This window comes from Rahnella sp. RcJ3 (assembly GCF_009498575.1).
In the GTDB taxonomy this organism is placed as follows: domain Bacteria; phylum Pseudomonadota; class Gammaproteobacteria; order Enterobacterales; family Enterobacteriaceae; genus Rahnella; species Rahnella aceris.
This window is the reverse complement of the sequence record NZ_QSNX01000022.1, coordinates 1-57,671: the sequence shown is the minus strand read 5'-3', so window position 1 is coordinate 57,671 and position 57,671 is coordinate 1. Positions and strand designations below refer to the sequence as shown.

The following is a 57,671-nucleotide window of genomic DNA, read 5'->3' as shown; positions in this document are numbered from 1 at the left end:
CTGTCCACTCGTTTTCGTCAGGAATTTATTCATGTCTGCTTCATCTCTCAGCCACGAGGCTGCCCTGCAACTGATCGGCAATATTTTCGTTTACGATATGCCGTTTAACCGCGAACTGGGCCTCGAGCTGAAACGTCTCGACTGCGACTACGCAGAGTTAAAATTTACCAACCAGACAAAACTGGTGGGCAATGCCGCACAAAAAATCCTGCACGGCGGGGTAATTGCTGCGGTGCTGGATGTCGCCGCCGGTCTGGTCTGTGTGACCAGTTCACTGATCCGCCGCGACAAACCTGATCACCCGTTACTGGAAGCCGAAATGCGTCAGCGTTTATCCAAGATGGGCACCATCGATTTACGCGTTGATTACCTGCGTCCGGGCCGTGGCGAGTATTTTATTGCCTCCGCCAGCCTGATCCGTGCCGGGAACAAAGTCTCCGTGGCGCGCGTGGATTTACACAGCGACACGGGCATTCACATCGCGACCACTACGGCGACCTATATGGTGGGCTGAGATCAGGTAAACTCCGCTTCTTTCCTTACTCTTTTTTCAGGTACCCACATGGACGCACACCGTACCCGGCAAGGTGTTATTTTTGCCTTTATCGCCTATCTGATCTGGGGGATCGCGCCAGCGTATTTCAAGCTCATCAAACAGGTTCCGGCGGATGAAATTCTGACTCACCGGGTGATCTGGTCTTTCTTCTTTATGTTAGTGCTGCTCTCCGTCAGCCGCAGCTGGGGCGATGTCCGCCGGGTATTGGCACAACCGAAGAAAATCGGCATGTTACTGATTACCGCCCTGCTTGTCGGTGGGAACTGGCTGATTTTTATTTGGGCAATTAATCATAATCACATTCTGGAAGCCAGCCTCGGCTACTTTATCAATCCGCTGGTGAATGTGGTGCTTGGCATGCTGTTTTTGCGTGAACGATTCCGAAGTTTGCAATGGTTCGCCGTGGCGCTGGCTTTCGCCGGGGTGCTGGTGCAGGTGTGGGTATTTGGTTCCGTGCCGGTCATCGCCATCGGGCTGTCCCTGACATTCGCCTTCTATGGCCTGCTGCGTAAAAAAATAGGCGTAGATTCGCAAACCGGGATGCTGATTGAAACCCTCTGGTTGCTGCCGGTGGCCGGGATTTATCTGTTCTTTATTGCCCACAGCCAGACCAGCAATCTGGCAGCGAATCCGTGGTCTCTGGATTTATTGCTGATGGCGGCCGGGATTATCACCACCATTCCGCTACTGTTCTTTACCGCCGCCGCTGCCCGGCTGAAGCTCTCCACGCTGGGCTTTTTCCAGTATCTCGGGCCAACGCTGATGTTCCTGCTGGCCGTGGTGTTTTACGGTGAAACCGTCAACACCTCACAACTTATCACCTTCGGCTTTATCTGGGTGGGACTGCTGTGCTTTATCGGCGATGCGCTCTACACGCAGGGGCGTTTACGACGAGGAAGAAGCGGACACAGCACTGCGTGAGATAAAGCGCGCCATCGCGGGGCCGGTTGCCAGGATGGTGATCAGACGCAGCGTCTGCATCGCCATCACAAAACCTAAATCGGCGTGGCTGCCCGCCGCAATAATCGCCACGGTGTCCAGCCCGCCCGGGCTGGTCGCCAGATAAGCCGTCAGCATATCGACGTGCAAAAGTTTGGTCAGCACCCATGCCATGCCCCCGCAAATCAGCATCAGTCCGATAATCGAGGCAATCATCTGAGGCAGCGTGCGTAAGGCCAGTTTGAAAATCGGACGCGTAAAGCGCAGCCCGACACTCCAGCCAATCAGCGTGTACGCCATCGCCAGCAGCCATTCCGGCACTTCTAAGGTCACCGTTCCGGTGGAATGCAAAACCGCGCCGACAATGGCCGGAAGCAGCAGCGCGCCGGAAGGGATACGCAGGCGCGGCCCCAGCCAGACACCGGCTACTGCCAGAAATAGCGTGGCAAAGAAACGCCAGGTGAGCGGCGGGAACCAGACCACTGCCGCCGCCAGCGATGCGCTGTCGCCCATAGCCATACGCGCAACAAATGCGGCAGCCGTGGCAACAAACAACACGCGCAGATACTGCATAAACGCCACCAGACGGACATCCGCACCGAAATCACCGGCCATCGCGACCATGGCGCTGGCACCGCCGGGTGATGAACCCCACGCGCCGGTCGGGCCGGGTAACTGGCTAAAACGTACCAGCAACCAGCCGGAAAGTCCGCTGGCAAGCAGCGTCGCCACCAGCACCATCAGCACCAGCGGCCAGTCATTGAGTAACGGTGGCAGAATCGAGGGCGACAGACTTTGCGCGATCATACAGCCCAAAATGCCCTGCGATATTTTGAAGAACAGCGGATGAATACGCACGCTGGCACCCAATAAACCCATGACGACGCCGACAATCATCGGCCCGAGCAGGAGCGCAGCGGGAACGTGGAAGGTCTGAAAAATAATGCCCAGAATCAGTGAGGAAACGACGAGGATAAACCACTGCCCCGCCGGAACCATCCTTTCCATCAGCATGGTCGGTTATAACCAGTTTTTACGTTTGAAGTACAGGTAAGGCGCCAGCCCGGCGAGGATCATCAGCGCAATCGCGCCCGGATAACCGAATGACCATTTCAGTTCCGGCATGAATTCAAAGTTCATCCCGTAACTGGAAGCCACCAGCGTTGGCGGCAGGAACACCACCGAAACCACCGAGAAAATCTTAATAATGCGGTTCTGTTCGATGTTGATAAAACCCATCGCCGCCTGCATCAGGAAGTTAACTTTCTGGAACAGGGATTCGTTGTGCGGCAACAGGGATTCGATATCGCGTAATACTTCACGTGCCTGCTCAAGCTGACCTGCGGGTAAACGAGCCTTACGCACCAGGAAATTCAGCGCGCGCTGGGTATCCATCAGACATAAACGCACTTTCCAGCCGATATCTTCCAGTTCTGCCAGCGTGGAAAGTGCAGCATCGTATTCGTCGCCCTGATGCCCTTCCATGATCACGCGGCTGAGTTTTTCCAGATCACTGTAGATATTTTCAATTTCATCCGCCAGTTGCTCTATTTTAGTTTCGAACAAATCCAGCAGCAGTTCATAGGCGTTGCCGTCAACCAGCGTCTGGTTGCGGGCACGCATACGGTAGAGACGAAATGCCGGTAATTCGCGCTCACGCAGGGTATACAGACGACCTTCGCGCACGGTAAATGCCACGGTGCTGTTGCCGGCATGATCTTCGGCATCTTCATAGTAAAAGAAGGAGTGAATGTGCAGGCCGTCTTCATCTTCAAAGAAACGTGCAGAAGCTTCGATGTCGTCCAGTTCAGGACGTGTCGCCAGGCTTTGCCCTAATTCACTTTGAACGCGCTCACGCTCCAGCTCGTCAGGTTCGACCAAATCCACCCACAATGAGGTTTTGAGATCGTCTGACTCGTCCAGCTCTAAACGGGATAAGCGGCTGTTTTCTAATTTAAAAGCACTCAGCATGTGCCCGTTCTCCCAAAAATGACAGAAAGTGGACAACGCGTTGAAGCACAAAAAATCACGGGGTGAGAATTGTCACCGGCGTAATTCAGACCAAATTCAGATCTGACTCACAGCGACAGAACGGGGGTCGCTGACAACCACTAAGGCCATCAGCAAAGAGGAGGGCCTTAGAAGTGGTACCTAATGAACAGGTTATTGAGCCAGTATCTACTGGGTGTGTCCAAGGCGAAGTTCCTCATTGATAATAGTGCGCGCATGTTACGCCGGGAATAAAAAGACTGTCAACCGCGAACAAATCTATTCTGGCAACATTTATGCATAAATTTCAGGCTGGCCTGATAACCTTACCGGCTTATCGGAGGGTGCTTTTTTGGCTACACTCAATGCCCTGATCTCCCCTCACTTTTCAGATACCCAAAATGATTAAGCAGATAAACCAAGATACGTTATGCGACCTGATCACCAAGGCGGCGCATTCACCGCGACTGCGTCAAAATCTGAATATGCATCCGGCGCCTGAAGATGACGTTCAGCGTCTGGCCATCGCCATGGAACCCGGCACTTATGTGCGCATTCACCGCCATCCACACACCTGGGAAATGCTGACCGCCCTGCGTGGTCGCTTTCTGGTACTGATTTACGATAACAGCGGCGAAGTCACCGACCGCCTGTGGCTCGGCGCAGAAACCCGTCTGCTGGAAATCCCGGCCAATACCTGGCACAGCGTGCTATCTCTCGACGAAGGCGGCGTGATTTTTGAAGTGAAACACGGTGCGTATCAGCCAGTTCAGGAACAGGATTATCTGCCAGGCACCGCGCCGGAAGGCGAAGAAGGTGTCAAAGAAATGCTGGAATGGTATGCGAAAGCCGAAGTGGGTGAAACATTTAGCCTCTGACCTTTCGGCTCCTCCCCCTGCGAAGGGGGAGGATGGGAGGGGGTTTTACAGACAAAACAGGAGATTAAGCGCGCTTAAACGTTGGTTTTTGACCTTAATACCCCACCCCAACCCTCCCCTTCGCAGGGGAGGGAGTTAAAAATCAGACGGCTTCGAGGCGGGCGTAGGCGGCAACCAGCCACTTAATCCCTTCGCCCGGGAACGCCACCTGCAGACGGCTGTGTTCGCCGCTGCCTTCCATATTGACGATAGTACCTTCGCCGAATTTAGGATGCACAACGCGCTGGCCGAGTTTGAAGCCGGTGTCGCTGACGCTGGTTGGCGTGCCGACGCTGCGGTTGCTCATCGGGCGTGACACACTGGCGCGCATCCTGACTTCTTCGACACAATCTTCCGGCAGTTCGCCGACAAAACGTGACGGGCGATGAGACACTTCTTTGCCGTATAAACGGCGGGTTTCCGCGTAGGTCAGGGTCAGTTTCTGCATAGCGCGGGTGACGCCGACATACGCCAGACGGCGTTCTTCTTCCAGACGTCCGCCTTCTTCCAGCGACATCTGGCTCGGGAACATGCCCTCTTCCATGCCGACGATAAACACCTGCGGGAACTCCAGCCCTTTGGCCGAGTGCAGTGTCATCAGCTGCGTAGCGTCCTGATTGGCATCCGCCTGCCCTTCGCCTGCTTCGAGCGCGGCATGCGACAGAAACGCCTGCAGCGGCATCAGATCTTCGTCTTCATCCTGATAGCTGAACTGGCGTGTTGCTGTCACCAGTTCCTCTAAGTTTTCGATTCGCGCCTGCCCTTTTTCGCCTTTTTCCTGCTCATACATGATGAACAGGCCGGAATCTTTAATCACCCGGTCAGTCTGCACGTGCAGCGGCATATCTGAGGTTTCATGCGCCAGTGCGTCAACCAGTTCGGTGAAGCGTTGCAGTGAAGATGCCGCACGACCTGCCAGCACTTTTTCCTGCAACAGCGCGCGGGTGGCCTGCCACATGGTCATCTGACGATCACGTGCTGTCTGGCGCACCACATCCAGCGTGCGGTCGCCGATGCCGCGCGTCGGTGTGTTCACCACGCGCTCAAAAGCGGCATCGTCATTGCGGTTCGACATCAATCGCAGATACGCCAGCGCATCTTTGATTTCCTGACGGTCGAAGAACCGCTGACCGCCATAAATACGGTATGGCATCGCCATCTGCAATAAGGCTTCTTCCAGCACACGCGACTGGGCGTTGCTGCGGTAAAGAATGGCGCAATCTTTCAGCGCACCGCCGTTGTCCTGCCAGGTTTTGATGCGGTTAACCACAAAGCGCGATTCATCCAGTTCGTTGAATGCGCAATAGAGTGAAATCGGTTCGCCTTCGCCGTCCTCGGTCCACAGGTTTTTACCCATACGGCCATTGTTGTTTTCAATCAGTGAGTTGGCGGCTTTCAGGATGGTGCTGGTTGAACGGTAGTTCTGCTCCAGACGGATGGTTTGTGCATTCGGGAAATCTTTCAGGAAGCGCTGGATGTTTTCAACCTGCGCACCGCGCCAGCCGTAAATCGACTGGTCATCATCACCCACGATCATCACATTATTGTTGTCACCTGCCAGCAGGCGGATCCACGCGTACTGAATGCTGTTGGTGTCCTGGAATTCGTCCACCATCAGGTTGGTAAAACGTTCGCGGTAATGCTGCAAAATATGCGGCTTGTTCAGCCAGAGTTCGTGGGCGCGCAGCAACAGCTCGGCAAAATCCACCAGCCCGGCACGGTCACAAGCTTCCTGATAGGCCTGATAAATGCGTAACCAGGTCGCTTCAACGGGATTGTTGTAGGTTTCGACATGCTGCGGGCGCAGACCTTCGTCTTTTTTGCCGTTGATGTACCACATCGCCTGACGCGGGGGCCATTGTTTATCGTCGATGTTCAGGGCTTTGATCAGGCGTTTGATCAGACGTATCTGGTCATCACTGTCGAGGATCTGGAAATCCTGTGGCAAATTGGCGTCTAAATGGTGTGCACGCAGCAAACGGTGCGCGAGGCCATGGAAGGTACCAATCCACATGCCGCCCTGACTGGTGCCGATCAGCTGGTCGATACGGTGGCGCATTTCTGCCGCCGCTTTATTGGTAAATGTGACGGCCATAATAGAATACGGCGAGCACTTTTCTACCGCCAGCAACCACGCTATGCGGTGAACCAGCACGCGGGTTTTGCCACTGCCTGCTCCGGCCAGCACCAACAGATTGCTGCGCGGCGCGGCCACGGCTTCACGTTGTTTTTCATTCAGGCTGTCGAGCAGGTCAGAAACGTCCATAGGCACCGTTTGTCAGATGAGAAAAGCACTCACGCGAAAATTATCGCCGCGAATGCATTTCCACTGTGAATTTATACAGAGTAATTTAAGAAGGGATTATAGCAATGCTGTCAGCGATGCCAACTGCGAAATCTCAATATGCGGTAACAGACGGGCATCGTTAATGTGCATCAGGTCGCCTTCGCGCAAATTAATCCAGCATGATTGCATCCCGCAACGCACCGCGCCCGCGACGTCTGTCGTCAGGTCATCGCCCACATGCAGAATGTTTTCCAGCGGGATATCCAGCTTCATCGACGTTTTTTTATACATGTCGGCGTAAGGTTTGGCACGGCCATGATCGCCCGCCCGCAACGTAAACTGGAAATATTGCGCCAGACCACAGGCGTGCGGATCGGCATTGCCGTTAGTGATAGCAACCAGCGGCCAGCGTTCGGCCAGCGCCGCCAGCGCGTCGTGATTTTCCTGCGGAACATAAATCCTGCTGCGCCACTTCGCGAAGGTTTCCATTGTGGCTTTGGTGCCCTGTTCAGCCTCACTGCGACTCAGACCCGCGCGGGTCATCGCCAGCAAAACCGCCTGACGGCGCCATTCGGTGACGTCGTGATAAATCTCCGCGTCCTGCGCCAGTAATTCTGCACGCATCAGGCGGACAGTATCCGGTGCCATATCCGTCAGCGCCGGATGGAAACCCTGCATGAATTTCAGCGTTTCGGTATCGGTACGGCGGATAACGTCGTAATTGTCATACAGCGTGTCGTCTAAATCGAAGGTGATCGCTTCAATGCGTTTCAGCGGACGATAGAACTTCATCAGGATTTTCCTCGTTTTGCGCGGGGATGCGCGGCGTCGTAAACCGTCGCCAAATGTTGAAAGTCGAGGTGGGTATAGATTTGGGTGGTGGACAGATTCGCGTGCCCCAGCAGTTCCTGTACCGCGCGTAGATCCCCGCTGGATTCCAGCACGTGCGTGGCAAAAGAATGTCGTAGTTTATGCGGATGAATATGGCTGTTAACGCCCTGTTTCACGCCCCATTCAGCAAACCGCTTTTGCACGTTACGCGCAGAAATACGGCTGCCTTTGCTCGACAAAAACATCGCGTCATCCTGCGGATTAAAATCAGCGCGGCGTTCCAGCCAGTGTTCGAGCCAGGTGACAGCCGTTCGCCCGATCGGCACTTTGCGCTCTTTGCTGCCTTTACCCAACACGCGCACTTCGCCGGAGGCCATATCGATATGTTTGCAGTCGATACCCACCAGTTCCGAAAGACGCAGCCCGCCGCCATACATCACTTCCAGCATCGCGCGGTCACGCACGGAAAGCGGATCATTGAGATCGATGTCCAGCAGTTTATTCACTTCATCGACATCAAGATTTTTTGGCAAATGCTTGGGTGAACGCGGCGTGGAAATGCCTTTGGCAGGATTGGCGCTTAATACGCCCTGACGCACCAGCCAGTCAAGAAAGCTGCGCAGCGAAGACATGCGCAGCGCCAGACTGGATGGCCCCAAACCGGCGCGTTTACTGCGCGCCAGTAACATGCGGACTTTTGGCGCATCCAGTTGCTGCCAGTGGGAAATACCGATCTCGCCGGAGATGACGATCAGGGCTTCTAACTGGCGGCTGTAATTGGTGGTGGTAAGCGGACTGAGCTGGCGTTCAACATGCAGGTAACGCAGAAACGCCTCGACTGCAGGATAGAGAGGCGATTCGGTGTGATTCATACGCGTTCGATCCAGCGTTCCAGCAGGCCAGGTAACATTTTTGCCAGTTGGTTGAGTAGCACCGTGCCCATTCCTGGCTGATAATGCTGGGGATCACGGCTGCTGAAAATCAGCACGCCCAGCTCACCCTGTTCGCCCATCAGCGACAGTGCGACGGAACCCACGGCTTTCGCCTGCGGCAATAACAGCAGTAATTCCGGACCGTTCAGGCCGCCGAGATAATGCGGCGTTTCGCCCAGACGCTGGATGCGCATGGATTCAAACGCGCTGCGGCTCACCGCAAGATGAGTGAAATCTGATGGCGCGCCGATGCGCCAGCCTTCACTGAACAAGCGCACATTGGCGCCCGCCAGCCCCAGACTGCGTGCCCAGCGTTGCAGGCGGTTAAGCATATCCTGCAAACTGCTGGCCGCCGCAAGCGTGGCCTGAAGCTCGATCATCCGCCCGAACAACGCTTCGTTGACCGAAGCCTGCTCCATCAGCAAGGTAATTTCTTCTTCAAGCTGGGCAATCTGATGACGCTGACGTCCGAGTTGCCATTCAACCAGCGAAATACTGCCTTTCACCGGATGCGGTACGTGCATCTGCTCGACGCTGCGCGCATTGCGAATAAAGAAATCCGGGTTTTGCAGCAGATATTGCATCACGCTGTCATCGTCGAGAGCTATTACCGGTTCAATCTGGTCATCAAGATTGTTCATAGATGAATAAATCCGTCGTAAACATGAGTGGCAGGTCCGGTCATATAAAGCGGATGACCCGGCCCTTTCCAGCGAATGTCGAGGCTGCCTCCCGGCAGTTCCACCTGAACTTCTTCTGCGAGTAAACCTTGCTGAATGCCAACCGCCACAGCCGCGCAGGCACCACTTCCGCATGCCTGTGTTTCACCGGCACCGCGCTCGTACACGCGCAATTTTACGCTTTCCGGGCTGAGGATCTGCATGAAACCGACGTTCACACGCTCAGGAAAACGGTCATGACTTTCCAGCATCGGTCCGAGAACCTCGACTTCTGCTGTCAGCACATCATCCACCTGTAATACGCAATGCGGGTTTCCCATCGACACCACACCGCAAAATACTGTGCGCTCTTCTGCACGCAGAATATAGGTCTTTTCCGGTTTCGCTGCACGGAAAGGCACCTGTTGCGGCTCGAAAACCGGCTCGCCCATGTTGACCTGCACTTCTTCATCTTCGGTGACAGTCAGCACCATGCGGCCGGTCTGCGTGCTGACGCGGATATCACGTTTGTTTGTCAGACCTTTAATGCGGACAAAGCGGGCAAAACAGCGCGCACCATTACCACACTGCGCGACTTCACTGCCGTCCGAGTTAAAAATACGGTAATGAAAGTCTAATTCGGGATCGTAAGGAGGTTCCACCACCAGTAACTGGTCAAAACCTACGCCACGGTGACGGTCAGACAAACGACGGATCAACTCGGGAGAAAAATAGACATTTTGAGTGACGGCATCAACGACCATAAAATCGTTACCCAGGCCGTGCATTTTGGAGAACTGCATAACTGACTCCGTTTACCGCTGGTCAAATCCAGTCGCGATGATCCTTTAAGAAGAGGGTTCTGCCAGCATGGCACGAAACCCCCGACAATTTGCTGGTCAATCTCTGGAGTTCGTCGTGAGGCTTTCTGGTGATACCCCTTTTTCCTGCGACGAACCATCGTTCGCCGTACCCGGAACATTGCTGGTTTTTTGCGTGGCTGATTTTTCCGGCGGTGGGAAATACAACGGCCCTTTAAGTCCGCAACCGGAGAGAGAAAAGAGTATTGTCGCGGCCAGAGACCAGCGTAAAGCGTTTTTCATTTTATGAATGCCCGTAATTCATGCGACCAAGCTCTCTATAATCGCAGGTGGATCATGAAAAGCAACAGGAATCGACAAAACCCCCGGGCACATTTTCAGGGTTTAAAGCGCAGGAAAGCCGGATAATCTGCCACATGTCCGTGATACGGACACCTTTTCTAATGCAACTGGAATTGCTGCTTCAGCCGCGAAGGTTCGACGTCGCTTTCAGGCAAGGTGGCGCAGGCGGCAGAGAGGGCATTGCTGCGAAAAGGGATCACCTGAATCCGGTCATCGAGCGACACAATTTGATAGAACTGCGGCAGGTTGAAGTTAATAAAGCTTGAGCCGTAGGTAAACCGGTCATGGGAAGATGAGTAGAACCGGCTGACATCGCGCACCAGATCCTCTTTGCTGCCTTCGCAGTGGTGATAGACCTCAACACGGTTGGATTCATCAAGAATGTAGATATTAAAGCCGATGTCATCCGAACTGTCTTCGAAGAAGAACTGAATGATCCCTTCGCTGGCGTAGCCGTCAATCACAGCGGGGAGATGCGCCTGATCGGTCTGCAATTTCACCGACAAACCGTGCAGTTTGTTGTTGGAAATCGCGCCATAGAATTCGATCGCATTCTCCAGCTTTTGCACAGAAACGCTGAGACGTTCAAAGAACAGTCCCCAGGTTTGCCCGGCAACACGCACGGCTTTGAAGCGCCCGGGTTCGAGTCGTTTGCTCGACAGGCGAAGCTCAATACATTCCGACACCAGTTGCTGAATCCGCGTACGGATAAGGCCACGTAAATGCTGACTGTAGCAGAACACTTCTACCGATTCCGGCGGTGCAGCATCCTGATGCATTTTGCCCAGAATAGTTTTCAGCGCTTCAAGCACCGCCTGTTCACCGCTGAAATGCAGCGTACGCACTTCATTCCATGAGTTGCGATAGAGCAGGTCAATACTGCCGACCATGCATTGCTGATTCTGCCCGAAACTGAAAACATCCAGCTTACGGAAATCAAAATGCACCACCTGATTGCGGAAAGCTGCGGTCGGATCGTGTTCCAGATTAACGATAATCGCTAAGTGACGAATTTCGCACGGGCTGTACAACGCTTTTGGCGTCGGTGCCGCCAGGCGCAGCGGGAAGTTGTGCGAAACATCCGCCACCAGTTCGCGCAGTTTGGCGATATCACACAAGCTGCCGCTTTTAATGTGCAGACGTGTCGTGGATGTCAGTAGTCCGTTGAAATAGGCCCACGCCACCAGTTTATTCAGATAGCGGTTATATTCCAGCGGCTGGTGGCTGACGATAGATTCCATCGACGGCGACTGATTATACAGATACCAGCCGGTGCGGTTCGCCCGGCCAATCGGCACATGAATAAAGGTTAAATCGCTTTCTGACAGATCAGGTGAAATCTGCGGATTCACCAGCGTGACTTTGCCCGGCAGCGCTTCAAACGCGGCGTACAACTTACGGGTCAGCACGCCGATATCCTGCGGGCTGGCACTGACGCTTAAATTGTTGCGACGGGCAAAGCGGATCAGGTTGCGATAGCTTTGCATCATGGCATCGAGCAGTTCGTTATGCGCTTCGCGCACACGCTCGATTTTCCAGTTCGCCCGGTTATCCAGCATAGCCAGACGTTCTTCATCCCATCCCCATTCAGCCACAAGCTGACTGAGAATTTCACGACGCCAGCCGACCGATGCCCGTGCACGGGAGAGTTTTTCGCAGACTTTTAAATAGAAACAACGGCGGACTAAATCAAGGCGGGTGAAATCTTCAATCTGGGTGAGATAACGGGTCACGCGGTCGAGCATCATACAATAGGAATCAAGCCCGAAGCAGACGATCTCACCCTGATGCAGGCGTTGTTTAATATCCATCGCCAGCAATTGCGTTTTAGGGTATTCCCAGGAGTATGTTTCCAGCAGCAACGTTTTGAGCACCGCTTTATAAGGAGAATCGATACTTTTATACAACTGCCACAAACTCGCGCCGAAATACTCCTCCGCTGACAGCGTACTGAGGCCACCGAGATCGAGCCATTCGTTTGGCGTCAGTGCGCCCTGCGCATACAGCGAAAGCACATATTCGTCGTAATGCGCTTCTTCTTCACCCGGCACCATATTCCATAGAATACGCTTACCGGCCAGACGGACGGCGGTACGGTAGAACTCGTCGAGCAATAAGATGTGCTGCGTTGAACCACAGTCTTCACCACCCAGGCTGCCACTTTCATTGTGGCGGAAGCGGTTTTCGTCGATCAGGAAGAAGCTGACTTCTACGCCCAGCGAGGCCGCCCATTTTTCTAACAGGCTGCATTTTTGCTGTAAGCGGTTACGCTCTTCGTTATCGAGCCAGGACTGATGGCAGACCCAGATATCCAGATCAGAGCTTTGACTCTGGCCAATGGAAGAGGTGCTGCCCATGGAATACACGCCAGTGATCGGCAATTCACCTTTCACAAGAGGTTCGAGCGCGCTGCCCCATTTATCTTCAAGGTCAGTCAGGTAGGTTTGTTGGGATTCATCAGGCGTGAAAACACAGATACCATGCGGAACCTTACCTTCAAGGTATCCCGGCATCAGAGGGTGATGTTGATGTAAAAAGACAGGAAGCAGCTGGTAGACCTGTTGAAACGCAGGACCCATTGCTGCCAGTGCGCGATCTACTCGTAACTGATTGATCGCATCCAATCTTTGCTTCAATGTCTCGATGTAGAGGTACAAGACGTTTCGCCTGATTATGTGTCTGGAAAGAACCCCGTTCCAAATCCGTCATTTATCGTGATGCTTATGCTTTGAACAACCGCGATTGTGCAAATAGTTGACGAATAATTGCTGGAAACGTGATCAATTTAACACCTTGCTGTTTGACCGTAAAGAAAGTAACGCACCACAATTACTCTTCCGCTTCTCTGGATTTTACCGTCTGTTCCGAAACGGAACAAATCTCTTCAACACCCGTTAACCTTCTTTTACGAATGGCTTCTTACGCTGACAGCTTTCTATTGTCAGTGGTAGGATGGGCACAGAGACAGTTAAACGGTAACAAACATGGTAGACAAAATCATTCGAATTGCCACCCGCCAGAGCCCGCTGGCTTTGTGGCAGGCACAATATGTTCAAAGCCGGCTGATGGCCTGTCACCCCGGTTTGCAGGTGGAACTGGTTCCAATGGTGACCAAAGGCGATATCATTTTAGATACCCCGCTGGCCAAAGTGGGTGGCAAAGGTTTGTTCGTCAAAGAGCTTGAACTGGCGATGCTCGATGGCCGTGCGGATATCGCCGTGCATTCCATGAAAGACGTGCCGGTAGAGTTTCCGGAAGGCCTGGGACTGGTCACTATTTGTGAACGCGAAGACCCGCGCGATGCTTTCGTCTCCAATCAGTACGCCAGTCTGGCGGATTTGCCACAAGGCAGTATTGTCGGAACATCGAGCCTGCGCCGTCAGTGTCAGTTGCGTCAGAAACGTCCTGATCTGGTGATCCGTGATCTGCGCGGCAATGTGGGCACCCGCTTATCCAAACTCGATAACGGTGAATACGATGCCATTATTCTGGCTGTCGCTGGCCTGAAACGTCTGGGTCTGGAAAACCGCATCACTTACGCACTGACACCGGAAGAGTGTCTGCCCGCTGTAGGACAAGGTGCCGTCGGTATCGAATGCCGCCTTGACGATCAAACTACCCGCGACTTGCTGGCACCACTGGCGCACCGTGAAACCACGTTACGTGTGCAAGCTGAACGGGCAATGAATATGCGTCTTGAAGGGGGATGTCAGGTGCCAATCGGCAGCTATGCCGAGCTGGAAGGTGACGAGCTCTGGCTTCGTGCGTTGGTCGGCGCACCGGATGGCAGCCAGATGGTGTGTGGAGAACGTCGCGGTCCGGCCGCTAACGCGCACCGCATGGGTGTCGACCTGGCAGAAGAGCTGCTCGCCAACGGCGCGCGCGAAATCCTGCATGAGGTCTATCAGGGGAACGTGCCTAAATGACCATTCTGGTCACCCGCCCCTCTCCGGCAGGAGAAGCACTGGTTAGCCGGCTGCGCGCTCTGGGGCGGGTTGCCTTCCATTCCCCGCTGATTGATTTTGCACCGGGGAACCAGCTCGCATCGCTTCCGAACCTGCTATCCTCATTAAATCAGCAAGATCTGGTGTTCGTGCTCTCGCAACATGCCGTCAGTTACGCTGACCGGGCTTTGCGCCAGTCCGCCACAAACTGGCCGGACACCGTGAATTATTTTGCCATTGGTCGCACCACTGGCCTGATTTTCCACCGGGTCAGCAGCCTGCCGGTTCTCTATCCTCAGGATGGCGAAACCAGCGAGACGTTATTGAATCTTCCGGCATTGCAACGCATACAGGGTAAAAAAGCGCTGATATTACGCGGTAATGGCGGACGGGAGCTGTTAGCCGAAACGCTGACAGAACGCGGTGTCGATGTCACCTACTGCGAATGTTATCAGCGCAGCCCGGTTTACTACGATGCCAGTGAACAGAGTGCACTCTGGCAACGGGCCGGAGTTGATACGCTGGTCGTGACCAGCGGAGAAATGCTGCAACAGTTGTACCAGTTAGTTCCTGATTACTATCGAAATTCATGGTTACTGCGCTGTAATCTGGTGGTGGTCAGTGAACGTTTGGCAGCCCTTGCACGCCAGCTTGGCTGGAGCGCAATTCGGGTTGCTGAGAATGCAGACAATGATGCGCTGATCCGCGCATTACAACTACCTGACTAAGGGATGTGCCAAAATGACGGAACAAAAAAATCCTTCCGCGCCGGATGAGAATGTTGTTATCTCCCCAGCGGTTGAGAGCCCCCAGCCAGACGCTTCCGACCTGGACAAGACGCTGAAAACGTTGCAGAAAAAGCAACGCACCGCGCCGGTACTGGGTGCTATAGCAATTGTATTGGTGATCGCGCTTGGCGCCGGTCTCTATTATCACGGCCACCAGCAGTCGCTGGCGCAGGTTGCCTCAGATGAAGCGCTTTCTGAACAACTCGATGCGCTGCAAAAAACCCAGCAGCAGGACAAACAACAAATCGCTGATCTGCTCGCTCAGCAGCAAAAAACCCGGCAAGAGGCCGATCGTCAGCAGGCTTCCTTTGGTCGTCAGCTAAATGAGCTACAAGACAAAGTCGCCAGCATTTCCGGCAGCGATGCCAAAACCTGGTTACTGGCGCAGGCCGATTATCTGGTGAAACTCGCTGGCCGCAAATTGTGGAGCGATCAGGATGTCACCACCGCTGCCGCACTGCTGAAAAGCGCAGATGCCAGCCTGGCCGACATGAACGATCCGAGCCTGATTGACGTGCGCCGTGCGCTGAACGAAGACGTGGGCAGCCTTTCTGCCGTTGCGCAGGTCGATTTCGACGGCATCATTCTCAAGCTGAATCAGCTATCGAATCAGGTGGATAACCTGCGTCTGGCCGACAATGATACTGACGATTCCCCGATGGACAATGACAGTTCCAGCTTGTCCAGCTCTCTGACCGAATGGCGTCAGAACCTGACCAAAAGCTGGCACAACTTTATGGATGACTTCATCACCATTCGCCGCCGTGATAGCAGCGCAGAACCGCTCCTGGCACCGAATCAGGATGTGTACCTGCGCGAGAATATTCGCTCGCGTCTGCTGATTGCCGCACAAGCCGTTCCGCGTCATCAGGATGAAGTCTACAAACAGTCGCTGGAAAGCGTCTCAACCTGGGTTCGCGCCTACTTTGATACGTCCGATCCTTCGACCAAAGCGTTTCTTGAAGAACTGGACAATCTCAGCCAGCAATCTGTTTCGATGGACGTGCCGGAGGAGCTGAAAAGCCAGCCGATGCTGGAAAAATTGATGCAGACCCGCGTGCGTAACCTGCTTCAGCAGCCCGCCGCCGCCACGCAGGGGGAATAACACATGTTACGAGTTTTCGTGTTGTTCCTGATTGTGTTTGCCGGGATTATTGTCGGCCCGATTCTGGCCGGCCATCAGGGCTATGTCCTGATCCAAACCGACAATTACAATATTGAAACCAGCGTCACCGGTTTAGTCATCATGCTGATCGTGCTGATTGTGGTGCTGTTCTTGATTGAATGGATCCTGCGCCGCGTTCTGCGTACCGGTGCCCGTACCCGCGGCTGGTTTGCCGGGCGCAAAAGCTCTAAAGCGCGTAAGCAAACTCACGCAGCTATGCTCAAGCTGGCGGAAGGCGATCATCGTCAGATGGAGAAATTGCTGGCGCGCAATGCTGATCACGCCGAACAGCCGGTGGTGAACTATTTACTGGCAGCGGAAGCGGCGCAGCAGCGCGGCGACGATATCCGCACCAATCAGTATCTGGAGCGGGCGGCAGAAATCGCGGATATCGACCAGATGCCGGTCGATATCACCCGCGTACGTATCCAGCTGGCCAGAGGTGAAGTTCACGCAGCACGCCATGGCGTTGACCGTTTGCTGGGTCAGTCGCCACGTCATCCGGAAGTTTTACGTCTGGCAGAGCAGGCTTATCTTCTGACCGGCGCTTACGGTTCACTGCTGGAGATTTTACCGTCGATGGCGAAAGCCGATATTCATACCGACGATGAAATTCGTGTGCTTCAGGAGCAGGCTTATATCGGCATGATGAATCAGCTGATGGCTGAAGAAGGCAGCGAAGGCCTGAAGCGCTGGTGGAAAGATCAGAGCCGTAAAACCCGTCATGAAGTGGCCCTGCAGGTCGCAATGGCAACGCATCTGATTGAATGCAACGATCAGGATCTGGCACAGGAAGTGATCCTCGACGGGCTGAAACGCCAGTACGACGATCGGCTGGTCGCGCTGATGCCGAAGCTGCGTTCGGGTAATCCTGAGCAACTGGAAAAAACACTGCGTCAGTTGATCAAACAGAATGGCACAACGCCGCTGCTGAGCAGCACGCTAGGTCAGTTGCTGATGAAGCACGGTGAATGGCAACAGGCGAGCGAAGCCTTCCGTGAGGCGCTGAAACAGCGTCCTGACGCGTATGATTACGCCTGGCTGGCTGATGCGCTGGACAAGCTGCATAAACCGGCAGAAGCAGCGGAGATGCGCCGTGAAGGGCTGATGCTAACCCTGAATAATTCGCAGCAACAGTAATAACCTTGCTGTCTGTAAAAGGCTCCTTCGGGAGCCTTTTTTATGTCGGTCGTAAATTTCAGACAAAAAAAACACTTGTCTGGAAGACAAGTGTTTAAAAACAATCAGGTCTAGGACAACAGATTTAGTGCCTCACTCAACGTTTTGCCTTCTGGATGATAGCGCTTGCGCGTTATCGGTCAGGATGACAATAGGCACTGTAAATTGGCTCTGCATCATTCCCAGGTTTATGAAGCCGGAGCAAACATAATAGGTGGAATGAGCATCTACGGCGAGAATATTGCAGGACGCGTGCCAATATGGCAAGAGTCCGTTTAAAATTTTTTATTTAACTGATAATTAACAGCTTTATTTTCACTAACCCTCAGCAGTCAATTTTTGGAAAGCCAGAGACTTCCCGTTAAACCGCCATTCTGTCGCCAGTGAGCGACGTGTGAATGTCAGCTTATGTGAAGCTTTATTTATCAATAAGATAAGTGTCTCCTGCAAGAGACAGGCATACAGCGGAATGTCGCAGATAAACAACAGGGTGAGTTGAGAAACTCCAGACGAAAAAAAACCTGCTTTAAAAAAGCAGGTTTCTTCGAATGTGGTCGGCGAGAGAGGATTCGAACCTCCGACCCACTGGTCCCAAACCAGTTGCGCTACCAAGCTGCGCTACTCGCCGATGTCGTGCATCTTACTACTTTCTGACGCTAACTGCATCATTTAAATGTATTTTGTGTGTGGTGCGAAGGGAGGGACTCGAACCCTCACATCCGAAGGACACTAACACCTGAAGCTAGCGCGTCTACCAATTCCGCCACCATCGCATGTCACAATCACAAAATCATTTTTAGAGTGGGGTGGCTAATGGGACTCGAACCCACGACAACTGGAATCACAATCCAGGGCTCTACCAACTGAGCTATAGCCACCATATCTCTAACTAACGTGAATTGTCTGACTTCAACATTCCACCGCAACTCTAGCGCATACTAAATGGTGCGCCCGACAGGATTCGAACCTGAGACCTCTGCCTCCGGAGGGCAGCGCTCTATCCAGCTGAGCTACGGGCGCTTAGCGCCGTTGCGGGTGGGGATACTACGGTTTTAACGCTTGGCTGTCTAGTGCTTTTTATCAGAAATATTGCGTTTGATTACGCTTTATCCAATACGAAGTAAAAGTAAGCATCTTGCCTTCCCCACCCGTGACTTACGACGTTATTTTGCTTTTTCTGCCGTCAGCGCAGCGCGCTTATGCATGCCGAGACCGAAGTATATCAGCGAGACTGCCGCGATAAAAATACCGCCGACCAGTAAAGAAACCCGCGTATCCGGATTAATCGCCATACCGACCAGCACACATGCCAGGAAAATCAGCGTCAGGTAGTTGGTATAAGGGAAGAGAACCGATTTAAACGGATGGTTTTTCAGTTTCTCTTTATGTGCATCACGGAAACGTAACTGGCTGATCAGCACCACAAACCACGGCACCATGCCCGGCAGTACGCTGGCGCTGTAGACATACACAAACACTTTCTCAGGATTCGGGATGATGTAGTTCAGGCACGAACCGACCAGCAGACACAAAATGGTGATGGCAATACCGTAAACCGGCACACCACTTTTCGAGACATTGCTCAGAAACGCAGGCAACTGCCGATTCTTAGACAGTGCATAAAGCATACGTCCGCAGCTGTACATACCGCTGTTACAGCCGGACAACGCCGCCGTCAGCACCACGAAGTTGATAATGCCAGCCGCCGAAGCAATGCCAATCTTCGCGAATGTCAGGACAAACGGGCTGCCGTGTGTGCCCATTTCGTTCCATGGGAAAATGGTGATGATGACGAAAATCGCACCGACGTAGAAAATCAGGATACGCCACAGGATATTGTTGATAGCGCGTTTGAGCGTAACCTGCGGATTCTTCGCTTCACCGGCGGTAATCCCCACCAGTTCCACGCCCTGATAGGACGCCACAACGATACACAGCGCAAACAGGAAACCTTTCCAGCCGCCTGCGAAGAAACCACCGTGCGCAGTCAGATTGGCAAAACCGACCGCTTCGCCGTGATTGCCAAAGCCGAAGAAGATTACCGCCAGCCCCACCACGATCATCACAATGATGGTGGTGATTTTGATCAGCGCAAACCAGAACTCCATTTCGCCATACAGTTTAACGGCGGCAAGGTTCGCGGCGGCTACAATCGCCACAGCCATCAGCGCGGGGATCCACTGTGGTAAATCCGGGAACCAGTATTGGGCGTATACTCCGATAGCGGTGATTTCAGAAATCCCCACTGCTATCCACATAAACCAGTAACTCCATGCGGTCAGGTAGCCGTAATATGGCCCAAGATATTTATGGGCGTAGACGGCGAACGAACCGGCAACGGGCTCCAGGTGCAGCATCTCGCCCATCGAGCGCATGATAAAGAAGACGAACACGCCCGCCAGAATATAGGCCAGCAATACTGACGGCCCGGCCCATTTCAGGGTACTGGCCGCGCCCATAAATAATCCAACCCCGATGGTGCCGCCGAGCGCTATCAGCTCAATATGTCTCGCTTCAAGCCCCCGGTGTAGCCCACCCTTTTCCTCTTGATTCGCCATAGTTCCTCAGTTTCTCTTTAATTGTGTTTGCCTTCCGGAATGACCGAAATGTTATTTTTATTTGTGATGATGCCCATATAGGGCGGAAAAACGGCGCTATGGTTCCGCATTTCAGCATGAGTTGCAAATCACAATTGAGAAAGATCCGCACGGGTAGACATGTCAGGGTGAAAACGACAGTAAACGATGGAGTGAAATGAGAGGTAAAACGCCGCGCTGAAGATCAGCCACGGCGCAAGTATTACAGACGACCGGTGTAGTAATAACGGATAAATTTAAGCAGTTTGAGCTGACGACGTAAACGGCTCGGCTGTAAAATCAACCGGTAGAGCCATTCCAGCCCCAGATTTTGCCAGATTTTAGGCGCACGTTTAACATGTCCGGTAAAGACGTCATAGGTTCCGCCGATGCCCATATAAAGCGCATCAGGATGCACAAGGCGGCAATCGCGCATCAGGATTTCCTGTTTTGGTGAACCCATTGCCACGGTCACGATAGCCGCGCCGCTGCTTTTCACCCTTTCGAACAATGCCTCGCGCTGTTCCGGCACAAAATAACCATTCTGGCTACCGACAATATTGACGTTCCACTTGGCGCGCAGCTTTTCTTCTGTCTGCGCCAGTACTTCCGGCTTACCGCCTATCAGAAAGACCGGTGTTCCTTCACGGCCTGCTCGCTCCATCAGCCCTTCCCAGAGGTCAGCACCCGCGATACGCGAGACGTGTGACTGCGGGTATTTACGCCGTATAGCCCGCACAATGCTGATCCCGTCAGGGTACTTAAATTCCGCGTGCTCGATCAGCGTACGCATTTCAGGATTGCTTTCGACCGTCAGCACTTTCTCTGCATTTATCGCCACCAGCGAACCGTTTTTCACCTGATGACCGGCAAAAAGATAATCGAGAAAATGCGCCATATTGCGAAAGCCCCAAAGGCGGATCCCACGGATGTCGTATTGCGGGATTTTATTCTCCAAATTCATCCATCTTCCTTACTGCCAAAGGCTCCATGAGGTTTTTCCTGACCGGCATTTTGGCACGTATCAGCCCGGCAGCGTCAAACATCCAGTACAACAGTTTTGCGACAATCAGGCAGGCGCCGAATACGACACAGAAAAACACCACCCGCGAGAAAAAGGAATCCACGCCTTCGCGGGCAAGTACGATCATATTGAACACAGCACCAAAGCAAAAACTTTGCAAAATGGCGGCCTTATAAATGTTGGTGTCGGCTTTGCCTTTTTCATAAAGCCAGTCGAACCATTTAATGATCATGCCCACAGCCACTGCGCCAAGCGGGATAAACCAAACTCCGCCCATCACAACCAGTGAGCCAATTAGCGTCGGCGAAATGGCCAGACCGGAATGGTTGTCGAGCACATCCCAGGTGAAATAGTTGGCCGTGTTGAGCACTACGCCCGGACGGTCATGCCACAGCCAGCCGGGGATAAAGACGTAGAAATCACGGACAATAGGCGCCAGCCCCTGAAAACTGATTTTGTCGTAATTTTGCAGCAACAGCCCCAGATTTTCCCATGGCGAGAACGTATCACGCGTCAGATAAAGGAACGTGTAAATCGCCTCAGGGCCGCTGACATTCAATCCGTAGCGTTTAAGTGCCAGCCAGAACATACCAACGATACCCAGTACGCCTGCCGCCGCCAGCATCCACAAACTAATCCAGCCGCGTACAATGCCGATAAACAAAAACAGTGCGAACGCGATGATAATATTCGCGCGCGTCCCGCCGACGATGATGTACGTCAGCAGGCCAAATGCGACGGTACTCACCAGGAAAAACAGCCAGCGCTGCGGATTGGGTTTGAGGAAGAACACCACCAGCATCGCCGGCAGGAAGAAATAGAAGAAGCGTTTAAGCGCAACTCCGGACACATCACTGGAAAAAATCTGGCTGTACGACTTGAGCTTAAACAGCAAAAAGCCGTTATGCGCAAAGAAAATAGAAACCGTCACCACCGCAATCAGCGCCAGCAACATCCAGGTGAGATGGGTTTCGACACGGTTCATCGTAAACAGCGGGCGGGACGGGCCTTCATGTTTCGCCCTGAGCCGCGTTTTATAGCTGACATAATAAATACCGTAAAAACAGGTTGCGGCCAGCATCGCCTGTAACAGGTTTTCAACCGGTACGACGTTGACATCGAACTGGAAAACCAGCAGACAGGTCAGCGGAAAACCAAAATAAAATGTCAGCAGATACAACAGCGAAAACAGGACGTTGAAGTTAAAACGTACGCGGCGGAATTCTTTATAAGTCAGCGTCAGAATGAACAACAGCGAGAACGCATAAACGACAGACAGGCCGCCAAGCTGTGCCATTGTCATGATGTTTCTCCTGCCGCCAGCAGTAATGCCTGTTGCCAGCCCGCGATGTAATTCGGGTTGAAGAAGGCGATATTCTCCCGATCCGTGTTCAGCAACTGACGGCGCGCTTCGGCCACGGTTCTGGCATCCAGCGCATCACCATAAAACAGTACCGGCAGATTTTGCTCCGCCAAATCCTGCCAGAACGGGTTCTGACGGCTGACCACAAACGGCACGCCGAACTGAATCAGCAAACACTGCGTCCCGATACCCTGCTGGCGGTCGAAAATAAAATACCCCAGCGAGCAACGGCGCAGCACATCAAGATAATCAGCAAAAGGCATCGAGCCAGTCATCACTTCAATGTTTTCGGGCGCAAACAGTTTCAACGCTTCACTGTGCACCTGGTCGATGTACGCATGATTATTGGCCGGATACCCCATCGGGATAATCACCCGGATATCCGCACCAAACTGCTGATGCAACGAACGCAGCGCTTCAATATGTCGGTTAGTGCGGTCACCGGAATTGCCGACCAGCACCGTCATCGGCCCTGTCGGTTCAGGCTGACCGGCTGGAAGCGTCAGTGACGGATCCATGCGCGTCGGAAAATACAGTAATGAGGACGGTACACGCGGATGTCGCTGATGGAAATAAATCAGATCGCCGCGGGTAGCGAAAACATGGCCGATACGTCCCTGTGCCAGACGACGCATCAGATAGAACAGACGGAATTTCAGACCCCCTGCCGATTCATAAAGATCGGCACCCCAGATGTGCCAGCTGGCCTGTTGCGACTTAATTTTGCCGGTCAGCAGCGCCAGCCAGAGCGTCGGGTTGAACTGACCATGGAAGAAGAAGTGATGTGTGCGATCCTGGGCGCGGGAAATAACCGCATCGGCCAGCGATTTTTTGTCCGGATAAACACGAATATCCAGACGAGTGAATTCAGCAAATGCTGATGCATCCGCTGCCGCCACCATAAAATGATAAATCAGCTTTTCAGGCGCACATTCGGCCAGAACATCATTAAAAAAGCGCAGCACGGTGACATTATGGTGGGGAATGTCAGATCCCAAAACGTGAATCAGCGTTGTCATGCTCGTCTACGATAAATAACAAATACGGTACAGCACAGGGCGAAATAAACGACATACGTCGCCATATACGCTTGCGCGGCGCCAAGAGAACCCCGTATCGGGATCAACCAATGTGAAAAACCCGTCAGTAACGCAAACTGGCTGATTTCAGTCAGCACGTAAAAGCGCAGAGACGCTCTCGCAATCACCAGATAGCCAAAAACATACGAGCCGACTTTCAGTACGTCACCGACTAACTGCCAGGCAAACAAATCGCGCATTGCGATAAATTGTGTTGAAAACAGCAACCAGATGGCGAAGTCGCGCAGCAGCCAGACAGTAAAACTGACGGCCGCCACGGCGGGCAGAACAAATTTTAGCGACTTAACGATTTCACGCGAGACATCGCGTTTGTCAGTCATGCGCGATAACGTCGGCAATAAATACACGCTGAAAGAAGCGGTGATAAACTGCAAATAGGCATCAGAAATACTGCTGACGCCCTGCCAGATCCCCACATCCTTCCAGCTGTAATGCTCCGCCAGCAGATTTCGCATCATCACATACGCCACGGGCAACGTAACAGACGTGATCAGCGCCATCAGGGTAAATTTCCCCAAATGGCTGGCGATAAAGCGATCCCAACCCGGTTTTAAGTAGGCCAGCGGAAAGGTTTTTCGTCGCCACACCATGCCACCCGCAGGGAGTATTACCAGTGCAGGCACCAGCGCCAGCCCGGCCAGCGCGCCTTCATAGCCACCCAGTTTGAAACACAACAGATAGGCCAGTAAACCAATCAGACTGCCGCCAATCACGGCCAGCGCATTACCCATCGCATCACGATAACCTTTCAGGATGGCCTGAAAGTAGTTGGCGTAAGCAATGCCCATCTGGATAAAGGCCACGGCCCGGACAACGGCCTGATAGCGATCGTGCCCGAACAACCCGACACTGATGGGCCCGGCGGCCAGCAAAAAGATGGTGGCCAGCAGCGTCGAGAAACCCAAAATCAGCGAAGACGACGTGCCGAGTACGGCTTTAAGCCGCTCAGGATCCTGATGATATTCGGCAACGTATTTGGTTATACCATTGAAAATACCTGCACCGGACAGAACGCCAAGTACGGTTACGAGCTGGCGGAAATTGCCTGCCTGCCCCACGCCTTCAGGGCCGAAGGTTACGGCCAGCAATTTCACCACCAGCAACCCGGCACCAATTTTAATCAGCGTAGAACCGGCGGTCCAGACTGATGCTTTTGCCAGCGACATATCAGGCGAAATATTGCAGCATGGCCGCAATCACGACGCGCTGCGTGTCATCGGTCATGTTGTAAAACAACGGTAAACGCACCAGCCGCTCACTCTCTTTTGTCGTGAAACGATCGACACCCGCGAAACGACCAAAATTTTCGCCCGCCGGACAAGCATGCAGCGGGATGTAATGGAATACGGTGAGAATATCGGCCGCTTTCATGTGACGAATAAAGGCATCGCGGTCGTCGATATCGTTCAGGCGCACATAGAACATATGGGCGTTTTGCACACAATCTTGTGGAACCGAAGGCAACTGAATGCGGCCTGCATCGGCCAGATCCTGCAACACCTCATAATACTGATTCCAGATTGCCAGACGGCGCTGATTAATCTTTTCAGCCGCATCCAGATTTCCCCACAGATACGCAGCCTGCAAATCGGACATCAGATAGCTGGAACCAATGTCGCGCCAGGTGTATTTATCCACCTGACCGCGGAAGAACTGGCTGCGGTTGGTGCCTTTTTCACGAATGATTTCAGCACGATCAATCAGGGCCGGATCATTAATCAGCGTGGCACCGCCTTCGCCGCCCGCCGTGTAATTCTTGGTTTCATGGAAACTGAAGCAACCGATATGGCCGATCGTGCCCAGCGCTTTGCCTTTGTAGGTCGACATCACGCCCTGCGCCGCATCTTCCACCACAAACAGATGATGTTTTTCGGCGAGCGCCATAATGGTGTCCATTTCACAGGCCACGCCCGCGTAATGCACCGGGACAATCACTTTCGTTTTCTCCGTGATAGCCGCTTCAATCAGGGTTTCATTAATATTCATGGTATCCGGGCGGACATCCACAAACACGATCTTCGCACCGCGCAAAACGAACGCATTGGCCGTCGAAACAAACGTGAAGCTCGGCATAATCACTTCGTCGCCGGGCTGAATATCCAGCAGCAACGCGGCCATTTCCAGCGAGGCCGTACAGGACGGCGTGAGCAAAACTTTCGGACAGTTGAAACGCTGTTCAAACCATTTCTGGCAGCGCAGGGTAAACCCGCCGTCACCGCACAGTTTGCCGCTGTTCATTGCCTCGCGCATGAAATCAATTTCAGTACCCGCAATCGGTGGCGCATTAAAAGGGATCATCGTTTCACCTGTACAACCAGTACGCCGTGCGGATAACTTTGCCACCGCTGGCGAGATAAAGATTTAAGGCCGCGATATTGCCGGTTTGCGTGGCCACATACATTCGCGACACGCCCTGTTCAGCACACCATTTTTTCGCAGCCGCCATTAACTTTTTGCCCGCTCCCTGCCCCTGATATTCAGGTCTGACAGCCAGCAGGCCAATTCTTGCTTCGTCTTGCGAAATACGACGCAAGGTGACAAAACCCAGCGCATTGCCCTGCTCGTCATCGGCCCAAAGACAAAGATGGTCGAACGTACCCAGCACCGCCTTTTCCGACCACATCGCATAGAAACGGGCGCTGTCATCAGGCTGATACCAGGGCGCGCGAAAACGGCTGAGATGAAAAGCCTGACGGGCAATCGCGGTCACATCCGCAATATTGTCCGGTACCGCCAGACGCCCGGCCATCAGCGCATTATCTTGCGTCGTCACCGCGACACAAATGTCCGTTTCACCTTCTGCCAGCCGGAAACCCAGCGCAGAAAGTGCGTCCAGCGTGTGCGTTTGTGACGCATCCACTTTCGACTGCACCAGCGCATATTGTTCCAGCCTCTGCGGCGTGATTTCACCGGCAGAGGCCTCTGGCGTCAGACGCGCACTGTTGAGCTGGAAGAAATCACTCTCCCATTCGAGCGGGGCGATATTGCCGTGCAAAGGCAGGTTTATCGCCATACGCCTTTGGTATCCACAATCCATGACTGCCGGACCTGATCAGCAGGGATCGCTTTGAACGGCTTGTGATCGACTAACATCACCAGCAGATCGGCTTCTTCCAGCGCGCGATCAAGGGGATGTAACGTCACTTTGTCCGCCAGAGAAGCAGGAAGCTGATGCACATTAGGCTCAACCGCCCAGGTTTCTCCGGCGTGCCAGTCGGCAATCAGGTGCGTCACTTCCACTGCCGGGCTTTCACGGAGATCGTCAATATTCGGTTTAAACGCCAGACCAAAGCAGGCGATTTTGATGTCGGCTGCACGTTTGCCCGTGGTAGTCAGGCAATCTGCCAGTGCCGCTTTCACGCGCTCCACCACCCAGTGCGGTTTGCTGTCGTTCACTTCACGCGCCGTGCGGATAATTCTTGCCAGCTCAGGGTTTTGCGCAACAATGAACCACGGATCAACCGCAATACAATGCCCGCCCACACCCGGCCCCGGCTGCAAAATATTTACCCGCGGATGGCGGTTCGCCAGGCTGATCAGTTCCCAGACGTTAATGCCCTGCGCATCGCAAATCAGCGACAATTCGTTAGCAAAGGCAATGTTTACGTCACGGAAACTGTTTTCCGTCAGCTTGCACATTTCGGCAGTGCGGGAGTGGGTAATAACACATTCGCCTTCGAGAAAAATGTTATACAAATCGCTGGCACGCCGTGAACAAACTGATGTCATGCCACCAATCACGCGGTCATTTTTAATCAGTTCAACCATCACCTGCCCTGGCAACACGCGCTCCGGGCAATAGGCAATATTGATATCGGATTGCTCACCGGCCTGCTGAGGGAAGCTCAGGTCAGGGCGGACTTCTGCCAGCCAGGCGGCCATTTGCTCTGTCGCACCCACTGGTGACGTGGACTCCAGAATGATCAGATCGCCTTTTTTCAGAACCGGCGCCAAAGAACGTGCCGCAGATTCGACGAATTTCATATCCGGTAAATGATCGCCCTTAAATGGCGTCGGGACAGCGATCAGGAAAGCATCCGCAGGTTCAGGCTGAGTCACTGCCCGCAAAAATCCCGCATCAACCGCCTGTCTGACCAGAAGGTCGAGATCGGGTTCAACAATGTGGATCGCACCGCGGTTAATCGTCTCCACGGCATGCTGATTGATATCAACACCCACCACCTTTTTCTGGCGTGAGGCAAAAGCGGCGGCGGTTGGCAGACCGATGTAGCCCAGTCCGATAACAGAGATAGTGTTAAAACTCATTGTGATACCCAATGATTTTTCAATGCGTCAAGAATGTGGCGGCAGGCATGCCCGTCGCCGTAAGGATTGTGCGCCCGGCTCATGCTGTTGTATTCGTTTTCATCGTTCAGCAGACGGTTCACTTCCTCGACTATTTTAGCGGGATTTGTACCCACCAGCCGGACTGTTCCGGCATCAACCGCTTCCGGACGTTCTGTGGTTTCACGCATCACCAGCACGGGCTTGCCCAGTGAAGGCGCTTCTTCCTGCACGCCGCCGGAGTCGGTCAGGATCAGATAGGCTTTATCCATCAGATAAACGAACGGCAGATAATCCTGAGGGTCAATCAGCACGATATTGTCGATGCTTTGCAGAATGCGGTTCACCGGCTCGCTGACATTGGGGTTGAGATGCACCGGATAAACAATTTGTACATCAGGGTGCTTGCACGCAATTTCCGCCAGGGCCGAGCAAATCCGCTCAAAGCCTTCGCCAAAACTTTCACGGCGGTGGCCCGTCACCAAAATCAGCTTTTTGTTCGCATCAAGAAATGGATAGTTATCAGCCAGTTGCTGGGCCAGCGAGGCATCGCTGTTAAAGCGGTCGCGAACCCAGAGCAGTGCATCAATCACCGTATTTCCAGTGACAAAAATATTCTCTCCGGCAATATTTTCCCGCTGCAAATTGGCACTGGCATTCTCGGTGGGCGCAAAGTGCCATTTCGCCAGATGACCTGTTAACAGGCGATTGCCTTCTTCCGGCCACGGAGAAGACAGATCTCCGGTACGCAGGCCTGCTTCAACATGCCCGACGGGGATCTGGTGATAAAACGCCGCAAGGCTGGCGGATAACGTCGTGGTGGTATCACCGTGAACCAGCACAATGTCAGGCCTGAACTCATCCAGAACAGGCTTAAGCCCGGTCAGGATCCGGCTGGTAATTTCTGTCAGACCCTGCCCTGGTTTCATGATGTTGAGATCATAATCCGGAGTAATTTCAAAGAGGCGCAATACTTGATCGAGCATTTCACGGTGTTGAGCCGTAACACAAACTTTAGATTCAAAAGCCGCATCCTGCGACAAAGCAAGCACCAGCGGGGCCATTTTGATGGCCTCCGGACGAGTGCCGAAAATCGTCAACACTTTCACAATGTGTTTCTCTTATTTTTACGGCGAGTCAGGGCAACACCAGCCCCGATTAAACCACCGACAATGCCCCACATAATCATCAGTAATGCCCGGCGCGGGCTGTCACGTTTTACAGGTTCTTCAGGCGTTCTCAAATAACGATAAGTCTGGAATTTTGCCGTAAGCGTTGGCCCGACGTTGAGGGTCGACAGCATCGCACGGTTCTGATCGTAGTCCAGATCATACCCCGGACCGGATGCTTGCAGTAATTCAAGACGGGCCTTGAGCATGGGCACACCCAGCAGGAACATATCGGAATCCGGTAATTCTTCAGCGGGGGTGTCAGTCACACTTTTATGAATGTTTTGCTGCTGAGCAATCTTCAGTGCCTGCTCGGTATTATGCGTGGTGCGCTTGAAAATAGTCTGAGCAACTTCTTCCTGACGTTTGACCTGCGCTTTCATTGACTGCGTTCGTGCCGCCCACGCGCCTTCCAGTTCATCATACAGATGCTGTGCAGCACGCTGGCTGGCAAAATCGACATACTGGCGTAAAAGCTTATTAGCATCAGCGGCGTTTTCCGCAGTGAGTTTCACAATATCGTTCGGCACTTTCGGTACATCACGGGCAGTAAACTGAATGTCATTGATCATTTCATCCAGCAAAACGGCATCAGCACGCGCATCATTTTCCTGACGTTGCTTGTAATAAGGGCTATGCAGCCAGAAATCCCGGCGGGTGTCATAAGCCGCGAGTTGCATGACAAACTCGTTGTAGGCTTCATCAGAAATGGGTGGCCTGCTGGCGTCTGACTGCGGCGCGTTATGCACATCCAAATTACGCAGAAACTGTGCCTGCGAGAAATAGGACGAAAGATTATTGACCGTAGGTCGATCCGTGATCGCCGTGGAACTCCATTCCTGTTTCATCAGGTAAGACGAACCCAGGGCGATTAAGGCAAAGAGTATCGCCAGACCTGCAATCCAGAATTTTCCGTTCCATAAAGTGCAGCACAACCCACGGATATCAAGCTCGTTCTCGATGGCGTGTTCGTTCTGGTTTCTCATCATTTCTGGTTTATCCACAGCCAGTATGCCCTTGCTTAAAAGAGTGATTATTGATTAGAGGAACGGCGCAAACGTCTTTTAACCCGTTTAATAAACCGCGCCACGCGCCAGGCGTGCTTGATGCAAATGCCGTACACCAGGAAGGCAACGAAGAATAAAGCCAGCATTATCCATTCGGGAACAAAACTCAGATGTTCGCCCACCACGCCAATCCCCGCCAGAATGGCGGCAGCGACGGTAATTAAGACGAAAGCCTGGCGAGAAGTAAAACCTGCACGCATGATCAAATGATGAATGTGCTGACGATCCGCTGAGAACGGGCTCATTCCTTTGCGAAGGCGTCGGTACATGATGGCAACCATGTCCATCAGGGGAATAGCGATAAGCCAAAGTGCCGTCACCGGATTCATCGGATGAGATTCACCTTGCGTACTTTGCAGGAGGATCCAGATGACAGTAAACCCTATCAGCGTGCTGCCAGCGTCACCCATAAAGACTTTGTAACGGGGCCCTAAAACACCCAGATTGAGTAAAATATAGGGGATGATCGCGGCAATCATCGCGAAGCACCAGAACGCGAGTTCCATGTGTCCGCTGTCGTACATGATAATGCCTAACGAACCAAAGCTGACACAAGACAAGCCACCCAGTAAGCCATCAATACCGTCGACCATGTTGAAGGCATTAATAGCAGCCCAAACGGCAAACAGGGTGACAAGATAGCCAAACGGGCCTAATACCATTTCCCAGGGACCAATCAGATGTCCGAGGCTGCGAAGGGTGAGGTTAGCAAAACTCATCATCGCAACAGCGACCACAGCCTGAACCATCGCCCGGGTTTTGACACTGATATCGAAACGGTCATCCAGACCACCGACTAATACCAGTAGTCCGGCGCAGGCAAGGTAAAGATAGCCATGGGGGATGGTATAACTGGTGATCAGAAAGGCAAAGCAAACGCCAGCAAATACAGAGATCCCACCCACCAGTGGGATCAGTCCCTGGTGACGCTTACGAAAATTTGGCTTATCAACAAGTCCGATTTTATTCGCTACCTTCCGGGCAACGAATAAAAAGAGGAATGAAAATACGAAAACAACAGCTAGCTCAGTACTCATATTGAGTAAATTCACAGTTAAGAATTCTCTTCTGCAAAAATAAGGTGTGTGGAGTCGAAAGCATCATAAACCTCACAGCCTTAAATCATATCCTATGGTGGCAGTTATGGTTTTGTCTCGGGCAAGACCTTATCTGCTGCCATTTCTTGGGCAATCAACCGACAAAGTAAAGAAAGGGCACGTGGAAAACCATCAGCTATTATCCGAATAGTCTGACAATCTTCCCAAAGTAGCATTATGGTAGCCACCAAAAGCAAAAAACGCCACGACTGTGCGTGGCGTTGATCTGACGTTACACCAAATTACGAACGTTTCATCATGTCGAAGAAGTCGTCATTTGTCTTAGTCATTGCAAGCTTGTTGATGAGGAATTCCATCGCATCAATCTCACCCATCGGATGAATGATTTTACGCAGGATCCACATTTTTTGCAGTTCTTCAGAAGTGGTCAACAGCTCTTCTTTACGGGTACCAGAGCGGTTGTAGTCGATGGCAGGGAATACACGTTTTTCAGCGATTTTACGCGCCAGATGTAATTCCATGTTACCGGTACCTTTAAATTCTTCATAGATAACTTCATCCATTTTAGAACCGGTATCGACCAGCGCAGTAGCGATGATGGTCAGGCTGCCGCCCTCTTCCACGTTACGCGCAGCACCGAAGAAACGTTTTGGACGGTGCAAGGCGTTGGCGTCCACACCACCGGTCAGTACCTTGCCTGAAGCCGGTACCACGGTATTGTAAGCACGTGCCAGGCGGGTAATGGAGTCCAGCAGAATGATCACATCTTTCTTATGCTCAACCAGACGCTTCGCCTTCTCGATCACCATTTCGGCGACCTGAACGTGTCGGGATGCCGGTTCGTCAAAGGTGGAAGCGATAACTTCGCCTTTCACCAGACGCTGCATCTCGGTCACTTCTTCCGGACGTTCGTCAATCAGCAGAACCATCAGTACGCAATCAGGGTGGTTATACGCAATGCTGGTCGCGATGTTTTGCAGCAGCATGGTTTTACCGGCTTTCGGCGGCGCAACAATCAGACCACGTTGGCCACGGCCAATTGGAGACGCTAAGTCCAGTACGCGAGCGGTCAAATCTTCTGTTGAACCGTTACCCCGTTCCATACGCAGACGTGAATTTGCGTGCAGAGGGGTTAAGTTTTCAAACAGGATTTTGCTGCGGGCGTTTTCTGGTTTGTCGTAGTTAACTTCGTTAACTTTCAACAGGGCAAAATAACGTTCACCTTCTTTAGGTGGGCGGATTTTACCGGAAATGGTGTCGCCAGTACGAAGGTTGAAGCGGCGGATTTGGCTTGGAGATACGTAGATGTCGTCGGGGCCTGCGAGGTAGGAACTGTCTCCGGAGCGGAGGAAACCAAATCCATCCTGCAATATCTCCAGTACGCCATCACCGAAGATGTCTTCTCCGCTTTTCGCATGCTGCTTCAATATTGAAAAGATAATGTCTTGCTTGCGCATGCGGGCCTGGTTTTCCAGTCCCATATTTTCGCCGAGTGCAATCAGGTCAGAGACCGGCGTATTCTTTAATTCGGTAAGATTCATAATGGTGGGTTCTTAAACTCGGGGTATGTCTCGAACATCTGTCGTGAATGGGTATGGCAGGGTCATCCATGCCTGTTTATTGTATGACACTTAAATAACAGCCCGGAAATCCAGCCGCAGGTAGTCGCTCGCGGGCGATTCTTGAGGGATAATGCTGATATTGAAGGTGTCTTAAAGCCGATTTTGTCAAAACCGTTAGATGGTCAAGCACAGTGCCAGTTCAATTTAATTATTATTCAAAGAAACTTTATAGGCAGATGTTTTTGACACAACAGAGTAAAACGTAAGAATCAAACTACAGGTAAGCTCTATTTGCAGTAAGCGTAAACTTAGCACGCTTCTTGACAGGCGTCTAGCGGACAATGTGAAAAACACGACAGCCCGCTAAACACCTGGCTTGGGTCATCCCGACCGATTACAGATTAGCTGTTAAGAACTCTTTCAGCTGACCTTTCGACAGTGCGCCAACTTTAGTTGCTGCGACTTCGCCGCCTTTAAATAACAGCAGGGTAGGAATACCACGGATGCCGTATTTAGGTGCAGTACCTGGGTTTTCGTCGATATTCAGTTTCGCGATGGTCAGCTTGCCTTCGAACTCAGTGGCAATTTCATCCAGAATTGGAGCGATCATCTTACATGGTCCGCACCACTCTGCCCAAAAATCGACCAGCACCAGCCCTTCGGCTTTCAATACGTCGTTGTCGAAACTGTCATCGGTCAGGTGAATAATTTTATCGCTCATGTTTACTCCAAAGGATTATCTTTACCTTGTTGATGTAGCATTAACCAACATCAGGTTGACTTTATTTCACCGGATACGCTTTCGTAAAGCAATAGTTAGCTGATATTCTACCACACTATGAGCAAAACACACTTGACCGAACAGAAGTTTTCCGACTTCGCCCTGCACCCGCTGGCAGTAGAAGCCCTTGAAAAGAAAGGCTTCCATTACTGTACTCCTATTCAGGCATTGGCATTGCCAATCACGCTCGCTGGGCGTGATGTTGCAGGTCAGGCGCAAACCGGTACCGGCAAGACGCTGGCTTTTTTAGCGTCTACTTTCCATTATCTGCTTTCTCACCCTGCTGCGGAAGGTCGTCAGACTAACCAGCCGCGTGCCTTGATCATGGCACCTACGCGTGAACTCGCGGTGCAGATTCACTCCGACGCCGAAGCATTATCTGAATCTACCGGGCTGAAATTAGGTCTGGCGTATGGCGGCGACGGTTACGACAAACAGCTTAAAGTGCTGGAAAGCGGCGTGGACATCCTGATCGGAACCACCGGCCGTTTAATCGATTACACTAAACAGAACCACATCGACCTGGGCGCGATCCAGGTGGTGGTACTGGATGAAGCAGACCGTATGTTCGATCTGGGCTTCATCAAAGATATCCGCTGGTTGTTCCGCCGGATGCCTCCTGCTAATCAACGCCTGAACATGCTGTTCTCAGCAACGCTTTCCTATCGTGTGAAAGAACTGGCGTTCGAAAACATGAATAATGCCGAGTCGATTGAGATCGAACCGGAACAAAAAACGGGCCACCGTATTCAGGAAGAGCTGTTCTATCCTTCAAATGAAGAAAAAATGCGCCTGTTACAGACGCTGATTGAAGAAGAATGGCCGGATCGTTGCATTATTTTTGCAAACACCAAACACCGTTGTGAAGATGTCTGGGGCCATCTGGCTGCCGACGGACACCGCGTCGGTTTGCTGACCGGTGACGTCCCGCAGAAAAAACGCCTTCGCGTTCTGGAAGACTTCACTAAAGGCACGCTGGATATTCTGGTTGCGACCGACGTTGCTGCCCGTGGTTTGCACATTCCTGCCGTGACACACGTCTTTAACTATGACTTGCCTGACGACTGTGAAGACTACGTGCATCGCATTGGTCGTACCGGCCGTGCGGGTCTGAGTGGTCATTCCATCAGCCTGGCGTGTGAAGAATATGCCCTGAATCTGCCAGCGATTGAAACCTATACCGGCCACAGCATTCCGGTGAGTAAATACAACAGCGATGCGCTGTTAACTGATTTGCCTCCTGCAAAACGTCTTGCCCGCTCGCGCACCGGTAACGGCCCGCGCCGCAACAGTAATTCGTCTTCACGTCGCAGCAGTGCACCACGTAGCAACCGTAAACGTCCGGGCTGATAACCTATGTTAAGTTCCACCTCACTGTATGCAGCGATTGATCTGGGCTCTAACAGCTTTCACATGCTGGTTGTTCGTGAGGTGGCAGGCAGTATCCAGACCCTCGCCAGAATTAAGCGCAAAGTGCGTCTGGCAGCCGGTCTGGATAAACAAAACCTGCTTTCTCAGGAAGCGATGCAGCGTGGCTGGCAATGTCTGAAACTATTTTCTGAAAGATTGCAGGATATCCCGCGCGACCAAATTCGTGTGGTTGCCACCGCAACGCTGCGTCTTGCCAGCAATGCCGATGAGTTTCTGGGTAAAGCTCAGGCAATTCTCGGTTGCCCGATTCAGGTCATTACCGGTGAAGAAGAAGCACGTCTGATTTATCACGGCGTTGCTCACACCACGGGCGGGCCAGATAAACGTCTGGTGGTCGATATTGGTGGTGGCAGCACCGAACTGGTGACCGGCATTGGGGCTCAGGCCACCACGCTTTATAGCCTTTCGATGGGCTGCGTCACCTGGCTCGAGCAGTATTTTGCAGATCGAAATCTGGCAAAAGAAAACTTTGATCAGGCTGAACAGGCTGCGACCGACATGATCCTTCCTGTGGCACCTGAGCTGATTGCCAATGGCTGGCAGATTTGTGTCGGCGCTTCAGGTACCGTGCAAGCCTTGCAGGAAATCATGGTCGCTCAGGGCATGGATGAACGCATCACTCTGCCTAAACTTCAGCAGCTCAAACAGCGCGCCATTCAGTGCGGCAAGCTGGAAGAACTGGAGATTGAAGGTCTGACCCTTGAACGTGCGCTGGTTTTCCCGAGCGGACTGTCTATTCTGATCGCCATTTTCAAAACGCTGAACATCGAGATGATGACACTGGCGGGTGGTGCACTGCGTGAAGGTCTGGTTTACGGCATGCTGCATTTGCCGATCGAGCAGGATATCCGTCAGCGTACGCTGCGTAATCTGCAACGCCGTTATCTGCTGGATAACGAGCAGGCCGAGCGTGTGGCGCAACTGGCTGAGAACTTCTCGCTGCAGGTGGCTCAGGAATGGAAGCTGGATGCCCGTGCCCGTGAACTGCTCAACAGTGCCTGTCTGATCCACGAAATTGGTCTGAGTGTCGATTTCAAGAAAGCACCGCATCACGCAGCCTATCTGATCCGTCATCTGGATTTACCGGGTTTCACGCCGGCGCAGAAAAAACTGCTGGCGACGTTACTGCAAAACCAGAACAACATGCTCGATTTACCGTTGCTCAATGAGCAAAACGCCGTGCCGCCGCGTCAGGCACAACGTCTTTGTCGTATTCTGCGCCTGGCGATTATATTTGCCAGCCGTCGTCGCGACGACACACTGCCGGCTGTGCGTTTACGTGCTAATGATGATGAACTGAGTGTGATTGTGCCGCAGGGTTGGCTGGAACAGCATCCTTTGCGCGCTGAAGAATTAGAGCAGGAAAGCCACTGGCAAAGTTATGTCCACTGGCCGCTGTTTGTCGAAGAACAGTGATGAGCAGTTGTAAAACGTTAGAAAAGCAGAGACCTGATTCATCAGCCTCTGCTTTTTTAATGGCTCATGTTTAATGCCTAATTGCCGCCTTTCGCTTTCGCCAGTTGCTCGCGAATTTTCTCCAGATGGCTTTGCCCTTTCACCATGCGTTCCTGCGCACTTACCACTTTACGTTCGCTTTCCCAGGCCAGGTCATCCTGCGGTAACTCCAGCAGGAAGCGGCTCGGTTCCGGACGGATCAGCTCGCCGTACTGACGGCGTTCGCGACAGAGTGTAAACGTCAGCTCTTTTTGTGCCCGGGTAATCCCCACATAAGCCAGACGCCGCTCTTCATCCACGTTGTCTTCATCGATACTGCTCTGATGCGGCAGCAAACCTTCTTCCATACCGACCAGATACACATACGGGAACTCCAGCCCTTTCGAAGCATGCAGCGTCATCAGCTGAACCTGGTCCAGCTCTTCGTCGTTCTCACCGCGTTCCATCATGTCACGCAGCGTGAAGCGCGTGACCACCTGCGTGAGCGTCATTGGCTCATCCAGATCGGTACCCTCAAGCATTTCCGTCATCCAGCTGAACAGCTGATTAACGTTTTTCATGCGCATTTCAGCCGCTTTCGGGCTTGGCGAGGTTTCAAACAGCCAGCTTTCATAGTCAACGCCGTGGATCAAATCCCGGACAGCCGCAACCGGCTCACGTTCGGCCAGCTCAGAGATATTGCCCATCCAGTGCGTGAAACGTTGCAGGGATTCCAGCCCGCGTCCGGTCAGAGACTGGCTCAGTCCCATATCAAAACTGGCTTTGAACAGCCCTTTGTTGCGCTGATTGGCCCACTCCCCCAGTTTCTGCAGGGTGGCCGCGCCGATTTCACGACGTGGCGTGTTAACGATGCGCAGGAATGCGCTGTCGTCGTCCGGATTGGTCAGCACACGCAAATAGGCCAGCAGATCTTTAATCTCCGGTCGGGAGAAGAAGGACGTGCCGCCGGAAATCCGGTACGGGATGCGGTTTTGCATCAGCATTTTTTCAAACAAACGCGACTGGTGGTTACCACGGTACAAAATCGCGTAATCGCCATAAGCGGTTTTGTTGATGAAATGATGAGCAATTAGCTCACCGACCACCCGCTCGGATTCATGATCTTCATTATTCGCCGTCACGACCTTCAGCGTTTCGCCATAAGCCAATTCAGAGAACAAGCGCTTCTCGAACACATGTGGATTATTGGCAATCAGAATATTGGCGGCTTTCAGAATACGCTGGGTGGAACGGTAATTTTGCTCAAGTTTGATGACCTGTAACTGCGGGAAGTCTTCTTTCAGCAGCACCAGGTTTTGCGGTCGAGCACCGCGCCAGGAGTAAATCGACTGGTCATCGTCACCAACAACGGTGAAACGTGCGCGGTTGCCAACCAGCAATTTCACCATCATGTACTGGCTGGTGTTAGTGTCCTGATATTCATCGACCAGCAGATAACGCAACTTGTTCTGCCAGCGTTCACGCACTTCTTCATTACTTTGCAGCAGTAACGTAGGCAACAGGATCAGGTCATCGAAGTCGAGAATATTACACGCGCGCATATGATCGTGATAAAGGCTGTAGCAGTGCGCAAAGATTTGATCACGTTCAGATCGCGCCAGCCCGGCGGCATGCGAAGGATCAACCAGATCGTTTTTCCAGTTGGAGATCGTGGAAACCAGCTGCTGCAATAATGTTTTATCGTTCTCCAGCCATTTTTCGCTCAGCTCTTTCAGCAGCGCCAGCTGGTCCTGATCATCAAATAAAGAGAAGTTAGATTTCATCCCCAGGGCAGCAAATTCGCGTTTGATGATTTCCAGCCCGAGCGTGTGGAACGTTGCAATAAGCAAGCCCCGCGCTTCTTTGCGACCGAGGGTTTGTGCAACACGCTCTTTCATTTCACGCGCGGCTTTATTGGTAAAGGTGACAGCCGCAATGTGACGTGCCTGATAGCCACATTCACGGATCAGGTGTGCGATTTTATTGGTAATTACACGGGTTTTACCGGAGCCAGCCCCCGCCAGAACCAGGCAGGGTCCGGTGACGAATTCGACGGCGTGTTGTTGGCTGGGGTTTAATCGCATGGCGTATTTTTGCTCACCTGATAGACAAGGACGGCGATTGTAGCAGAAACATCGCCTGAGATTGACAGGCTTTAAGGCGCAATTTGTGATGTATGGAATGCAGGCCGGATTCCCCCCGCAGTGTTTCAGATGTTACATTACGCCTCTGGAAACACTCTCGCAAAAAGGTCTTATCATGGCAAAAACTGCCGCAGCAATGCATATCCTGGTAAAGGAAGAAGCACAGGCACTTGATCTTCTGGAACAACTGAAGAACGGTGGCGATTTTGAGAAACTGGCTAAAAAACATTCCACCTGTCCGTCAGGCAAGAAAGGCGGCCATTTAGGTGAATTCAAGCAAGGCGCAATGGTGCCAGCTTTCGATAAAGTGGTTTTCTCTGCGCCGCTGATCGAGCCACAGGGCCCGCTGCACACTCAGTTCGGTTACCACATCATTAAGATTTTGTACCGCAACTAAGTTCTGCCTCAGACAGAACCAAAAGAAAGGGCACCGCATTTTCATGCAGTGCCCTTTTTATTTCTATTTCATACCTGAGGGTTAATGAATTAACTCGCTACAGCAATGCGTTTCATGTCGGTCATATAGCCACGCAGGGTGCGGCCGATGGACTCAATCGGGTGATTGCGAATCGCTTCGTTAACATCGCGCAGCTGCGCGTTATCAACCTGAGTTTCGGCAACTGATTTGCCCAAATCGCCTGCCTGCAGAGTGGTCATGAACTCTTTCAGCAACGGTACAGCAGCGTTAGCGAACAGGTAGTTACCGTATTCAGCCGTATCGGAGATTACCACGTTCATTTCGTACAGACGCTTACGTGCAACGGTGTTGGCGATCAGCGGCAGTTCGTGCAGTGATTCGTAGTAAGCAGATTCTTCGATGATGCCGGAAGCTACCATGGTTTCGAAAGCCAGCTCAACACCTGCTTTCACCATCGCAATCATCACAACACCGTGGTCGAAGTATTCCTGCTCGGAGATTTTACCTTCGAACTGTGGCGCGTTTTCGAATGCAGTTGCGCCCGTCTCTTCACGCCATGTCAGCAGTTTCTTATCGTCGTTCGCCCAGTCAGCCATCATACCGCTGGAGAATTCGCCAGAGATGATGTCGTCCATATGTTTCTGGAACAGCGGCGCCATGATCTCTTTCAGTTGTTCGGACAGCGCATAAGCACGCAGCTTCGCCGGGTTAGACAGACGGTCCATCATCAGCGTGATGCCGCCTTGTTTCAGCGCTTCGGTGATGGTTTCCCAGCCGAACTGCAGCAGTTTTTCTGCGTAGGCTTCGTCAACCCCGTCAGCAACCAGTTTGTCGAAGCACAGCAGAGAACCCGCCTGCAACATGCCGCACAGGATAGTCTGCTCGCCCATCAGGTCAGATTTCACTTCGGCAACGAAGGAAGATTGCAGAACACCTGCACGATGGCCGCCGGTTGCTGCTGCCCAGGCTTTAGCGATCGCCATGCCTTCGCCTTTCGGGTCGTTTTCCGGGTGAACGGCGATCAGTGTTGGTACACCGAAACCACGTTTGTATTCTTCACGCACTTCGGTACCCGGGCATTTCGGTGCAACCATCACCACGGTGATGTCTTTGCGGATTTGCTCGCCCACTTCAACGATGTTGAAACCGTGGGAATAGCCCAGTGTTGCACCGTCTTTCATCAGAGGCTGAACCGCTTTCACTACCGCGCTGTGCTGTTTGTCTGGTGTCAGGTTAATAACCAGATCTGCCTGCGGGATCAGTTCTTCGTAAGTACCGACTTTAAAGCCGTTTTCGGTCGCTTTACGCCATGAAGCACGCTTCTCAGCAATCGCTTCTGCACGCAGGGTGTAGGACACATCCAGACCGGAATCACGCATGTTCAGCCCCTGGTTCAGGCCCTGTGCGCCACAGCCTACAATCACCACTTTTTTACCTTTGAGGTAGCTGGCTTCGTCCGCGAATTCATCGCGACCCATAAAGCGGCATTTGCCCAGTTGTGCCAGCTGCTGACGCAGGTTCAGTGTGTTGAAATAGTTAGCCATGTCTTGCTCCGTTCTATCGAGGTAAGTGCTGTTATTTTTTGTTTCACCGGTGAGCCGGTGAACGCCGTGAATTCACTATATGTCATGTGACACATTGCTTAAATTGATATATTACGAAGATGACGTTGCAAATTATGCAATATACTTAGCCTGTCATCTGTGAAACCAAAGAGCCGGATATTCTTTATGGACTTACGTGATCTGAAACTGTTTTTACATCTGGCGGAAAGTCGCCATTTTGGCCGTTCGTCGAAGGCGATGCATGTCAGCCCATCCACGTTGTCACGCCAGATCCAGCGGCTGGAAGAAGAACTCGGCCAGCCGTTATTTCAGCGTGATAACCGCACCGTGCAACTGACCAGTGCCGGTGAACAACTCAAAAACTTTGCCCAGCAGACGCTGCTGCATTACCAGCAACTGCGCAGCGGGCTGGATCAGCATGGCCCGACGCTGAGCGGCGAACTGCACCTGTTCTGCTCGGTGACGGCCGCCTACAGCCATTTGCCGCCAATCCTTGACCGCTTCCGTGCGCAGCATCCGCTGGTCGAAATCAAACTCACCACCGGCGACGCTGCGGATGCGGTTGAAAAAGTCCAGTCCACCGAAGCGGATCTGGCGATTGCCGGACGTCCGGAAAGTTTGCCGGGCAGCGTCGATTTCACGCAGATCGGCGAAATCCCGATGATCCTGATTTCTCCTTCCCTGCCCTGCGCCGTCCGCACCCAGGTCAGTGAGCCGCATCCGGACTGGTCACAAATTCCCTTCATCCTGCCGGAACATGGCCCGGCGCGAAAACGCATTGACGTCTGGTTCAAACGCAACCGCCTGAGCAATCCGCTGATTTATGCCACGGTATCCGGCCACGAAGCCATTGTATCGATGGTCGCGCTCGGCTGCGGCATCGCGCTGATCCCGTCCGTAGTGGTCGATAACAGCCCGGAACCGGTGCGCAACCGTATTTCCATTCTGGATAACATCACGCTCGGCGCGCCGCTGGAACTGGGCGTCTGCGTGCAAAGAAAACGCCTTAGCGAGCCACTGATCGACGCGTTCTGGCAGTTGCTCTGAACGTTTACAGAATAAAAAAGGGGCACTTTTCAGATGCCCCGTTTAGTTTTAGCCCGCCAGGAAGAAGCGGAACGCCGGATTATCACTTTCGTTGTGACAGTCATAACCCAGCGCCGACAGGTTCTGCTCGAACTCCGGCTCTTCCTCGTTCAGCTCAAACGCGGCCAGCACACGACCGAAATCGGTACCGTGACTGCGGTAATGGAACAGCGAAATATTCCAGTGCGTGCCCAGCGTATGCAGGAATTTCAGCAAAGCCCCCGGAGATTCCGGGAATTCAAAGCTGTAAAGCCGCTCGCGCAGAGGTTTGGTCGGACGCCCGCCCACCATGTAACGCACATGAAGTTTCGCCATTTCATCGTCGGACAGATCCACAACCTGATAACCGTCGTGATTCAGTTCGTCGATAATTTCCTGACGCTCAGCGTGACCGCGCGTCAGACGCACGCCCACAAAAATGCAGGCGTTGTCGGCATCGGCATAACGGTAGTTGAACTCTGTCACCGAACGGCCACCCAGCAACTGGCAAAACTTCAGGAAACTGCCTTTGCGCTCAGGAATGGTCACCGCCAGCAGCGCTTCGCGTTGCTCGCCCAGCTCACAGCGTTCCGACACATAACGCAGACCGTGGAAATTCACGTTCGCGCCGGAAAGCACATGCGCCAGTCGTTCGCCCTGAATATTGTGCTGCTGCACGTATTTCTTCAGTCCTGCCAGCGCCAGCGCACCGGAAGGTTCAGCAATCGCACGCACGTCTTCGAACAAGTCTTTCACCGCGGCACAAATTGAATCGCTGTCGACGGTGATGACGTCATCAAGATATTCGCGACACAGGCGGAACGTTTCGTTGCCGATACGTTTCACCGCCACGCCTTCTGCGAACAAACCCACACGCGCTAGGTCGACCGGTTCACCGGCGTCCATTGCCGCGCGCAGACAGGCAGAATCTTCGGCTTCAACACCGATGACCTGAATCTGCGGCATCAGTTGTTTAATCAGCACGGCGACACCAGCGGCCAGACCGCCACCGCCGACAGGCACGAATACGCGGTCGAGATGCGCATCCTGTTGCAGCAACTCCATGGCCAGCGTGCCCTGCCCGGCAATCACCGCCGGATGATCAAATGGCGGCACAAAAGTCATGCCCTGTTCCTGCGACAGCGTGATCGCTTTGGCTTTCGCCTCATCGAAATTCGCGCCATGCAGCAACACTTCACCGCCAAAGTTACGCACGGCATCCACTTTGATATCCGCTGTGGCAACCGGCATCACAATCAGAGATTTGATGCCTTTTTTGGTCGCCGACAATGCAACGCCCTGCGCGTGATTTCCCGCGGACGCAGTGATAACACCACGCGCAGCCTGTTCTTCCGTCAGGCTGGCGATCATCGAATAGGCACCGCGCAGTTTAAAACTGTGGACGGCCTGACGATCCTCCCTCTTCACCAGAATGGTGTTACCCAACCGGGAAGAAATCTTTTCCATGACCTGCAAAGGCGTAACCTGTGCGACTTCATAAACCGGCGCACGCAGCACGGCACGCAGGTATTCTGCGCCGCACGGCTGGTCGGGTAGAGGTTGTGATACCGCCATGACTGTCAGCCTCCCAGCTTAGACTTGTCGCGCACTGCGCCTTTATCGGCACTGGTCGCCAGCAATGCGTAAGCACGCAGCGCAAGTGAAACCACACGTTCGCGGTTTTTCGGCGTCCAGGCTTTGTCGCCACGTGCCAGTTCAGCTTCGTGACGCGCCGCCAGTTCTGCCGCAGGCACATCCAGCACCATGCTACGGTTCGGAATGTCGATATCGATGATGTCGCCATCTTCCACCAACGCAATCAGGCCGCCGCTGCCCGCTTCCGGAGAAACGTGGCCGATAGACAGACCGGATGTGCCGCCGGAGAAACGACCATCGGTAATCAGCGCGCACTCTTTGCCGAGACCCATGGATTTCAGGTAAGTGGTCGGATACAGCATTTCCTGCATGCCCGGCCCGCCTTTCGGCCCTTCGTAACGAATCACAACAACGTCGCCGGAAACCACTTTGCCGCCAAGAATCGCTTCAACTGCGCTGTCCTGGCTTTCGTACACTTTTGCCGGACCACGGAAAGTCAGGTTGGATTTATCCACACCCGCCGTTTTAACGATACTGCCCGCTTCGGCGATGTTGCCGTAAAGCACGGCCAGACCACCGTCTTTGCTGAACGCATGCTCAAGCGAACGGATACAGCCATCGGCGCGGTCGTCATCCAATGTGTCCCAGCGGCAGTCTTGCGAGAACGCCTGCGTGGTGCGGATACCGGCCGGGCCCGCGCGGAACATTTTTTTCACGGCTTCGTCTTTGGTCAGCATGATGTCGTACTGATCCAGCGTCTGGTTCAGGGTCAGGCCGAGAATGTTTTTCACGTCGCGGTTCAGGAGATTGGCGCGATCCAGTTCACCCAGAATCGCCAGCACGCCACCGGCACGGTGAACGTCTTCCATGTGGTATTTCTGTGTGCTCGGCGCAACTTTACACAGGTGCGGGACTTTGCGTGACAGACGGTCGATGTCGGTCATGTCGAAGTCGATTTCGCCTTCCTGCGCGGCAGCCAGCAGGTGAAGAACGGTGTTAGTCGAGCCGCCCATCGCGATATCCAGGATCATGGCGTTTTCGAAAGCCGCTTTGCTGGCGATGTTGCGCGGCAATGCGCTTTCATCGTCTTTTTCATAATAACGTTTGGTCAGCTCAACGATGCGGCGACCGGCGTTAAGGAACAAATCGCGGCGATCGGCGTGCGTTGCCAGCAATGAACCGTTACCCGGCTGAGAAAGGCCCAGCGCTTCGGTCAGACAGTTCATGGAGTTGGCGGTAAACATACCGGAACAGGAGCCGCAGGTCGGACAGGCAGAACGTTCGATTTGTTCGCTGTCGGCATCACTGACGTTCGGGTTTGCGCCCTGAATCATCGCATCGACCAGGTCGAGTTTGATGATTTTGTCAGACAGTTTGGTTTTACCGGCTTCCATCGGACCACCGGAAACGAAGATCACCGGAATATTCAGGCGCAGTGACGCCATCAGCATTCCCGGGGTGATTTTGTCGCAGTTGGAAATACACACCATGGCATCAGCGCAGTGCGCGTTAACCATGTATTCCACCGAGTCAGCAATCAGTTCGCGTGAAGGCAATGAATACAGCATGCCGCCATGCCCCATGGCAATCCCGTCATCCACAGCGATAGTGTTGAATTCTTTCGCCACGCCGCCGGACGCTTCGATTTGCTCGGCAACCAGCTTACCCAAATCGCGCAGATGCACGTGGCCCGGCACGAACTGGGTGAATGAGTTGACGACGGCAATAATGGGCTTACCAAAATCGTTATCCGTCATGCCGGTAGCGCGCCATAATGCGCGGGCGCCAGCCATGTTGCGGCCGTGTGTCGTGGTGTGGGAACGGTACTTAGGCATGCTCTGTTCACTCCAAATCATTTCTGTTTAGCAGGCAGCGATATCGCCACCTGCTGAATTTCTTATTTACCCTGAATCATTCGGGTTGCACCAGGCAGCGAACGCGGAGGCGGCCTGAAGGATGACGGGTAAAATTATTGTGGGTTGATTGGATCCAGCCAACCCCATTTATCTTCGGTTTTGCCGGTGAACAGGCCGAAGAATGCATCCTGAATTTGTTTGGTCACCGGACCACGTTTACCGATACCGACCTGAATGCCGTCAACGCTGCGCACCGGGGTGATTTCTGCAGCGGTACCGGACATGAAGACTTCGTCTGCCAGATACAGGGATTCACGGGACAGAACTTGCTCACGCACTTCAAGACCCAGGTCTTTTGCCAGTTTAATAATAGCGTCACGGGTGATACCTGGCAGGGCAGAAGAGGTAAATGGCGGTGTGAACAGAATGCCTTCTTTCACTTCAAACAGGTTTTCGCCAGCGCCTTCAGACACATAGCCGTGAATGTCCAGCGCGATACCTTCCTGATAACCGTGACGACGTGCTTCGCTGCCGACCAGCAGGGAGGACAGGTAGTTACCACCGGCTTTCGCAGCGGTTGGAATGGTGTTTGCAGCAACGCGGTTCCATGAAGACACCATCGCGTCGATACCCTGCTCCAGCGCTTCTTCACCCAGATACGCGCCCCACGGGAAGGCGGCGATGATCACATCAGTTTTGTAGCCGTCCGGCGGATTAACGCCCATACCCACATCGCCGACAAACACCAGCGGACGGATATACGCGCTGACCAGATTGTTTTTGCGCAGGGTTTCGCGGCAAGCTTCCATCAGCTCGTCCACGCTCTGGGAAACAGGCATACGGTAAATTTTTGCGGAATCGCGCAGACGCTGCATATGTTCACGGTGACGGAATACGACCGGGCCTTTATGGGAGTCGTAGCAACGCACGCCTTCGAAAACGGAAGTGCCGTAATGCAGTGCGTGTGACATGACATGGACTTTAGCTTCTGCCCACGGAACCATCTCGCCGTTGAACCAAATGTAATCAGCTTTCTTCGTCATTCTCTCGTTCCTTTACTCACGCATTCGCGCGTATTTGTTGTGATGTATGTTGCTGGATCTCGACACAAGCGACATCCATAAGTTTGCGTAACTGTGAAGACAGTAAATCTACGGGCCGCTGACTGGCAACGGTCAATTCGATATTTATGTTTTCCGCATTGACCATCGGCGTCATGTTCATTGCGCACACCTGAAAACCACGGTGACGGACGACGCGTAATACGCGCTCTAACATTTCGGGGCGGAAGCGGGCCTGAATTGAGACGTTATGTTGCATCATGACATTTTCTCCAGCATGGTTTCGTTGCCTGCGCCCGGTGGAACCAGCGGCCAGACATTCTCATTTTCGTCGATGGAAACCTGGAGCAAATACGGACCTTCACTGTTGAAGAAAGCGTCCAGAGCGGCATCGACTTGATCTTTACGGTGGATACGCTGGCCGGGGATGTTGAATGCGCTGGCCAGCGTGACAAAATCGGGGTTATCGGAGAGGTTGGTTTCACTGAAGCGTCCGTCGAAGAACAATTCCTGCCACTGTCGAACCATCCCTAATCGCTGGTTATCCAGCAACAGGATTTTGACGGGCAACTGTTTTCGCTTGATGGTGCCCAGCTCCTGAACATTCATCATGAATGAACCGTCACCGGAAACGCAGATCACCATATCGTCGGGGCGGGCAACCTGTGCGCCGACGGCGGCAGGAACGCCGAAACCCATCGTGCCCAGACCGCTGGAGGTGATGAAGTTTTCCGGGCGAGTGAACTGCATATGTTGCGCGGTCCACATCTGATGCTGGCCGACGTCGGTGGTCACCACGGTATTGGCCGATTTACGGTCAGAGATTTGTTTCAGTAACAACGGCGCATAAATCGCTTCACCCGGATGATCGTAGCGCCATTCGCCCTGCGCTTTCAGCGTCATCACTTCATCACGCCAGGCGTTGATGTTCAGGGGTTGTTGCAGCGCCGGTAACAGCGCATTCAGATCACCCTGCAACGCCACATGCGCCTGGCGCAATTTGTTCAGCTCGGCCGGATCGATATCCATGTGGATAACCACGGCGTCTGGCGCAAAAGTATTCAGCTTGCCGGTCACGCGGTCGTCGAAACGCGCACCGACGGCAATCAGCAAATCGCAGGACTGAACAGCCAGATTCGCCGCTTTGGTACCGTGCATGCCCAGCATACCCAGATAACATGGGTCGCTGGCATCCGGCGCCCCCAGACCTTTCAACGTTGCTACCGCAGGAATGCCTGTCGCAGTAATGAATTCGCGTAATGCCGGAACGGCCTGCGCGATACCGACACCGCCACCGACGTAAACCATCGGTTTTTGCGCGGCAGCGATCATGGCGCGGGCTTGTTGTAATTCAGCCGCAGGATGCGGAAAAGTTTCTTCAACCGCCACCAGATGCGGCGGTAATTCACCCACGGCCAGCTGGATATCTTTCGGAATGTCGATCAGAACCGGGCCCGGACGACCAGAGCTGGCGATGGCAAAGGCTTCCGCCATGATTTCCGGCAGCGCTTCCAGAGATTCAACCAGGAAGCTGTGTTTGGTGCAGGCCAGGGACAACCCTAAAACGTCGATTTCCTGGAAGGCATCGGTGCCGATGAAGGCAGAACCAACCTGCCCGGTGATGGCCACCAGCGGAACGGAGTCTAACAGCGCGTCGGCCAGACCGGTGATCAGGTTGGTCGCACCAGGACCGGAAGTGGCGATACAGACGCCAACTTTTCCGGTAGAACGGGCATAGCCGATGGCGGCCATTGCAGCACCCTGCTCATGCCGGCACAACAGGTGTTCCACGCCGCCGTCATACAATGCATCGTATACCGGCATGATTGCCCCGCCAGGATAACCAAATACTGTATTTACACCCTGCGCACGCAACGCTTGTACTACCCATTGTGCTCCGTTCATCTTTATTCTCCTGCCTTTTTGCGACAAGTGCAGAATATTATGCTGTTGCTCATTTTCCGACCCCGCTTCTCTGTTCTCTGAAATTCCTGACCCAAAAAAAAACCCCGGACCTTTCGGTGCGGGGTTTCTTTTCAGGTTCAGGCTTGTTTAATAAGCCTTTCTTCGTCCAAGTGCAGCCCCGCACGGTGGGATAATAATCACCACCACGCTAATCACGACTAGGCTAACTACGAGGAGAAGGGCTTTCATTTTTAGGTTTCTAAAATTCATATTGCGAACGATTGCCTACAGAGTTATCACAGTAAGATGATTAATGACAACATTTTTCTTGCGTTATTATTTGCAGTCCGTTGCAGAAACCATGAAAAATCATCTGAAAAATCAAAACTTAGCGTGATGATTTGCCGTTTGATTATTTATTGCTCCAGCAATCGCTTTTCCGCGGGTATCCCGGCCAAATGCCACCAGAACAGAAATCAGAATGGCGACAGTACCGGCCACAATTGCCATCGCCAGTCCGTAGTTGTGTCCGTGGCTTTCGGCAATGTAAGCCTGAAGCGTCGCATTAACCGAAGCAATCAGATTACCGAGCTGGTAAACAAACCCCGGCAGAACCGCGCGCGTGTTAGCAGGCACCAGTTCGGTCAGATAAGTCGGCACGACGCCCCATGCGCCCTGCACCATAAACTGCATCAGGAACGCGCCCAGCCCCAGCATCCATGAACCGCCGGAGAACGCCCATAATGGAATGACCGGCAGTGAAAGCAACGCGGCGATAATAATCGCTTTCTTACGACCAATTTTCTCAGACAGCGAACCAAAGAAGATCCCACCGATAATTGACGCAATGTTGTAGCTTATGGCGATTAAACTGACGGTATGTGCGTCAAAACCGTGCTGAACTTTCAGGAACGTCGGATAGAGATCTTGCGTACCGTGGCTGAAGAAATTAAAACCCGCCATCAGCACAACCAGATAAATACATAGCTTCCAGTTTTTCTTCAGCACCGGCATCAGTGCCGTGCTTTCGTTGCGTTCCCGCGCCGCCAGCCAGACCGGCGATTCCTGTACTTTGAACCAGATGAAAGGCAGCAGGAAAACCGGCACAGCACCAATCACAAACATGCCGCGCCAGCCGACCACATTAAACAGCAAACCATATACCACCGCCGCCAGCAGATAACCAAACGGATAACCCGCCTGAAAAATCCCCGACATCACGCCACGGGAACGGTCAGGTATGGTTTCCATCGCCAGAGAAGAAGCTACGCCCCAGACACCGCCCATCGCAATGCCGTAAATCACGCGAAGGATCAGGAAAACGGTCAGGGAAGGTGCCGCCGCAGTACACAGCTCGAAGAAAGAAAATAGCGCGATATTGACCATCAGCACCGGCTTGCGCCCGTACTTTTCCGCCGCACGCCCGAACAGCAACGCCCCAATCGGTCGCACGGCCAGCGTCAGCAGTATTGCCAGCGTGACCTGTTTGATATCTACCTGAAATGCCGATGCGATATCGCTGAGCAGGAAGACCAAAATGAAGAAATCGAAAGCGTCGAGAGTCCAGCTCAGAAAGCTGGCGATGGCAACGTTACGCTGCCGAGAAGTCCAACCAAACATGGGTGAGTCCCTATTTCGGAATAGCTGCAGGTAGTGCACTCACCAGAGCATTGCGGAAAATCCCTGGTCAGGCAGAGAGATGTTAATCAGTGTTCTGTATTTGTTTATTTATTGTTAAATACAGCAAGATTAAACACCCCTGCCGGTATTTGCGGCAACTTAATTAGTCCGCTAATTTGTTTCCAGAAACCTTAAACTGTTAAGGAGTATTGCTGTCGTTGCGAAGCAGTTCGCATCCCTTCATGTTAAGTCGGTGACTTGCAGATTATTTTCCCATCGCATTACGCATTGCAGCAAACTTCTTCCCGAAAGCGTTTCCAGCTCAGGCATGCTGCCGTCAGCAGAGCTCATAGCAAAGGAAAAAGCATGTCATTAGCCGTGGTATATACCCGCGCATCGCTGGGGGTTCAGGCACCCGGTGTCTCGATCGAGGTCCATATCAGCAACGGATTACCGGCCCTGACACTGGTCGGTTTACCGGAAACCACCGTCAAGGAAGCCAGAGATCGGGTTCGCAGCGCCATCATCAACTGCGGGTTTACCTTTCCGGCCAAACGCATCACCGTCAATCTTGCACCTGCTGATTTACCCAAAGAAGGCGGCCGGTATGATTTGTCCATCGCGCTGGCGATTCTGGTGGCCTCAGAGCAGCTTCAGGGCGATAAGCTTGAGGAGTACGAGTTTCTGGGTGAACTGGGCCTTTCCGGTGCGCTGCGCAGCGTAAATGGCGCGATTCCGGCGGCACTTGAGGCGCAAAAAGAGGGCCGGGTGTTGATCCTGCCGCAAAGTAATCAGACGGAAATGACGCTTCTTGATCCCGGTGTAGCGCAGGTGGCCGGGCACTTATTGCAGGTCTGCGCATTCCTTCAGGGCGAGGACAATTTGCCACCGATTGAATTTCCGGCGACGGCGCCTCCGCCCGAGTATCAACCTGACATTGCCGATATCATCGGACAGGAGCAATCAAAGCGCGCGCTCGAAGTGGCGGCAGCGGGAGGGCATAATTTATTGTTGATTGGGCCTCCTGGCACCGGAAAAACCATGCTGGCTAGCCGGTTGCCCGGTTTACTGCCGCCCATGAGTAACGAGGAAAAGCTGGAAACGGCCGCCATTGCCAGCCTGGTGTATAACCCCGAAGATGACGGCGAGTTTTCACGCATCCGCCCCTTTCGTGCACCGCATCACAGCACATCCATGAGCGCGCTGGTGGGAGGCGGGTCGTTACCCAGACCGGGAGAAATATCACTGGCACATAACGGCGTATTGTTTCTCGACGAACTGCCAGAATTTCAGCGCCAGGTTCTTGATGCCTTGCGCCAGCCAATGGAATCCGGCGAAATCACCATTTCCCGTGCACGGGCGAAAGTCCGCTATCCGGCAAGAGCGCAACTGATTGCAGCGATGAATCCCAGCCCGACCGGACACTATCAGGGCATTCATAACCGCACACCGCCACAGCAGGTTTTACGCTACCTGAGCCGGCTTTCCGGGCCATTTCTCGACAGATTCGATCTGTCGATTGAAGTCCCGCTCCTGCCGCCCGGCATTTTGAGCCAGCAAAACCATACGCCTGTGCTCAGGGAAAATAGTGTACAAGTACGGGAACGGGTACTGACCGCCAGAGAAATTCAGTTAAAACGCGCGGGAAAAGTCAACGCGCATCTGAGCAGTAGCGAAGTGGAGACGTACTGTGTGTTAACCAAAGCAGATGCTGAATTTCTGGAAGAAGTCCTGCACAAACTGGGATTATCGGTCAGAGCCTGGCATCGCATTCTGAAAGTCGCGAGAACATTGGCTGATTTGGGTGGCGAGGAATCGATTGAACGAAGACATATTGCTGAAGCACTGAGCTATCGCAGCATGGATAGGCTATTGTTAACTCTACATAAGAGCCTGGCATAAAAAAACGGGGCATCGCCCCGTTTCATTAGTCATCGCTTTCCGTGTAGTCTTCTACAGCGTCAGCCTGCGGTTTACCGCCAGACAACGTGTGGAATTTCTTCGGACGACGAGTGCGGACAATGTATTTGTTCCACACTTTTTCTGCATCCGTTACCGGTTCGCGCGTACCACGGCAAACCTCCAGGAACAGTTTTTCTTCGTCGGTAACGGGCTCACGTTTTCCCAGATCCAGCTCGTTAAAAGCAAAGCCGTAACGTTCTAGCATTTGCGCTTCTTTAATGGTGAAATCGCCATGCCGGGAGAACCCGCGAGGGTAATGTTTATTATCAAAAAAACGACTTGTCGTGGTGAAGCTTTCCGCCATCTGACACGCTCCTAATTCTCTCATGGTCGTGCTGTTATGGCGCGGAGTATTAGTTAGGCTTGACATTGTGTAAAACAAAACATTTAAATCTTAACGACAAAAAATATTGGAGATAGTTTTGGACACGGAATTACTGAAAACCTTTTTGGAGGTCAGTAGAACTCGCCACTTTGGTCGGGCGGCGGAATCCCTTTACCTGACTCAATCCGCTGTCAGCTTTCGTATCCGGCAACTGGAAACCCAACTTGGCGCCAATTTATTCACACGGCATCGCAATAACATCCGCTTAACGCCCGCAGGAGAACGTCTGCTGCCTTATGCAGAGAATCTTATGTCAACGTGGCAAATGGCGAAAAAAGAGGTTGTACGCTCGTTACAGCACACAGAATTGTCGATTGGTGCGACGGCGTCGCTCTGGGAAGCCTATCTGACCCCGTGGCTGCAGTCTCTTTACACCCAGCGTGGCACGCTTAGGCTTGAGGCGCGCATTGCACTGCGTCAGTCGCTGGTCAAACAATTGCATGAAAGACAACTGGATTTGCTGATCACCACCGAGCCACCAAAGATGGACGAGCTCTCAAGTCAGTTACTAGGTAATTTCTCGTTACGACTATTCTCATCGCAGAAAACGGTCAGAAGCGAACAATCACCGTATGTGAAGCTGGAATGGGGCGCTGATTTTCCTCAGCAGGAAAAACTGCAAAACAGCGATCAGGAACCGGTGTTAACCACAACCTCTGCACATCTGACGCGTCAGTTGCTGGAAAATACCGGCGGTTGTGCGTTCCTGCCTGCGCACTGGGCCAAAGAATATCCGCAACTGGCCGCACATGAAGATGTTCCGCCGGTGATCCGCCCGCTTTACGCCGTCTGGCTGCAAACCAGCGACCAGCAAGTGTTGATCCGTCAGTTACTCAAAACACCGCTGATCACTAATTTCTGATACCGTCCTGTTTCAGGACGGTTCTGGTCGCGGATGGCGCGCTCTTCTGGCTGTCCAGAAGCTGCCCATCCCTTTTTGCAATCCGATGAAGATAAACAACAAAACGCCCATCACGATTTTGGTCCACCACGAACTAAGCGTACCATCGAAAGTGATGTAGGTTTGGATCAGCCCCTGAATAAGCACACCAAACAAGCTGCCTAAAACCGTGCCTACGCCGCCACTCAGTAACGTCCCGCCAATCACAACAGAGGCGATAGCATCCAGTTCTACACCACTCGCCGCGAGTGCATAACCCGCAGAAGTGTAGAGCGAGAAAATGATGCCCGATAAGACCGCCAGCGTACTGGACAGCATGTAGATATAAATCGTGGTACGCCTTACCGGCACCCCCATCAGCGCAGCCGACACATTGCTGCCGCCAACGGCATAGACGTTGTTACCGAATCGCGTACGGTGAGCCAGAATAATCCCGCCAAGCACCACCAGCAGCATAACCAGAGCCAGCAATGTGAAACGACCACCACCGGGCATTTTCCAGGCATAATTGGCGAGGAATTCATAAACCGGATGGTTAATCGGCAACGATTCTTCCGAAACAATAAAACTCATACCGCGCACAAAAAACATGCCCGCCAGCGTGATGATGAAAGCAGGCAGTTTCAACGTATCAATGATCCATCCCATCAGCGCACCAAACGTGGTGCCCATCAACAGCACGATGACAAAGGCATAGCCAGGCGCGATGCCATAAGCACCGATGAGTTTCGCCAGCAAAACACCGGTGAAAGCGATAACAGAACCCACTGACAGATCGATGCCGCCGGATAAGATGACAAATGTCATCCCGACGGCCACGATGCCGAGAAACGCGTTATCCGTCAGCAAATCAAAAAACACGCGTGTGGATGCAAAACCGGGGAACTGAGTGAAGCAATAGGCGTATCCGGCCAGGAAAACCACGATCGTAATCAGCAGGGGCAGATTTCTTTTGAGCATTATCCTTTCCTCCGGAACAGATTACTGAAAGAGACGCGGGGAGACTGAACTACCAGTACAGCGAGCACCACCAGAGCTTTCAGCACCAGGTTGAATTCCGGTTTGAAGCCGGAGAGCAGAATGCCGGTATTCATTCCCTGAATGATCAGTGCACCGACAACCGAAAGAAGCAGGTTAAAACGTCCACCCAGTAACGAGCCGCCGCCTATGACGACGGCAAGAATGGCATCAAGTTCCAGCCATAGTCCGGCATTATTGGCGTCCGCTCCGCGAATATCGGCTGTTATGATAACGCCCGCAACGGCCGCGCAAATCCCACAAATGACGTAAGTGGAGATCAGCACTAAACGGGCATTTACGCCGGCGTTATAAGCAGAACGGATATTGATGCCGACTGATTCGATGAACAGGCCAAGCGCTGTTTTCCGCGTCAGTGCCCAGACAAGAACCAGCATGGCGACGGCAATGATCACCGGCATTGGCAGATAGAACAAAGAACCACTGCCAAACTGCGATAGGCCATTGTGTTCAAACGTGACGATTTGCCCTTCCGTAATTAGCTGTGCGATGCCACGTCCGGCAACCATCAGCATCAGCGTGGCAACAATCGGCTGAATTTGGAGAACAGCGACCAAAAAGCCATTCCACAAACCGCATATTGCCCCCACCCCGACCGAGGCCAGCAGCACGATCATCAGCGGATATCCTTGCACCGTCATGGTCGCGGCTGTTGCACCGGCAATCGCCATGACCGCACCGACGGAAAGGTCGATGCCGCCGGTCGCGATAACCAGCGTCATCCCGAGAGCCAGCAAAGCGACAGGGGCACCACGGTTGAAAATATCCACCAGGCTGCCAAACAAGCGGCCATCCTGAATATGGATAGAGAAAAAGCCCGGGGCGACCAGGCTGTCTATGATTAATATTGCGACGAAAGCACCGATTTGCGTGGTGCCTTTTGGAAATACCCATCTTACTTTGCGCGGTTTTCCCGTCATTGGCAGGCTCCTGTTATTCATCACTATCTCCCCTCATTGCGCCGCAATGGCTTTCATAATGGCTGGCACGGAGATATCAGCCTGCTCAATTTCGGCAATATGACGACGGTCTCGTAAGACAACAATACGATCGGCATAACCCGCCAGTTCTTCCAGCTCAGAGGAAATGACCAGTAACGCCAGGCCTTCGTCACAAAGTTTTTCAATCAGACGGATGATTTCTGCATGGGCACCGACGTCAATCCCACGGGTAGGTTCATCGAGAATGAGGAAACGAGGATTGGTTGCAAGCCAGCGGGACAGCAATACTTTTTGCTGGTTACCACCGGAAAGATACTGAATTTCCTGCTCAGTGCCGGGTGTACGGATGCCAAGGAGTTTGATAAATTTTTCGGCGATCTGATACTGCTCTTTCATGGGTAAAGGACGCAACCAGCCGCGCTGCGCTTGTAAGGCAAGGATGATATTTTCACGCACTGTAGCCGCGCCGATAATGCCATCAGTTTTACGATCTTCCGGGCAGTAACCAAATCCCAGTTTAGCCGCTTTTCTGGGCGTGCTGATGGCGACTTCTTTACCATCGACACGTGCATTGCCGCTGTCATGCCCTTTAATGCCAAAAATCAGCTGAGCGGTTTCTGTCCGTCCTGATCCCAGTAAACCCGCCAGTCCGACGATTTCACCCCGACGTACTTTCAGGTCAAAATGTTCGACCACACCTCGACGCCCATAGTCTTTGAAATCCACTAATGGCTCGCCCGTCACATTTCTATGTTCGGTGCGTTTGAGCAGGTTTTCATCAAAACTGTGTCCCAGCATCATCGGTACGAGATCGATACGCGGTAAATCCACCGTTCGTTCAGACCCCACACGCTTACCGTTTCGCAAAACGGTAATCCGGTCGCTGATCCGATAAACCTGATCGAGGAAATGGGTGACGAAAATCATCCCCACCCCTTTATCACGCAGTTGAACCAGAATATCGAGCAACATACTGACTTCTTTGGCATCAAGGCTGGCGGTGGGTTCATCAAGAATTAAAACCTGTGCAGACAGGTCAACAGCGCGGGCAATTGCCACGATTTGCTGAATCGCAATGGAGTAGGTTGAGAGTGGCTGGCTGACATCCAGATGCAGCCCATAGCCTTCCAGAAGGGCGTCGGCCTGTTGTTCCATCTTGCGCTGATTGACCAGACCGAAACGGGTTGGCTCGCGCCCGATGAACAAGTTGGCAGCAACAGAGATATTTGGCAGGAGATTTACTTCCTGATATACCGTACCAATCCCCAGCGACTGGGCATCAGCAGTACTGATTGGCTCGATCGGTTTTCCGTTAAGAAAGACCTGGCCAGCAGAACGTTTATAGACACCGGTGAGGGCCTTAATCATTGTGGACTTACCGGCGCCGTTCTCACCTAAAAGGGCAACAATTTCACCGCGTTCGAGGGTAAAGTCGACATTTTCCAGCGCTTTTACGCCGGGGAATTCAACTGATAAACCGCGTACTTCAAGCAGCGTTTCTGAACCAGGATTATCCGTCACGTCACTACTCCTGCTGCATTCGCTATAAGCGAAAAGGGAATAATTGTTACCGGCTTGCCCGTGAGACAAGCCGGTAAACCGGCTCAGTAACCCATGTTTTTCTTCATGTCATACTCTTTCTGAGCCATGTCCGGCAGGATCAACGCGGATTGAGTCTGAATGAATTTCTTCGGTTGCGTACCATCCTTTTTCATCGCAATCAGCGCATCAAATGCCGGGCCAGCCATGTTTGGTGTCAGCTCAACAGAAGCATTCGCTTCACCCGCCAGCATAGCTTTGTAGATATCAGGAACACCGTCGATAGAGACGATTTTGATCTGCGAACCCGGTTTCAGGCCAGCTTCTTTGATAGCCTGAATTGCACCGATCGCCATATCGTCGTTATGGGCGTAAACAGCACAAATGTTCTTACCGTTTTGCTCAGCCTTGATGAAGCTTTCCATTACTTCTTTGCCTTTACTGCGGGTGAAATCGCCGGACTGTGAGCGGATAATTTTGACGTTTGGTGCAGCTTTCAACGCATCTGCAAAACCTTGTTTACGATTTAACGCCACACTGGCACCGACCGTACCCTGCAATTCGACAACATTACATGGTTTGCCAGCAGCGTCCTTCACCAGCCAGTCACCCGCCACTTTGCCCTCATACACGCTGTCAGAAGCGACTGCAGCAGTGTAAAGAGACGGATCACTGACTTCGATCGTACGGTCTAACAGGAACACAGGGATCTTAGCTTCTTTAGCTTCGGTCAGAACCGGAGCCCAGCCAGTAGCAACAACAGGAGCGATGAAAATGGCATCAACACCCTGTGCGATGAATGAACGTATTGCTTTGATTTGGTTCTCTTGTTTTTGCTGAGCATCAGATATTTTCAGTGTAATACCACGTTTTTCCGCTTCTGATTTAGAGACTTTGGTTTCCGCAGAACGCCACCCAGACTCAGAGCCGATCTGCGAAAAACCAACAACCAGCGGAGCCGCCTGAACTGCGCCACAAAATGCTGTTGCTACTGCTGCTGCCACAAATAAGCGTTTGTACATGTTTCTTTCCTCGCGTGTAGTCTGAGCTACTTTTTGTTATGACTCGTAGGGTACGGCCAGGACGTTTACCCGACATACGCATTCAGCCGCTACGACAGTTTTGTCGGAAAAAGGATAAAAGAATGCTGTCAGGGTCTGATAGTCGTCATAAGACGATGATTAGGTTTAGTACATAGGGAAAATGGGAGCATGAGCGAGGTCACATACGGGGAGAACAATCAATTCGTGCATGTATTCAGCCAAAACATGACAAAAAACAACTGGCAAAAGCGAAGATTTTGAGCCCATTGGTGCAAATAATCTGACCTGCTCCCCGTTGATTAATACACCACGATGTTAGTAATGTCTTCATAAGCCACATGAGGACATCCCCATGAGGAAGCGTTTTTCCGACGAACAGATCATCAGTATCCTCCGCGAGGCTGAAGCCGGGGTTTCTGCCCGTGAGCTCTGCC

At 52.8% G+C, this 57,671-nt stretch carries 50 protein-coding genes and 4 tRNA genes; 14 read left to right on the top strand and 40 right to left on the bottom strand.

Annotation, left to right across the window (positions count from 1 at the left end; translation table 11 throughout):
* Nucleotides 1-31 precede the first annotated feature (31 nt).
* Both DXU84_RS21600 and rarD read left to right on the top strand, forming a co-directional pair.
* Nucleotides 32-514 (top strand): thioesterase family protein, encoded by a 483-nt coding sequence (locus DXU84_RS21600; RefSeq protein ID WP_013577509.1) that lies wholly within the window; start codon nucleotides 32-34, stop codon nucleotides 512-514.
* A gap of 48 nt (nucleotides 515-562) precedes the next feature.
* A complete protein-coding gene (rarD, locus tag DXU84_RS21595) occupies nucleotides 563-1,477 on the top strand; it encodes an EamA family transporter RarD (protein WP_112152371.1) in 915 nt (304 codons plus the stop codon).
* Here the strand turns inward: rarD and DXU84_RS21590 are convergent.
* Together DXU84_RS21590 and corA are read right to left on the bottom strand one after the other, a co-directional pair.
* Nucleotides 1,442-2,509, bottom strand: coding sequence for an AbrB family transcriptional regulator (locus DXU84_RS21590; protein WP_013577511.1), 1,068 nt, complete (start codon nucleotides 2,507-2,509; stop codon nucleotides 1,442-1,444). The two genes, rarD and DXU84_RS21590, sit on opposite strands and share 36 nt — an antisense overlap.
* A gap of 6 nt (nucleotides 2,510-2,515) precedes the next feature.
* Nucleotides 2,516-3,466: a magnesium/cobalt transporter CorA gene (gene corA / locus DXU84_RS21585; protein WP_013577512.1), complete on the bottom strand. Its 951-nt coding sequence runs from the start codon at nucleotides 3,464-3,466 to the stop codon at nucleotides 2,516-2,518.
* 419 nt (nucleotides 3,467-3,885) lie between these two features.
* On the opposite strand from corA, the gene DXU84_RS21580 reads away from it, so the two are divergent.
* Nucleotides 3,886-4,362 (top strand): WbuC family cupin fold metalloprotein, encoded by a 477-nt coding sequence (locus tag DXU84_RS21580; RefSeq protein ID WP_112197603.1) that lies wholly within the window; start codon nucleotides 3,886-3,888, stop codon nucleotides 4,360-4,362.
* Between the two features lie 142 nt (nucleotides 4,363-4,504).
* Here the strand turns inward: DXU84_RS21580 and uvrD are convergent, their stop codons facing one another.
* The 7 genes from uvrD to DXU84_RS21545 form a co-directional block, all read right to left on the bottom strand.
* Nucleotides 4,505-6,667, bottom strand: a complete 2,163-nt coding sequence (gene uvrD / locus DXU84_RS21575; RefSeq protein ID WP_013577514.1) for a DNA helicase II — start codon at nucleotides 6,665-6,667, stop codon at nucleotides 4,505-4,507.
* A 96-nt stretch (nucleotides 6,668-6,763) separates the two neighbouring features.
* The gene (gene yigB, locus DXU84_RS21570; RefSeq protein WP_037035464.1) at nucleotides 6,764-7,480 is read right to left on the bottom strand and encodes a 5-amino-6-(5-phospho-D-ribitylamino)uracil phosphatase YigB; all 717 of its coding nucleotides are present in this window, start codon (nucleotides 7,478-7,480) and stop codon (nucleotides 6,764-6,766) included.
* On the bottom strand, nucleotides 7,480-8,391 hold the full coding sequence (gene xerC, locus DXU84_RS21565) for a tyrosine recombinase XerC (protein ID WP_112152373.1): 912 nt from the start codon (nucleotides 8,389-8,391) through the stop codon (nucleotides 7,480-7,482). The genes yigB and xerC overlap by 1 nt, the downstream gene beginning before the upstream one ends.
* Nucleotides 8,388-9,092: a DUF484 domain-containing protein gene (locus DXU84_RS21560; protein WP_013577517.1), complete on the bottom strand. Its 705-nt coding sequence runs from the start codon at nucleotides 9,090-9,092 to the stop codon at nucleotides 8,388-8,390. Before DXU84_RS21560 ends, xerC begins: the two co-directional genes overlap by 4 nt.
* Nucleotides 9,089-9,913 carry a diaminopimelate epimerase gene (gene dapF / locus DXU84_RS21555; RefSeq protein WP_153376632.1) on the bottom strand — a complete coding sequence of 275 codons (825 nt, stop codon included), beginning with the start codon at nucleotides 9,911-9,913 and terminating at the stop codon, nucleotides 9,089-9,091. The genes DXU84_RS21560 and dapF overlap by 4 nt, the downstream gene beginning before the upstream one ends.
* A 96-nt stretch (nucleotides 9,914-10,009) precedes the next feature.
* On the bottom strand, nucleotides 10,010-10,213 hold the full coding sequence (locus DXU84_RS21550) for a lipoprotein (RefSeq protein ID WP_013577519.1): 204 nt from the start codon (nucleotides 10,211-10,213) through the stop codon (nucleotides 10,010-10,012).
* 158 nt (nucleotides 10,214-10,371) lie between these two features.
* Complete coding sequence (locus DXU84_RS21545; protein WP_013577520.1) at nucleotides 10,372-12,930, bottom strand: class I adenylate cyclase; 2,559 nt, start codon at nucleotides 12,928-12,930, stop codon at nucleotides 10,372-10,374.
* Between the two features lie 327 nt (nucleotides 12,931-13,257).
* On the opposite strand from DXU84_RS21545, the gene hemC reads away from it, so the two are divergent.
* The 4 genes from hemC to hemY are packed head-to-tail and all read left to right on the top strand — an operon-like array spanning nucleotide 13,258 to nucleotide 17,310.
* On the top strand, nucleotides 13,258-14,199 hold the full coding sequence (gene hemC / locus DXU84_RS21540) for a hydroxymethylbilane synthase (protein WP_037035462.1): 942 nt from the start codon (nucleotides 13,258-13,260) through the stop codon (nucleotides 14,197-14,199).
* Nucleotides 14,196-14,945, top strand: coding sequence for a uroporphyrinogen-III synthase (gene hemD, locus DXU84_RS21535; RefSeq protein WP_037035461.1), 750 nt, complete (start codon nucleotides 14,196-14,198; stop codon nucleotides 14,943-14,945). The genes hemC and hemD overlap by 4 nt, the downstream gene beginning before the upstream one ends.
* 13 nt (nucleotides 14,946-14,958) lie before the next feature.
* Nucleotides 14,959-16,110, top strand: a complete 1,152-nt coding sequence (hemX, locus tag DXU84_RS21530) for a uroporphyrinogen-III C-methyltransferase (protein WP_131638551.1) — start codon at nucleotides 14,959-14,961, stop codon at nucleotides 16,108-16,110.
* Nucleotides 16,111-16,113: 3 nt separating this feature from the next.
* The gene (hemY, locus tag DXU84_RS21525) at nucleotides 16,114-17,310 is read left to right on the top strand and encodes a protoheme IX biogenesis protein HemY (RefSeq protein WP_013577524.1); all 1,197 of its coding nucleotides are present in this window, start codon (nucleotides 16,114-16,116) and stop codon (nucleotides 17,308-17,310) included.
* A gap of 590 nt (nucleotides 17,311-17,900) precedes the next feature.
* Here hemY and DXU84_RS21520 read toward each other — a convergent pair.
* The 17 genes from DXU84_RS21520 to trxA form a co-directional block, all read right to left on the bottom strand.
* Nucleotides 17,901-17,977: transfer RNA gene (locus DXU84_RS21520), tRNA-Pro, on the bottom strand.
* A gap of 59 nt (nucleotides 17,978-18,036) precedes the next feature.
* A tRNA-Leu gene (locus tag DXU84_RS21515) sits at nucleotides 18,037-18,122 on the bottom strand.
* Between the two features lie 29 nt (nucleotides 18,123-18,151).
* Nucleotides 18,152-18,227 (bottom strand) — tRNA-His (locus tag DXU84_RS21510).
* Nucleotides 18,228-18,292: 65 nt separating this feature from the next.
* Nucleotides 18,293-18,369: transfer RNA gene (locus tag DXU84_RS21505), tRNA-Arg, on the bottom strand.
* A 143-nt stretch (nucleotides 18,370-18,512) separates the two neighbouring features.
* Complete coding sequence (locus tag DXU84_RS21500) at nucleotides 18,513-19,907, bottom strand: amino acid permease (RefSeq protein ID WP_013577525.1); 1,395 nt, start codon at nucleotides 19,905-19,907, stop codon at nucleotides 18,513-18,515.
* Between the two features lie 241 nt (nucleotides 19,908-20,148).
* Nucleotides 20,149-20,889 (bottom strand): lipopolysaccharide N-acetylmannosaminouronosyltransferase, encoded by a 741-nt coding sequence (gene wecG / locus DXU84_RS21495; RefSeq protein ID WP_013577526.1) that lies wholly within the window; start codon nucleotides 20,887-20,889, stop codon nucleotides 20,149-20,151.
* Complete coding sequence (gene wzyE, locus DXU84_RS21490; protein ID WP_112198178.1) at nucleotides 20,873-22,252, bottom strand: ECA oligosaccharide polymerase; 1,380 nt, start codon at nucleotides 22,250-22,252, stop codon at nucleotides 20,873-20,875. Before wzyE ends, wecG begins: the two co-directional genes overlap by 17 nt.
* Nucleotides 22,249-23,331, bottom strand: coding sequence for a TDP-N-acetylfucosamine:lipid II N-acetylfucosaminyltransferase (locus DXU84_RS21485; RefSeq protein WP_112198179.1), 1,083 nt, complete (start codon nucleotides 23,329-23,331; stop codon nucleotides 22,249-22,251). Before DXU84_RS21485 ends, wzyE begins: the two co-directional genes overlap by 4 nt.
* Nucleotides 23,328-24,578, bottom strand: a complete 1,251-nt coding sequence (wzxE, locus tag DXU84_RS21480; protein ID WP_119262186.1) for a lipid III flippase WzxE — start codon at nucleotides 24,576-24,578, stop codon at nucleotides 23,328-23,330. The genes DXU84_RS21485 and wzxE overlap by 4 nt, the downstream gene beginning before the upstream one ends.
* 1 nt (nucleotide 24,579) lies before the next feature.
* Complete coding sequence (rffA, locus tag DXU84_RS21475; protein ID WP_112152379.1) at nucleotides 24,580-25,710, bottom strand: dTDP-4-amino-4,6-dideoxygalactose transaminase; 1,131 nt, start codon at nucleotides 25,708-25,710, stop codon at nucleotides 24,580-24,582.
* A 4-nt stretch (nucleotides 25,711-25,714) separates the two neighbouring features.
* Nucleotides 25,715-26,449: a dTDP-4-amino-4,6-dideoxy-D-galactose acyltransferase gene (gene rffC / locus DXU84_RS21470; protein ID WP_153376631.1), complete on the bottom strand. Its 735-nt coding sequence runs from the start codon at nucleotides 26,447-26,449 to the stop codon at nucleotides 25,715-25,717.
* Entirely contained in the window at nucleotides 26,416-27,678 is a 1,263-nt protein-coding gene (gene wecC, locus DXU84_RS21465; protein ID WP_112152381.1) for a UDP-N-acetyl-D-mannosamine dehydrogenase, read from the bottom strand. Before wecC ends, rffC begins: the two co-directional genes overlap by 34 nt.
* Nucleotides 27,675-28,805, bottom strand: coding sequence for a non-hydrolyzing UDP-N-acetylglucosamine 2-epimerase (wecB, locus tag DXU84_RS21460; protein ID WP_013577533.1), 1,131 nt, complete (start codon nucleotides 28,803-28,805; stop codon nucleotides 27,675-27,677). Before wecB ends, wecC begins: the two co-directional genes overlap by 4 nt.
* The gene (gene wzzE / locus DXU84_RS21455; RefSeq protein WP_013577534.1) at nucleotides 28,802-29,854 is read right to left on the bottom strand and encodes an ECA polysaccharide chain length modulation protein; all 1,053 of its coding nucleotides are present in this window, start codon (nucleotides 29,852-29,854) and stop codon (nucleotides 28,802-28,804) included. Before wzzE ends, wecB begins: the two co-directional genes overlap by 4 nt.
* Nucleotides 29,855-29,898: 44 nt before the next feature.
* The gene (wecA, locus tag DXU84_RS21450; protein WP_015690588.1) at nucleotides 29,899-30,984 is read right to left on the bottom strand and encodes a UDP-N-acetylglucosamine--undecaprenyl-phosphate N-acetylglucosaminephosphotransferase; all 1,086 of its coding nucleotides are present in this window, start codon (nucleotides 30,982-30,984) and stop codon (nucleotides 29,899-29,901) included.
* A 287-nt stretch (nucleotides 30,985-31,271) separates the two neighbouring features.
* A complete protein-coding gene (gene rho / locus DXU84_RS21445; protein WP_013577536.1) occupies nucleotides 31,272-32,531 on the bottom strand; it encodes a transcription termination factor Rho in 1,260 nt (419 codons plus the stop codon).
* Nucleotides 32,532-32,946: 415 nt separating this feature from the next.
* Nucleotides 32,947-33,273: a thioredoxin TrxA gene (trxA, locus tag DXU84_RS21440; RefSeq protein WP_013577537.1), complete on the bottom strand. Its 327-nt coding sequence runs from the start codon at nucleotides 33,271-33,273 to the stop codon at nucleotides 32,947-32,949.
* 117 nt (nucleotides 33,274-33,390) lie between these two features.
* Here trxA and rhlB point away from each other — a divergent pair, with 117 nt between their 5' ends.
* The gene (gene rhlB / locus DXU84_RS21435; RefSeq protein WP_013577538.1) at nucleotides 33,391-34,683 is read left to right on the top strand and encodes an ATP-dependent RNA helicase RhlB; all 1,293 of its coding nucleotides are present in this window, start codon (nucleotides 33,391-33,393) and stop codon (nucleotides 34,681-34,683) included.
* 6 nt (nucleotides 34,684-34,689) lie between these two features.
* Nucleotides 34,690-36,180, top strand: coding sequence for a guanosine-5'-triphosphate,3'-diphosphate diphosphatase (gppA, locus tag DXU84_RS21430; protein WP_013577539.1), 1,491 nt, complete (start codon nucleotides 34,690-34,692; stop codon nucleotides 36,178-36,180).
* A gap of 77 nt (nucleotides 36,181-36,257) precedes the next feature.
* Here gppA and rep read toward each other — a convergent pair whose 3' ends face one another.
* On the bottom strand, nucleotides 36,258-38,282 hold the full coding sequence (rep, locus tag DXU84_RS21425; protein ID WP_013577540.1) for a DNA helicase Rep: 2,025 nt from the start codon (nucleotides 38,280-38,282) through the stop codon (nucleotides 36,258-36,260).
* A gap of 175 nt (nucleotides 38,283-38,457) precedes the next feature.
* On the opposite strand from rep, the gene ppiC reads away from it, so the two are divergent.
* Nucleotides 38,458-38,739: a peptidylprolyl isomerase PpiC gene (gene ppiC / locus DXU84_RS21420; protein WP_015690589.1), complete on the top strand. Its 282-nt coding sequence runs from the start codon at nucleotides 38,458-38,460 to the stop codon at nucleotides 38,737-38,739.
* An 89-nt stretch (nucleotides 38,740-38,828) separates the two neighbouring features.
* On the opposite strand, the gene ilvC is transcribed toward ppiC, so the two are convergent.
* Nucleotides 38,829-40,304, bottom strand: coding sequence for a ketol-acid reductoisomerase (gene ilvC, locus DXU84_RS21415; RefSeq protein WP_013577542.1), 1,476 nt, complete (start codon nucleotides 40,302-40,304; stop codon nucleotides 38,829-38,831).
* A gap of 186 nt (nucleotides 40,305-40,490) precedes the next feature.
* On the opposite strand from ilvC, the gene ilvY reads away from it, so the two are divergent.
* Nucleotides 40,491-41,372, top strand: a complete 882-nt coding sequence (gene ilvY, locus DXU84_RS21410; protein ID WP_013577543.1) for an HTH-type transcriptional activator IlvY — start codon at nucleotides 40,491-40,493, stop codon at nucleotides 41,370-41,372.
* A 48-nt stretch (nucleotides 41,373-41,420) separates the two neighbouring features.
* Here the strand turns inward: ilvY and ilvA are convergent, their stop codons facing one another.
* From ilvA to DXU84_RS21375, 7 genes are all read right to left on the bottom strand, one after another.
* The gene (gene ilvA / locus DXU84_RS21405) at nucleotides 41,421-42,965 is read right to left on the bottom strand and encodes a threonine ammonia-lyase, biosynthetic (protein WP_013577544.1); all 1,545 of its coding nucleotides are present in this window, start codon (nucleotides 42,963-42,965) and stop codon (nucleotides 41,421-41,423) included.
* Nucleotides 42,966-42,970: 5 nt separating this feature from the next.
* A complete protein-coding gene (gene ilvD, locus DXU84_RS21400) occupies nucleotides 42,971-44,821 on the bottom strand; it encodes a dihydroxy-acid dehydratase (protein ID WP_013577545.1) in 1,851 nt (616 codons plus the stop codon).
* Nucleotides 44,822-44,955: 134 nt separating this feature from the next.
* Nucleotides 44,956-45,885, bottom strand: a complete 930-nt coding sequence (locus DXU84_RS21395; RefSeq protein ID WP_013577546.1) for a branched-chain amino acid transaminase — start codon at nucleotides 45,883-45,885, stop codon at nucleotides 44,956-44,958.
* 16 nt (nucleotides 45,886-45,901) lie between these two features.
* Entirely contained in the window at nucleotides 45,902-46,165 is a 264-nt protein-coding gene (ilvM, locus tag DXU84_RS21390; RefSeq protein WP_013577547.1) for an acetolactate synthase 2 small subunit, read from the bottom strand.
* Nucleotides 46,162-47,808 carry an acetolactate synthase 2 catalytic subunit gene (gene ilvG, locus DXU84_RS21385; RefSeq protein WP_153376630.1) on the bottom strand — a complete coding sequence of 549 codons (1,647 nt, stop codon included), beginning with the start codon at nucleotides 47,806-47,808 and terminating at the stop codon, nucleotides 46,162-46,164. The genes ilvM and ilvG overlap by 4 nt, the downstream gene beginning before the upstream one ends.
* A gap of 147 nt (nucleotides 47,809-47,955) precedes the next feature.
* Nucleotides 47,956-48,057, bottom strand: a complete 102-nt coding sequence (gene ilvL / locus DXU84_RS21380) for an ilv operon leader peptide (RefSeq protein ID WP_015699153.1) — start codon at nucleotides 48,055-48,057, stop codon at nucleotides 47,956-47,958.
* 132 nt (nucleotides 48,058-48,189) lie between these two features.
* A complete protein-coding gene (locus DXU84_RS21375; protein WP_013577549.1) occupies nucleotides 48,190-49,428 on the bottom strand; it encodes an MFS transporter in 1,239 nt (412 codons plus the stop codon).
* A gap of 366 nt (nucleotides 49,429-49,794) precedes the next feature.
* Here DXU84_RS21375 and DXU84_RS21370 point away from each other — a divergent pair, with 366 nt between their 5' ends.
* Nucleotides 49,795-51,330, top strand: coding sequence for a YifB family Mg chelatase-like AAA ATPase (locus DXU84_RS21370; protein WP_121020201.1), 1,536 nt, complete (start codon nucleotides 49,795-49,797; stop codon nucleotides 51,328-51,330).
* 25 nt (nucleotides 51,331-51,355) lie between these two features.
* On the opposite strand, the gene DXU84_RS21365 is transcribed toward DXU84_RS21370, so the two are convergent.
* Complete coding sequence (locus tag DXU84_RS21365; protein WP_013577551.1) at nucleotides 51,356-51,694, bottom strand: DUF413 domain-containing protein; 339 nt, start codon at nucleotides 51,692-51,694, stop codon at nucleotides 51,356-51,358.
* 118 nt (nucleotides 51,695-51,812) lie between these two features.
* On the opposite strand from DXU84_RS21365, the gene hdfR reads away from it, so the two are divergent.
* Nucleotides 51,813-52,637, top strand: a complete 825-nt coding sequence (gene hdfR, locus DXU84_RS21360) for an HTH-type transcriptional regulator HdfR (protein ID WP_013577552.1) — start codon at nucleotides 51,813-51,815, stop codon at nucleotides 52,635-52,637.
* A gap of 12 nt (nucleotides 52,638-52,649) precedes the next feature.
* Here the strand turns inward: hdfR and yjfF are convergent, their stop codons facing one another.
* The 4 genes from yjfF to ytfQ all read right to left on the bottom strand — a co-directional run bounded on the left by yjfF (nucleotide 52,650) and on the right by ytfQ (nucleotide 57,216).
* A complete protein-coding gene (yjfF, locus tag DXU84_RS21355) occupies nucleotides 52,650-53,636 on the bottom strand; it encodes a galactofuranose ABC transporter, permease protein YjfF (protein WP_013577553.1) in 987 nt (328 codons plus the stop codon).
* Nucleotides 53,636-54,655, bottom strand: a complete 1,020-nt coding sequence (gene ytfT, locus DXU84_RS21350; RefSeq protein WP_015690591.1) for a galactofuranose ABC transporter, ATP-binding protein YtfT — start codon at nucleotides 54,653-54,655, stop codon at nucleotides 53,636-53,638. Before ytfT ends, yjfF begins: the two co-directional genes overlap by 1 nt.
* A 12-nt stretch (nucleotides 54,656-54,667) precedes the next feature.
* Nucleotides 54,668-56,149: a galactofuranose ABC transporter, ATP-binding protein YtfR gene (gene ytfR / locus DXU84_RS21345; protein ID WP_153376635.1), complete on the bottom strand. Its 1,482-nt coding sequence runs from the start codon at nucleotides 56,147-56,149 to the stop codon at nucleotides 54,668-54,670.
* A gap of 110 nt (nucleotides 56,150-56,259) precedes the next feature.
* Nucleotides 56,260-57,216, bottom strand: coding sequence for a galactofuranose ABC transporter, galactofuranose-binding protein YtfQ (gene ytfQ / locus DXU84_RS21340; protein ID WP_013577556.1), 957 nt, complete (start codon nucleotides 57,214-57,216; stop codon nucleotides 56,260-56,262).
* A gap of 373 nt (nucleotides 57,217-57,589) precedes the next feature.
* On the opposite strand from ytfQ, the gene DXU84_RS21335 reads away from it, so the two are divergent.
* A partial coding sequence (locus tag DXU84_RS21335) for a transposase (RefSeq protein ID WP_153376634.1) occupies nucleotides 57,590-57,671 on the top strand: 82 nt, incomplete at its 3' end.

Bases quoted from the DNA above. Each gene is read 5' to 3' on its own strand.
- hemY (WP_013577524.1), top strand. From the start codon at position 16,114: ATGTTACGAGTTTTCGTGTTGTTCCTGATTGTGTTTGCCGGGATTATT.
- DXU84_RS21370 (WP_121020201.1), top strand. From the start codon at position 49,795: ATGTCATTAGCCGTGGTATATACCCGCGCATCGCTGGGGGTTCAGGCA.
- DXU84_RS21600 (WP_013577509.1), top strand. From the start codon at position 32: ATGTCTGCTTCATCTCTCAGCCACGAGGCTGCCCTGCAACTGATCGGC.
- yigB (WP_037035464.1), bottom strand. From the start codon at position 7,480: ATGAAGTTCTATCGTCCGCTGAAACGCATTGAAGCGATCACCTTCGAT.
- ilvY (WP_013577543.1), top strand. From the start codon at position 40,491: ATGGACTTACGTGATCTGAAACTGTTTTTACATCTGGCGGAAAGTCGC.
- DXU84_RS21485 (WP_112198179.1), bottom strand. From the start codon at position 23,331: ATGACAACGCTGATTCACGTTTTGGGATCTGACATTCCCCACCATAAT.
- xerC (WP_112152373.1), bottom strand. From the start codon at position 8,391: ATGAATCACACCGAATCGCCTCTCTATCCTGCAGTCGAGGCGTTTCTG.
- gppA (WP_013577539.1), top strand. From the start codon at position 34,690: ATGTTAAGTTCCACCTCACTGTATGCAGCGATTGATCTGGGCTCTAAC.
- DXU84_RS21560 (WP_013577517.1), bottom strand. From the start codon at position 9,092: ATGAACAATCTTGATGACCAGATTGAACCGGTAATAGCTCTCGACGAT.
- ilvD (WP_013577545.1), bottom strand. From the start codon at position 44,821: ATGCCTAAGTACCGTTCCCACACCACGACACACGGCCGCAACATGGCT.
- DXU84_RS21580 (WP_112197603.1), top strand. From the start codon at position 3,886: ATGATTAAGCAGATAAACCAAGATACGTTATGCGACCTGATCACCAAG.
- hemX (WP_131638551.1), top strand. From the start codon at position 14,959: ATGACGGAACAAAAAAATCCTTCCGCGCCGGATGAGAATGTTGTTATC.
- ilvG (WP_153376630.1), bottom strand. From the start codon at position 47,808: ATGAACGGAGCACAATGGGTAGTACAAGCGTTGCGTGCGCAGGGTGTA.
- wzxE (WP_119262186.1), bottom strand. From the start codon at position 24,578: ATGTCGCTGGCAAAAGCATCAGTCTGGACCGCCGGTTCTACGCTGATT.
- ilvC (WP_013577542.1), bottom strand. From the start codon at position 40,304: ATGGCTAACTATTTCAACACACTGAACCTGCGTCAGCAGCTGGCACAA.
- ppiC (WP_015690589.1), top strand. From the start codon at position 38,458: ATGGCAAAAACTGCCGCAGCAATGCATATCCTGGTAAAGGAAGAAGCA.
- hemC (WP_037035462.1), top strand. From the start codon at position 13,258: ATGGTAGACAAAATCATTCGAATTGCCACCCGCCAGAGCCCGCTGGCT.
- trxA (WP_013577537.1), bottom strand. From the start codon at position 33,273: ATGAGCGATAAAATTATTCACCTGACCGATGACAGTTTCGACAACGAC.
- DXU84_RS21500 (WP_013577525.1), bottom strand. From the start codon at position 19,907: ATGGCGAATCAAGAGGAAAAGGGTGGGCTACACCGGGGGCTTGAAGCG.
- yjfF (WP_013577553.1), bottom strand. From the start codon at position 53,636: ATGCTCAAAAGAAATCTGCCCCTGCTGATTACGATCGTGGTTTTCCTG.
- wecG (WP_013577526.1), bottom strand. From the start codon at position 20,889: ATGAATTTGGAGAATAAAATCCCGCAATACGACATCCGTGGGATCCGC.
- ilvM (WP_013577547.1), bottom strand. From the start codon at position 46,165: ATGATGCAACATAACGTCTCAATTCAGGCCCGCTTCCGCCCCGAAATG.
- rffC (WP_153376631.1), bottom strand. From the start codon at position 26,449: ATGGATTGTGGATACCAAAGGCGTATGGCGATAAACCTGCCTTTGCAC.
- rep (WP_013577540.1), bottom strand. From the start codon at position 38,282: ATGCGATTAAACCCCAGCCAACAACACGCCGTCGAATTCGTCACCGGA.
- DXU84_RS21395 (WP_013577546.1), bottom strand. From the start codon at position 45,885: ATGACGAAGAAAGCTGATTACATTTGGTTCAACGGCGAGATGGTTCCG.
- rarD (WP_112152371.1), top strand. From the start codon at position 563: ATGGACGCACACCGTACCCGGCAAGGTGTTATTTTTGCCTTTATCGCC.
- wecC (WP_112152381.1), bottom strand. From the start codon at position 27,678: ATGAGTTTTAACACTATCTCTGTTATCGGACTGGGCTACATCGGTCTG.
- wzzE (WP_013577534.1), bottom strand. From the start codon at position 29,854: ATGATGAGAAACCAGAACGAACACGCCATCGAGAACGAGCTTGATATC.
- ilvA (WP_013577544.1), bottom strand. From the start codon at position 42,965: ATGGCGGTATCACAACCTCTACCCGACCAGCCGTGCGGCGCAGAATAC.
- DXU84_RS21375 (WP_013577549.1), bottom strand. From the start codon at position 49,428: ATGTTTGGTTGGACTTCTCGGCAGCGTAACGTTGCCATCGCCAGCTTT.
- ilvL (WP_015699153.1), bottom strand. From the start codon at position 48,057: ATGAAAGCCCTTCTCCTCGTAGTTAGCCTAGTCGTGATTAGCGTGGTG.
- dapF (WP_153376632.1), bottom strand. From the start codon at position 9,913: ATGCAGTTCTCCAAAATGCACGGCCTGGGTAACGATTTTATGGTCGTT.
- corA (WP_013577512.1), bottom strand. From the start codon at position 3,466: ATGCTGAGTGCTTTTAAATTAGAAAACAGCCGCTTATCCCGTTTAGAG.
- DXU84_RS21590 (WP_013577511.1), bottom strand. From the start codon at position 2,509: ATGCTGATGGAAAGGATGGTTCCGGCGGGGCAGTGGTTTATCCTCGTC.
- hemD (WP_037035461.1), top strand. From the start codon at position 14,196: ATGACCATTCTGGTCACCCGCCCCTCTCCGGCAGGAGAAGCACTGGTT.
- DXU84_RS21365 (WP_013577551.1), bottom strand. From the start codon at position 51,694: ATGGCGGAAAGCTTCACCACGACAAGTCGTTTTTTTGATAATAAACAT.
- ytfT (WP_015690591.1), bottom strand. From the start codon at position 54,655: ATGAATAACAGGAGCCTGCCAATGACGGGAAAACCGCGCAAAGTAAGA.
- ytfQ (WP_013577556.1), bottom strand. From the start codon at position 57,216: ATGTACAAACGCTTATTTGTGGCAGCAGCAGTAGCAACAGCATTTTGT.
- uvrD (WP_013577514.1), bottom strand. From the start codon at position 6,667: ATGGACGTTTCTGACCTGCTCGACAGCCTGAATGAAAAACAACGTGAA.
- rho (WP_013577536.1), bottom strand. From the start codon at position 32,531: ATGAATCTTACCGAATTAAAGAATACGCCGGTCTCTGACCTGATTGCA.
- rhlB (WP_013577538.1), top strand. From the start codon at position 33,391: ATGAGCAAAACACACTTGACCGAACAGAAGTTTTCCGACTTCGCCCTG.
- wzyE (WP_112198178.1), bottom strand. From the start codon at position 22,252: ATGACAATGGCACAGCTTGGCGGCCTGTCTGTCGTTTATGCGTTCTCG.
- rffA (WP_112152379.1), bottom strand. From the start codon at position 25,710: ATGATCCCTTTTAATGCGCCACCGATTGCGGGTACTGAAATTGATTTC.
- DXU84_RS21550 (WP_013577519.1), bottom strand. From the start codon at position 10,213: ATGAAAAACGCTTTACGCTGGTCTCTGGCCGCGACAATACTCTTTTCT.